This is a genomic window from Actinacidiphila sp. bgisy144 (assembly GCF_057708105.1).
Genome location: NZ_JBYIRM010000003.1, coordinates 282,496 through 340,166, shown reverse-complemented (window position 1 = coordinate 340,166; position 57,671 = coordinate 282,496). Strand labels below are relative to the sequence as shown.

The following is a 57,671-nucleotide window of genomic DNA, read 5'->3' as shown; positions in this document are numbered from 1 at the left end:
CTACTGGCCGGAAGGCATGCTGGCGCTGCCCACCGGCGGCTTGGCCGCGACGGGCGGCGGCAGTGCGAGCCCCGATGTCGAGGCCGCGTTCTGGGCGGCCGTCGAGGGCGGCGACCTGACCCGCCTCGGGGGCACCCTCGCGTTGGACGCCGGGCGCCCGTTCCACGAGGTGCTGCCGGCGCTGGCGTCCTGGCGGCGGCGCGAGCAGGACCGTTCCACCACCGCCGGCTGGCGCTACCGGATCACCTGGTCGGCCGTCGCCGAGCCGGACTCCCGGCTGCTGTCCGGCCGGTGGCTGGTGGTGACCCCGGCCGGAGCCGACGACGACACGGCCGGGCAGTGTGTCGCCGCGCTCTCCGCCCGCGGCGCCGAGGTCACACGGGTCGAGGTCCCCGCCGGAACCGCCGACCGGACGGAGACGGCCGAACTGCTGGCCCAGGCCGCCGAAGTGTCCGCCGTCGCCGGTGTGTTGTCGCTGCTGGCGCTGGACGAGACGCCCCTGCCCGACCACCCCGTGGTCACCGCCGGCCTGGCCGGCACCCTCGCGCTCGTCCAGGCACTCGGGGACACCGGCATCGGGGCCCCGCTGTGGCTCGCCACCCGCGGCGCCGTCGCGGCCGGCCGGGGCGAGGCGCTGACGCACCCCGTGCAGGCGCAGGTGTGGGGCCTCGGCCGCGTGGTCGGGATCGAACACCCGGAGCGCTGGGGCGGGTTGGTGGACCTGCCGGAGACAGTGGACGAGCGGGTCGGCGCGCGGCTGGTCGCGGTCCTGGCCGGCTGCGGCGAGAACGAGGTCGCCGTCCGGCGCGCGGGCATCCTGGGACGCCGGCTGTCGAGCGTCGCACGCGGCCGCGGCTCCGCCGACGGCTGGACCCCGCGCGGCAGCGTGCTGCTCACCGGCGGCACCGGGGCGATCGCCGGGCATGTGGCGCGCCGGCTCGCCGGCCGGGGCGCCGAGCGCCTGGTGCTGACCAGCCGTTCCGGCCCCGCGGCCGAGGGCGCGGCGGCGCTGGCCGCCGAACTCGCCGCGGCCGGCACGCGAGTGGACCTCGTCTCCTGCGACGTGAGCGAGCGCCCGGCCCTGTCCTCGCTGCTGGCGCGGATCGCGGCGACCGGCCCGGCCCTGTCGTCGGTGCTGCACACCGCGGCGGTGCTCGACGACGGCGTGGTGGACCGCCTGACCCCGGATCGCCTGGCCTCCGTGCTGCACGTGAAGGTCCGCGGCGCGGAGCTGCTGGACGAGTTGACCGCGGAGCTGGACCTGGACGCGTTCGTGCTGTTCTCCTCGGCGGCCTCCACGCTCGGTGGCCCGGGGCAGGGCAACTACGCCGCGGCGAACGCGTACTTGGACGCGCTGGCGGAGAACCGCCGTTCGCGCGGCCTGGCCGGTCTCTCGGTCGCCTGGGGCCTGTGGGGCGGTGCCGGGCTGGCGCAGTCCAACGAGGCGATCCGCTCCCGTATGCGCCGGACCGCCATGCCGCCGATGGACCCGCAGCTCGCGGTGGAGGCCCTGGTCGAGACCGTCAACGGCCCGCACGCCGCGGTGACGGTGATGGACTTCGACCCGGAGCAGCTGGGATCGGCACCGGGCACGGCGCACGTCCTCGACATGCCGCTGGTCCGTGACATGCCGGAGATCCGGCGGCTGGCCGCAGCCCGCGCCGGTGCGGGCAGCACCGCCGCCGCGCCGCGCGCCGAGGGCGAACTCGCCGCCCGGCTGGCCGGTGTGAGCCGGTACGAGCAGGACCGGATACTGACCGACCTGGTCCGTGCCGAGGCCGCCGCCGTACTCGGCCACGACTCGGCCGACCTGGTGCAGGCCCGGCAGGCGTTCCGCGACCTCGGCTTCGACTCGCTGACCTCCGTCGAACTGCGCAACCAGCTCAACGCGGCGACCGGGCTCCGGCTGCCGGCCACCCTCGCCTTCGACCACCCGACCCCGGTGGAGCTGGCCGCCTTCCTGCACGGCGAACTCGTCGGCGAGCAGGCGCTCGCCGGTCCCGCCGAAACCGCCACGGCCGCTCCGGTGGCCGCCACGGTGGTTGCGGCGACCGAGGAGCCGTTGGCGATCGTGGGGATGGCGTGTCGTTTCCCGGGGGGTGCGGGTTCTCCGGAGGAGTTCTGGGAGTTGCTGTCCTCTGGTGGGGACGCGGTGGGTGGGTTCCCGACGGATCGCGGTTGGGACTTGGAGGGCTTCTTCGACCCGGACGGCACGACGTCGGGTACGTCGTCTACGGAGTCGGGTGCGTTTCTGCGGGATGTGGCGGACTTCGACGCGGGCTTCTTCGGGATCAGTCCGCGTGAGGCGTTGGCGATGGACCCGCAGCAGCGGTTGCTGCTGGAGACGTCGTGGGAGGCGCTGGAGCGGGCGGGGATCGACCCGTCGTCGCTGCGGGGCAGCCGGACCGGCGTCTTCGCCGGCGGCTTCGGCTCCGGTTACGCCATCGGCATGGCCCTGACCGGCCAGGACGGTGCCGGTGTCGAGGGCCACCTGATGACGGGCAACTCGACCAGCGTCCTGTCGGGCCGGGTGTCGTATGTGCTGGGTCTGGAGGGGCCGGCGGTGACGGTGGACACGGCGTGTTCGTCGTCGCTGGTGGCGCTGCATCTGGCGGTGCAGGCGGTGCGGTCGGGTGAGTGCTCGATGGCGTTGGCCGGTGGTGTGACGGTGATGGCCATGCCGTTCTCGTTCGTGGAGTTCTCGCGGCAGCAGGGGTTGTCGGTGGATGGGCGGTGCCGGGCGTTCTCGGAGGATGCGAACGGCACGGGCTGGGCTGAGGGCGCGGGTGTGCTGGTGGTGGAGCGGTTGTCGGATGCGCGGCGCAAGGGGCACAAGGTTCTTGCGGTGGTGCGGGGTTCGGCGGTCAACCAGGATGGTGCGTCGAACGGTCTGTCGGCGCCGAACGGTCCGTCGCAGCAGCGGGTGATCCGCGCCGCCCTGGCCAACGCCCGCCTGACCGCCGCCGACGTTGACGTGGTGGAGGCCCACGGCACCGGTACGACGCTGGGTGACCCGATCGAGGCGCAGGCGCTGCTGGCGACGTACGGGCAGGAGCGTGCCGGGGGTCGGCCCCTGTGGCTGGGCGCGGTGAAGTCCAACATCGGTCACACGCAGGCGGCTGCGGGTGTGGCGGGTGTGATCAAGATGGTGCTGGCGCTCCAGCATGAGCAACTGCCGCAGACGCTGCATGTGAACACGCCGACATCGCACGTGGACTGGTCCGCGGGTGAAGTGCGTCTGCTCGGTGAGCCGGTGGCGTGGCCGGCGGGGGAGCGTCTGCGCCGCGCGGGTGTGTCGGCGTTCGGGATCAGCGGGACGAACGCGCACGTCATCGTGGAGGAGGCGCCGGCCGAGGAACCGGCCGAGGGTGACTCCGCCACGGCTGTGACGGACCCGGACGCGCTGCCCTTGCTGGACGGCGAAGCTGCCGGTGTGTGGGTGGTCTCGGCTCGTTCGGCGGACGGGTTGGTGGCGCAGGCGGGTCGTCTTCGGGAGTGGGTGGCGGCTCGTCCGGCGGTGGAGCCGGTTGATGTGGCGTGGTCGTTGGCGGCGACGCGTACGGCGTTCGAGCACCGTGCGGTCGTGTTGGGCGCGGATCGTGGGGAGTTGCTGGCGGGGGTCCAGGGCATCGCCGCGGGTGTGTCGTCGGCTTCGGTGGTTGCCGGGGTGGCGCGGGCTGATGCCCGGGTGGGGTTGGTCTTTGCGGGTCAGGGTGCGCAGTGGGCGGGGATGGGCCGGGAGTTGTACGCGTCCAGCCCGCTCTTCGCCGAGGTCTTCGACCGGGTGTGCGGGCTGTTGGAGTTGGAGTTGGGCGCGGCGGTTCCCGTGCGGGATGTCGTGCTGGGCGTTGAGGGTGTGGACGCGGGTCTGGCGGATCAGACGTTGTACGCGCAGACGGGTCTGTTCGCCTTTGAGGTGGCGTTGGCTGCGGTGTTGGAGGCCGCGGGGGTGCGGCCGGATGCGGTGGTGGGTCACTCGGTGGGTGAGGTGGCTGCCGCGTACGTCGCCGGGGTGTTGTCGCTGCCGGATGCCTGCAAGCTCGTGGCGGTGCGGGCGCGGTTGATGCAGGAGTTGCCGTCGGGTGGGGCGATGGCGTCGATCAAGGCGCCGGAGGCGGAGGTTGTCGCTTCCTTCGCCGAGGTGACCGGTGAGGCCGCGGTCGCGGCGGTGAACGGTCCGGACTCGGTCGTGGTGTCCGGTGCGGTCGAAGCGGTGGACGCGCTGGTGGAGTTGTGGCGCGAGCGCGGGCATCGGGTGCGTCCGTTGCGGGTGTCGCACGCGTTCCACTCCCTGGCGATGGACCCGGTGCTGACGGAACTGGCTGCTGTTGCAGACGGGATCGCGTTCAGTCGTCCGGAGGTGATGTGGGCGGGTGCTCTGACGGGTGAGTTGGTGTCGGAGCCGGCGGCTGGTTACTGGCCCGGGCAGGTGCGGCAGGCGGTCCGCTTCGCTGACGCGGTCGCGGCCCTTGCCAGGGAAGGGGTGACGGTCTTCCTGGAGGTCGGCCCGGACGGTTCGCTGTCCTCCCTCGGCCCTGACGCTGTGGCCGTCGTGGAGGGTGTGGAGCCGGCGTTCGTGCCGCTCCAGCGTCGTACCGACGAGGGCGTGACCGACCTCGCGACGGGCCTGGCCCGGGCGTTCGTCGAGGGTGCTCCGGTGGACTGGAAGCGGGTGCTGCCCGCCGCCACACCGGTGGAGCTGCCGACGTACGCCTTCCGCCACCAGCGGTTCTGGCCCGAGGGTGTGCTGCCGCTCATGCCATCGGTCGCCGCCGCCGGTGGTGGTGAGAGTGCGACCACCGCCGCGGAGGCGGAGTTCTGGGCGGCCGTGGAGGAGGGCGACCTGGCGCAGGTCGCCGACACTCTGGCGGTGGAGGACGAGGAGCAGCTTCGTACGCTCCTGCCGGCGTTGGCGTCGTGGCGGCGCCGCGAGCTGGACCGGTCGGCCACCGCCGACTGGCGCTACCGGACCGTCTGGTCGCCCGTCACCGAACCCGACCCCCGCGTCCTGGCCGGCACTTGGGCGCTGCTGGCGCCGGCCGGAGCGGCGGAGACGCTGCGGCAGCAGTGCGCGGACGCGCTGACCGCCCGCGGTGCGAAGGTCGCGGTGGTTGAGGTGCCGTCCGGCACGGTGGACCGCGCCGAACTGGCGGCGCTGCTGGGCGAGATGACGGGTGCGGCGGAGATCTCCGGTGTGCTGTCCCTGCTCGCGCTGGACGAGGCGCCGCTGCCGGAGCACCCGGAGGTCAGCGGAGGTGTCGCGGCCACCCTCGGCCTGGTACAGGCGCTCGGCGACGCGGGGATCGGGGCGCCGCTGTGGATCGCGACGTCCGGTGCGGTGGCGGCGGGTCCGGGTGAGGTGCTGGCGCATCCGGTGCAGGCGCAGGTGTGGGGTCTGGGCCGGGTCGTGGCTCTGGAACACCCGGACCGCTGGGGCGGGTTGGTGGACCTGCCGGAGTCGCTGGACGAGCGTGCCGCCGCGCGGCTGGTCGGTGTACTGGCCGGCCGCGGGGAGAACGAGGTGGCCCTGCGGCCCTCCGGGGCCCTCGGCCGCCGGCTGGCCCGCGCCACCCGGCAAGGGTCCGGGACGGGCCTGTCGACACGCGGTACCACGTTGATCACCGGCGGCACGGGTGCGATCGCCGGACACGTGGCGCGCCGGCTGGCCCAGCAGGGTGCCGAACGGCTGGTGCTGACCAGCCGCTCGGGAACTTCGGCCCAGGGCGTCGCCGCTCTCGCCGCCGAACTGGCGCAGGCCGGCTCCGCGGTGGAGGTCATCGCATGTGACGTCAGCGAACGGGTCCCGCTGGCCGCGCTGTTGGACCGGATCGGCGCGACCGGTCCGGAGCTGGCGTCCGTACTGCACACGGCCGCGGTGCTGGACGACGGCGTGGTGGACCGGCTGTCGGTCGCCCGCCTCCGCACGGTCCTGGCGGTCAAGGCCCAGGGTGCCGCTCTGCTGGACGAGCTGACCGCTGACCTGGACCTGGACTCCTTCGTGCTGTTCTCGGCCGCGGCGGCGACGCTCGGCGGCGCGGGGCAGGGCAACTACGCGGCGGCCAACGCCTATTTGGACGCGTTGGCGGAGAACCGGCGGGCCCGGGGGTTGAACGCGTTGGCTGTGGCCTGGGGTGCGTGGTCGGGTGGGGGCATGGCCGAGTCGAGCGGAGCAGTGCGGGCGAGGGTCGAGCGCGGGGCGATGCCGCCGATGGACCCGCAGCTCGCCGTCCGCGCGCTGGACGAGGCCCTGCGCGGGCCGGACACCTGCGTCGCTGTCATGGACGTGGACTGGGCGCGGCTGTCCTCCGGGCCGGGGACCGCGGACGTGCTGCGCAGGCCGCTCGTGCGGGACCTGCCCGAGGTGCGCCGCCTGGCCGCCGCGGCCGACGCCCCGGCCGCCGCCGGGAACGCCGAGGGCGAACTGCCGCGCCGGCTGGCCGGGCTGGACCGGACCGAGCAGGAGCGCCTCCTCACGGAGGTGGTGCGCGGTGAGGCCGCCGTCGTACTCGGACACACCTCGGCCGACGCCGTGGAGGACCGGCGCGCCTTCAAGGACCTCGGCTTCGACTCGCTGACCGCCGTCGAGCTGCGCAACCGGCTCGCCGCGGCGACCGGTCTGCGGCTGCCGTCGACCCTGGTCTTCGACTACCCGACCCCGATGGCACTGGCCGCCTTCCTGCGCGGTGAGCTGACCGGCGGGCAGCCGGACACCGCCGGCGCCCGGGGCGGCGCCCTCGCGGTGGCGGCGCCGTCGGACGAGCCGCTGGCGATCGTCGGCATGGCCTGCCGCTTCCCCGGCGGCGTCGGAAGCCCGGAGGAGTTCTGGCAGTTGCTCGCCTCCGGCGGTGACGCGGTGGGCGGCTTCCCGACCGACCGCGGCTGGGACCTGGAGAACGTCTTCGACCCGGACGGCGAGCGGGAGGGCACCTCCTACGTCGCCCAGGGCGCGTTCCTGCGGGACGCCGCCGAGTTCGACGCGGGCTTCTTCGGGATCAGCCCGCGTGAGGCGCTGGCGATGGACCCGCAGCAGCGGCTCATGCTCGAGACGTCCTGGGAGGCGCTGGAGCGGGCCGGGATCGACCCGGCGTCGCTGCGGGAGAGCGCCACCGGTGTCTTCGCCGGCGGGTTCGCCTCCGGCTACGGGCTCGGCGTGACGCTGGCCGGCCGCGGCGACGAGTCCGGCTCCGAGGGACACGTCCTGACCGGCAACGCCACCAGCGTGCTGTCCGGCCGGGTGTCCTACGTACTGGGTCTCGAGGGCCCGGCGGTCACCGTGGACACCGCCTGCTCCTCGTCCCTGATGGCACTGCACCTGGCGGGCCAGGCGCTGCGCTCCGGCGAGTGCACGCTCGCTCTGGCCGGCGGCGCGACGGTGATGGCCACCCCGGGCACCTTCGTCGACTTCTCCCGGCAGCAGGGCCTCTCGGCGGACGGCCGCTGCCGCGCCTTCTCGGAGGACGCGGACGGCACCGGCTGGGCCGAGGGCGTCGGCATGCTGGTCGTGGAGCGGCTGTCGGACGCGCGGCGCAACGGGCACGAAGTCCTCGCGGTCGTACGCGGCTCGGCGGTCAACCAGGACGGCGCGTCCAATGGCCTCACCGCCCCCAACGGTCCCTCGCAGCAGCGCGTCATCCGCGCCGCCCTGGCCAACGCCCGCCTGACCGCCGCCGACGTGGACGTGGTCGAGGCGCATGGCACCGGCACCCGGCTGGGCGACCCGATCGAGGCCGGCGCACTGCTGGCGACCTACGGCCAGGAGCGTCCCGAGGGGCGGCCGCTGTGGCTCGGGTCGGTGAAGTCCAACATCGGCCACACGCAGGCCGCGGCGGGCGTCGCGGGCATCATCAAGATGGTCCTGGCGTTGCGGCACGAGCAGTTGCCGCAGACCCTGTACGCCGACGAGCCGTCGTCCCACGTGGACTGGACGGCCGGTGAGGTGCGGCTGCTGACCGAGGCCAGGCCCTGGCAGTCCGACGGCCGGGTGCGCCGTGCCGCCGTCTCGGCGTTCGGGATGAGCGGCACCAACGCGCACATCATCCTGGAGGAGGCCCCCGCCGCGCCGGACGCCGCCGACGCCCCCGACGACACCGCGGCACCGGACACCGCACCGGAAGCCCCCGTGCTCTCCGGTGCCGGCGCCTGGCTCCTGTCCGGCCGCACCGCGGACGGACTGGCGGCACAGGCCGGGCGGCTGCGCGAGTGGACCCTCGCCCACCCGGAGCTGCAACCGGCCGACGTGGCCTGGTCGTTGGCGGCCACCCGCTCGGTCTTCGAGTACCGGGCCGTCGTGGTCGGCGGCGACCGCACCGCTCTGCTGAGCGGCCTGGTGAGTCTCGCGTCGGGTACGCCGTCGGGTGCGGTGGTCTCGGGGGTGGCGCGTGCGGACACCCGTCCGGTGTTCGCGTTTGCGGGTCAGGGGTCGCAGTGGGTGGGGATGGGGCGTGAACTGGCGGGTGTGTCGCCGGTGTTCGCGGCTCGTCTTGCGGAGTGTGCGGCGGCGTTGGCGCCGTATGTGGAGTGGTCGCTGCATGAGGTGTTGGCGGGTGCTGAGGGTGCTCCGGCGCTTGAGGCGGCTGATGTGGTGCAGCCGGCGTTGTGGGCGGTGATGGTGTCGCTGGCCGCGGTCTGGGAAGCGGCCGGGGTAGCGCCCGAGGCGGTGGTGGGTCACTCGCAGGGTGAGATCGCGGCGGCGACGGTCGCCGGGATGCTGTCGCTGGAGGACGGTGCGCGGGTGGTGGCGTTGCGGTCGCAGTCGTTGAAGGTGTTGGCGGGTGCGGGCGGGATGCTGTCGGTCAGTAAGTCCGCGGCTGAGGTTGAGGAGCGGTTGGCCCGGTTCGGGGACACCGTGGCGCTGGCGGCCGTCAACGGTCCGTCGGCGGTGGTGGTGTCGGGTGAGCCCGCAGCTCTGGAGGAGTTGAAGGCGGAGTTCGAGGCCGAGGGCACCCGTGCCCGGATGGTGGCGGTGGACTACGCGTCCCATTCGGCGCAGGTGGATCGCCTGGAGGACGAGATCACGTCCGTTCTGGCGGGGATCAGTCCGCGTCGGGGCCGGGTTCCGATGGTGTCGGCGATGACCGGGGAGACCCTGACCGGTGAGGAGTTGGATGCCGGGTACTGGTTCCGCAGTCTCCGTGCGACGGTCCACTTCGACCGTGCGGTGCGGACGTTGGCCAGCCGCGGCCACCAGCTCTTCGTCGAGGTCACTCCGCACCCGGTCCTGATGGGTGCCATGAACGACACCCTGGAGGACGTGGCCCAGGAGGCGGGCCATGGCGCTGAACCCGCCGCCGTCTGCCCGACGTTGCGACGTGACGACGGCGGTACGGACCGCCTGGTGACCTCGTTCGCCGAGGCGTTCGTCCGCGGCGCCGACGTCGACTGGCGTGCCGTCCTGCCCGCCGGGCAGCAGGTGGAACTTCCCACCTACGCCTTCCGCCACAGCCGGTTCTGGCCGGAAGGCATCCTGGCGCTGCCCGTGCCCGGCGCCGTGACCGACACGGACGGGACCTCCGCCGAGGTCGACGCTGCCTTCTGGGCGGCCGTCGAGGGCGGTGACCTGGCCCGGCTCGGCGAGACATTGTCGTTGGACGCCGGGCGCCCGTTCCACGAGGTGCTGCCGGCGCTGGCGTCCTGGCGGCGGCGCGAGCAGGACCGTTCCACCACCGCCGGCTGGCGCTACCGGATCACCTGGTCCGCCATCGCCGAACCGGACGCCGGACTGCTGTCCGGCCGGTGGCTGGTGGTGGCTCCGACCGGTGCGGATGGCGGTGCGGACGGCGGCGCGGCCGAGCAGACCGCGGCCGCGCTCTCCGCGCGCGGCGCCGACGCCGTACTGGTCGAGGTGCCGGCCGGCACCACGGACCGCGACGCGCTGGCCGCCGAGCTCACCGGCCACTCCGAGGCGTCCGCCGTCGCCGGTGTGCTGTCGCTGCTGGCGCTGGACGAGACGCCGCTGCCCGACCACCCGGTGGTGACCGCCGGGGTGGCCGCCAACCTCGCCCTCGTGCAGGCGCTCGGGGACATCGGCATCGAGGCCCCGCTGTGGCTCGCCACCCGCGGCGCCGTGGCGGCCGGCCCGGGGGAGGCGCTGGCCCGCCCGGTGCAGGCGCAGGCATGGGGCTTCGGCCGGGTCGTCGCACTGGAGCAGCCCCAGCGCTGGGGCGGCCTGGTCGACCTGCCGGAGACGGTGGACGAACGGGCCGGTACGCGGCTGGTCGCGGTCCTGGCCGGCTGCGGCGAGAACGAGGTGGCCATCCGGTCCGCCGGGGTACTGGGCCGCAGGATGTCGCGGGTGCCGCGGCGCGAGGTCCGTACGTCCTGGACGCCGAAGGGGACCGTGCTGGTCACCGGCGGCACCGGTGCGATCGCCGGGCACCTGTCGCAGTGGCTGGTCGGCCGGGGCGCCGAACGGATCGTGCTCACGGGCCGCTCCGGCCCCGCGGCCGGCGACGCCGCCGCACGCGCCGCCGAACTGGCCGAGGCCGGTACCCATGTCGACGTCATCTCCTGCGACGTCTCCCGGCGTGCCCCGCTGACCGGCCTGCTCGACTGGATCGGCGGCAGCGGCCCGGCCCTGTCCTCGGTGCTGCACACCGCGGCGGTGCTCGACGACGGCGTGGTGGACCGCCTGACGCCGGCCCGGATGGAAACCGTGCTGGGCGTGAAGGCGCATGGCGCGGAGCTGCTGGACGAGTTGACGTCGGAGCTGGACTTGGACGCGTTCGTGCTGTTCTCCTCGGCGGCCTCCACGCTCGGTGGCCCGGGGCAGGGCAACTACGCCGCGGCGAACGCGTACTTGGACGCGCTGGCGGAGAACCGCCGCTCGCGCGGCCTGGCCGGTCTCTCGGTCGCCTGGGGGCTGTGGGGCGGTGCCGGGCTGGCGCAGTCCAACGAGGCGATCCGGTCCCGCATGCGCCGGATACCGATGCCGCCGATGGACCCGCAGCTCGCCGTCCGGGCGCTCGGCGAGTCCCTGGACGGACCCGAGCCGAACGTCGCCGTCATGGACTTCGACTGGCAGCAGCTGGGCTCCGCACCCGGCTCGGCCGGCGAACTGGAGATGCCGCTGGTCCGCGACATCCCCGAGATCCGCCGGCTGGCCGCCGAGCGCGCCGCCGCGGGGAGCACCGCCCCCCGCGGCGGCGGCGAGGGCGAACTCGCCGCCCGCGTGGCCGGACTGAGCCGGGCCGAACAGGTCAGGGTGCTGACCGACGCCGTACGCGCCGAGGCCGCCGCCGTGCTCGGGCACGCCTCGGCGGACAGCGTGCAGGCCCGGCAGGCCTTCAAGGACCTGGGCTTCGACTCGCTGACCGCGGTCGAATTGCGCAACCGCCTCGGCGCGGTGACCGGGTTGCGGCTGCCGGCCACCCTGGTCTTCGACCACCCCACCCCGACCGCCCTCGCCGAACGGCTCCGCACCGAGCTCGCTCCCGAGGAGTCGGTGGAAGCACCGCTCCTCACCGAACTCGACCGACTGGAGGCCGCCTTGCGCTCCGGTCCGGTGGACGCGCCGGTGCGGGAGGAAGCCACCGCCCGGCTGCGGAGGCTGCTGGAACTCGTCGGGGAGCAACCCGGCGACCGCGGCAGGAAGCGGAGCGCGGCCGCCATCGACGACGCCTCGGACGACGAACTCTTCGCCTTCGTCGAGGAATTCGAGTGACACCCGCCCGGCCTTGACCGGCCCCGGCCCGACCGGTCCCGGCCCGCACCCCTCGGGGCGGGCTCACCCCAGAACTCAGCTGAAACGTCATTGTGCAAGGAGCGCACCGTGTCCAACGAAGACAAGCTTCGCAGTTACCTCAAGCGAGCCATCGCGGACGCCCAGGACGCCCGCGGCCGGCTGCGCGAGGTGCAGGAGCAGGCGGCGGAGCCGGTCGCCATCGTGGGCATGGGGTGCCGTTTCCCGGGCGGTGTGAGCAGCCCGGAGGAGTTTTGGCAGCTGCTGTCCTCCGGCGGTGACGCGGTGGGCGGCTTCCCCACCGACCGCGGCTGGGACCTGGAGGGCATCTACGACCCCGACGGCGAGCGCGAGGGCACCTCGTACGTCGCCCAGGGCGCGTTCCTCAAGGGCGTGGCCGACTTCGACCCGGCCTTCTTCGGGATCAGTCCGCGTGAGGCGCTGGCGATGGACCCGCAGCAGCGCCTCCTGCTGGAGACGGCCTGGGAGACGCTGGAGCGCGCGGGCATCGACCCGTCGACCCTGAAGGAGAGCTCGACCGGTGTCTTCGCCGGCGGCTTCGCCTCCGGGTACGGCATCGGCCTCTCCTGGGCGGCCGGGCCGGAGGGCTCGGGTGTCGAGGGCCACCTGATGACGGGCAACGCCACCAGTGTGCTGTCCGGCCGGGTGTCCTACGTCCTGGGTCTGGAGGGGCCCGCGGTGACGGTGGACACGGCGTGCTCGTCGTCGCTGGTGGCGCTCCATCTGGCGGTGCAGGCGCTGCGGTTGGGCGAGTGCTCGCTCGCGCTGGCCGGCGGCGTCACCGTGCTGGTGTCGCCCGGCACGTTCGTGGAGTTCTCCCGGCAGCAGGGGCTGTCGGCGGACGGCCGCTGCCGTGCGTTCTCCGAGGACGCGGACGGCACCGGCTGGGCCGAGGGCGTCGGCATGCTCGCCGTCGAGCGGCTGTCCGACGCCCGCCGCAACGGCCACAAGGTCCTTGCGGTGCTGCGGGGTTCGGCGGTCAACCAGGACGGCGCGTCCAACGGCCTGTCGGCACCGAACGGGCCCTCGCAGCAGCGGGTGATCCGCGCCGCGCTGGCCAACGCACGGCTGTCGGCCGCGGATGTCGACGTGGTCGAGGCGCATGGCACGGGCACCACGCTGGGCGACCCGATCGAGGCGCAGGCGCTACTGGCCACCTACGGCCAGGACCGCCCCGAGGACCGCCCGGTGTGGCTGGGCGCGGTGAAGTCCAACATCGGCCACACCCAGGCCGCCGCCGGTGTCGCCGGCGTCATCAAGATGGTGCTGGCCCTCCAGCACGAGCAGCTTCCGCAGACCCTGCACGCGAGCGAGCCGACATCGCACGTCGACTGGTCCGCGGGTGAAGTGCGGCTGCTGGACGAGTCCGTGGCGTGGCCGACCGGGGAGCGCCCGCGTCGGGCGGGCGTGTCGGCGTTCGGGATCAGCGGGACGAACGCGCACGTCATCCTGGAGGAGGCCCCCGCCGAGGAACCCGCCGTGGACGGCGAGGAGCCGGACACCGGTGCGGCGCCCGCCGCGACTCCCGTGCTCTCCGGTGCCGGGGCGTGGCTGCTGTCCGGCCGTACCGCGGACGGGTTGGTGGCGCAGGCGGGTCGTCTTCGGGAGTGGGTGGCGGCTCGTCCGGTGGTGGAGCCGGCGGATGTGGCGTGGTCGTTGGCGGCGACGCGTACGGCGTTCGAGCACCGTGCGGTCGTGTTCGGCGGCGATCGTGGGGAGTTGCTGGCGGGGGTGCAGGGGCTGGCTGCGGGTGTGTCGTCGGCTTCGGTGGTTGCCGGGGTGGCGCGGGCTGATGCCCGGGTGGGGTTGGTCTTTGCGGGTCAGGGTGCGCAGTGGGCGGGGATGGGCCGGGAGTTGTATGGGTCCAGTCCGGTGTTCGCCGAGGTCTTCGACCGGGTGTGCGGGCTGTTGGAACTGGAGTTGGGCGCGGCGGTTCCCGTGCGGGATGTCGTGCTGGGCGTTGAGGGTGTGGACGCGGGTCTGGCGGACCAGACGTTGTATGCGCAGACGGGGTTGTTCGCGTTCGAGGTGGCGTTGGCTGCGGTGTTGGAGGCTGCGGGGGTGCGGCCGGATGCGGTGGTGGGGCATTCGGTGGGTGAGGTGGCTGCTGCCTACGTCGCCGGGGTGCTGTCGCTGCCGGACGCGGCCAAGTTGGTGGCGGTACGTGCCCGGTTGATGCAGGAGTTGCCGTCGGGTGGGGCGATGGCGTCGATCAAGGCGCCGGAGGCGGAGGTTGTGGCCTCCTTCGCCGAGGTGACCGGTGAGGTCGCGGTCGCGGCGGTGAACGGTCCGGATTCGGTCGTGGTGTCGGGTGTGGTGGAAGCGGTGGACGCGCTGGTGGAGTTGTGGCGCGAGCGCGGGCATCGGGTGCGGCCGTTGCGCGTGTCGCATGCGTTCCACTCGCCGGCGATGGACCCGGTGTTGGCGGAGCTTGAAGCGGTCGCCGATGGGATGAGGTTCAGTCGTCCGGAGGTGATGTGGGCGGGTGCTCTGACGGGTGAGTTGGTGTCGGAGCCGGAGGCTGGTTACTGGCCTGGGCAGGTGCGGCAGGCGGTGCGTTTCGCCGACGCCGTCGCGGCCCTTGCCAGGGAAGGCGTCTCCGTCTTCCTGGAGGTCGGCCCGGACGGTTCGTTGTCTTCCCTCGGCCCTGACGCTGTGGCCGTCGTGGAGGGTGTGGAGCCTGCGTTCGTGCCGCTCCAGCGTCGTACCGATGAGGGCGTGACCGGCCTGGAGGTCGGGTTGGCCCGTGCGTTCGTCGAGGGTGCTCCGGTGGACTGGAAGCGGGTGCTTCCGCAGGGCGAGGCGGTGGAGCTGCCGACGTATGCCTTCCGCCACCAGCGGTTCTGGCCCGAGGGCGTCGTCTCCCTCGCGCCGCCCGCAGCCGGGGGCGGCGCCGACAGGATCGTGGCCAGCACCGAGGCGGAGGCCGAGTTCTGGGCCGCCGTCGAAGGGGAGGACCTCGCCCGTCTCACCGAGACCCTCGACGTCGACGGCGCCCTCTCCTTCCGGGAGGTGCTGCCGGCCCTGGCGTCCTGGCGGCGCCGCGAGCTGGACCGGTCGCTGACCGCGAACTGGCGTTACCGCACCTCGTGGACGGCTGTCCCGGAACCCGACGCGGCGGTGTTGTCGGGCACGTGGCTGCTCGTGGTGCCGGCCGGCGCCGAGGGCGAGGCGCGGCAGCGGTGCGCCGACGCGCTGGCGGCCCGCGGTGCCGAGGCCGTGGTGGTCGAGGTGCCGTCCGGCACCGTGAACCGCGCTGAACTGACCCTGCTGCTCCGTGAGATGGCTGGTTCGGCGGAGGTCGCCGGGGTGCTGTCGCTGCTCGCGCTGGACGAGGCGCCGCTGCCGGACCGCCCGGCCGTGACCGCCGGACTGGCGGCGACGCTGGCCCTGGTGCAAGGCCTCGGGGACGCGGGCATCGAGGCGCCGCTGTGGCTTGCCACTTCTGGTGCGGTGGCGGCGGGTCCGGGTGAGGTGCTGGCGCATCCGGTGCAGGCGCAGGTGTGGGGTCTGGGCCGGGTCGTGGCTCTGGAACACCCGGACCGCTGGGGCGGGTTGGTGGACCTGCCGGAGTCGCTGGACGAGCGTGCCGCCGCACGGCTGGCCGGTGTATTGGCCGGCTGCGACGAGAACGAGATGGCCTTCCGGCCCGCGGGACTCCTCGCCCGCCGGCTCGCGCGCGTGACACGGCGTACCGCGGGCGAGGACCGTACGGCCCTCGGCACCACGCTGATCACCGGCGGTACGGGTGCGATCGCCGGACACGTGGCGCGCCGCCTCGCCGGCCGGGGTGCCGAACGGCTGGTGCTGACAAGCCGTTCCGGCGCTTCGGCGCAGGGCGCCGCCGCTCTCGCCGCCGAACTGGCGCAGGCCGGTTCCGCGGTGGAGGTCGTCGCGTGTGACGTGGCCGAACGGGCTCCGCTGGCCGCCCTGTTGGACCGGATCGACGCGACCGGCCCGCGGCTCGCGTCCGTACTGCACACCGCCGCCGTCCTGGACGACGGGATGCTGGACGGCCTCGACGCGTCCCGCCTGGAGACGGTGCTGCGGGTGAAGGCCCAAGGGGCCGCCCTGCTCGACGAGTTGACCGCCGACCGCGACCTGGAGAGCTTCGTGCTGTTCTCCGCGGCCGCCGCCACGCTCGGCGGACCCGGCCAGGGCAGCTACGCGGCAGCCAACGCCTACCTCGACGCGCTGGCGGAGCACCGCCGCTCCCGCGGCCTGGCCGGCCTGGCCGTGGCCTGGGGGCCCTGGAGCGGCGGCGGCCTCGCGGAGACCGGAGAGGCGGCCCGCGCGCGGATGCGCCAGATGCCGCTGCCCCCGATGGACCCGCAGCTCGCGGCCCGCGCCCTGGACGAGGCGATGGCGGGCTCCGACGCCACGCTGACCGTCATGGACGTCGACTGGGACCGGCTGGGGTCCGACGCGGGCGCCGCCGGCGTGCTGGGACGGCCGCTGCTCCGCGACCTGCCCGACGCCCGCCGCCTGCTCGCGGCCGCGGAGAACACGCTCACCGTGGTCCACGCCGAGGGCGAACTCGCCCGGCGGCTCGCCGGGATGGGCCGCTCCGAGCAGGAACGCGTCCTGACGGACCTCGTACGCGGCGAGGCGGCCGTCGTGCTCGGGCACACCTCGGCCGACGCGGTCGAGGACCGGCGCGCCTTCAAGGACCTCGGCTTCGACTCGCTCACTTCGGTCGAGCTGCGCAACCGCCTCAACGCCGCGACCGGTCTGCGGCTGCCCGCCACCCTCGTCTTCGACTACCCGACCCCCCAGGCGCTCGCCGCCTTCCTACGAGGCGAACTGACCGGCCGCCAGGGCGCTTCCGCCCCCGTGGTCACCGTGGCCGCGGTCGCCGTGGACGAGCCGGTGGCGATCGTCGGCATGGCCTGCCGCTTCCCCGGCGGCGCCGGAACCCCCGAGCAGTTCTGGGACTTCCTCACCTCCGGCGGCGACGCGGTGGGCGCCTTCCCGACCGACCGCGGCTGGGACCTGGAAGGCGTCTTCGACCCGGACGGCGAACGCGAGGGCACCTCCTACGTCGCCCAGGGCGCGTTCCTGCGCGAAGTGGCCGACTTCGACGCCGACTTCTTCGGGATCAGCCCGCGCGAGGCGCTGGCGATGGACCCGCAGCAGCGGCTCATGCTCGAGACGTCCTGGGAGGCGCTGGAGCGGGCCGGGATCGACCCGGCGACCCTGCGGGAGAGCGCCACCGGTGTCTTCGCCGGCGGCTTCACCTCCGGTTACAGCTTCGGGCTGGCGCTGGCCAACCAGGGCGACTCCGGCTCCGAGGGGCACTCGCTCACCGGCAACGCCACCAGTGTGCTCTCCGGCCGGGTCTCCTACGCCCTCGGCCTCGAGGGCCCCGCCATGACCATCGACACCGCCTGCTCCTCCTCCCTGGTCGCGCTCCACCTGGCCATCCAGGCGCTGCGCTCCGGCGAGTGCACGCTCGCCCTGGCCGGCGGCGCCACCGTGATGGCCACCCCGGGCACCTTCATCGACTTCTCCCGCCAGCAGGGGCTTTCGGCCGACGGCCGCTGCCGCGCCTTCTCCGAGGACGCGGACGGCACCGGCTGGGCCGAGGGCGCCGGCATCCTCGTGGTCGAGCGGCTGTCGGACGCCCGGCGCAACGGGCACGAGGTCCTCGCGGTGGTGCGGGGTTCGGCGGTCAACCAGGACGGCGCGTCCAACGGCCTCACGGCGCCCAACGGCCCCTCGCAGCAGCGCGTCATCCGGGCGGCCCTCGCGAGCGCCGGGCTGACCGCCGCCGACGTGGACGTCGTCGAGGCACACGGCACCGGCACCAAGCTCGGCGACCCGATCGAGGCCGGCGCGCTGCTGGCGACCTACGGCCAGGAGCGGACCGCGGACCGGCCGCTGTGGCTGGGCTCGGTGAAGTCCAACATCGGCCACACACAGGCCGCGGCGGGCGTCGCGGGCATCATCAAGATGGTGCTGGCCCTCCGGCACGAGCAGCTGCCGCAGACCCTCCACGCCGACGAGCCGTCCTCGCACGTCGACTGGACGGCCGGCGCGGTCCGGCTGCTGAGCGAGCCGGTGGCATGGCCGACCGGTGAGCAGCCGCGCCGGGCCGCTGTGTCCTCGTTCGGGATGAGCGGGACGAACGCGCACGTCATCCTGGAGGAGGCCCCGGCGCCGGAGCCCGAGGAGGCCGAGGCGGCCGCTTCGGAGCCTGACGGCACGGCGGGCGAGCTGCCGGTGCTGTCGGGCGACGGTGCCGGTGCCGGTGCGTGGCTGGTGTCGGGCCGTTCGGCAGCGGGCCTGGCGGGGCAGGCGGAGCGGTTGCGGGAGTGGGTCGACGGTCGTCCGGGCCTCGAACCGGCGGATGTGGCGTGGTCGTTGGCCGCCACCCGTTCCGCCTTCGAGCACCGGGCCGTGGTCGTGGGTGGTGACCGGACCGCGCTGCTGAGCGGCTTGGAGAGCCTTGCCGCGGGTGTCCCGGCAGGCGCGGTCGCCTCTGGCCGGGCCCGTTCGGCGGCGCGTCCGGTGTTCGCGTTCGCGGGTCAGGGGTCGCAGTGGGTGGGGATGGGGCGTGAACTGGCGTCGGTGTCGCCGGTGTTCGCGGCGCGCCTTGCGGAGTGTGCGGCGGCGTTGGCGCCGTATGTGGAGTGGTCGCTCGATGAGGTGTTGGCGGGTGCGGAAGGTGCCCCGGCGTTGGAGGCGGCTGATGTGGTGCAGCCGGCGTTGTGGGCGGTGATGGTGTCGCTGGCCGCGGTCTGGGAGGCGGCTGGTGTCGTGCCCGAGGCGGTGGTGGGTCACTCGCAGGGTGAGATCGCGGCGGCGACGGTGGCGGGGATGCTGTCGTTGGAGGATGGCGCGCGGGTGGTGGCGTTGCGGTCGCAGTCGCTGAAGGTGTTGGCGGGTGCGGGCGGGATGCTGTCGGTCAGCAAGTCCGCGCCTGAGGTTGAGGAGCGGTTGGCCCGATTCGGGGACACTGTCGCGCTGGCGGCGGTCAATGGGCCCTCGGCGGTGGTGGTGTCGGGTGAGCCCGCAGCCCTGGAGGAGTTGAAGGCGGAGTTCGAGGCCGAGGGTGTCCGGGCGCGGATGGTGGCGGTGGACTACGCCTCCCACTCGGCGCAGGTGGACCGCCTGGAGGACGAGATCACGTCCGTCCTGGCGGGCGTCAACCCCCGTCGCGGCCGGGTCCCCATGGTGTCCGCGATGACCGGCGAGACCCTGACCGGTGAGGAGCTGGATGCCGGGTACTGGTTCCGCAGTCTCCGGGCGACGGTCCACTTCGACCGTGCGGTGCGGACATTGGCGGACCACGGCCATCAGCTCTTCGTCGAGGTGACCCCGCACCCGGTCCTGATGGGTGCCATGAACGACACCCTGGAAGAGGTCGCGCGGGAAGCGGGCCCGGGCGTGGTGCCGGGTGCGGTGTGCGGGACGCTGCGGCGGGACGAGGGCGGCGCCGTACGGCTGCTGACCTCGCTGGCCGAGGCGTACGTCCACGGCGCCGGTGTGGACTGGGAGTCCGTGCTCGCCGCGGGGAAGCGGGTCGAGCTGCCGACGTACGCCTTCCAGCACGAGCGCTTCTGGCCGCAGGGGACGCTGTCCCTGGCGATGTTCACCTCCGGCGGGGACGCGGCGTCCCTGGGCCTGGGCGCGGTGGGCCACCCGCTGCTGGGCGCGGCGGTCGAACTGGCCGGTGGCGCCGGGCTGTTGTGCACGGGCCGGATCTCGCTGCGGACGCACCCGTGGCTGGCCGACCACGCCGTGGGCGGCATGGTGCTGCTGCCCGGCACCGGCTTCGTGGAGCTGGCCGTACGCGCCGGCGACCAGGTGGGCTGCGGGGTGCTGGAGGAGCTGACGCTCCAGGCGCCGCTGGTGCTGCCGGCCGATGGCGGGGTGCGGGTGCAGGTGGTGCTCGCCGAGGCGGACGCCGAGGGCCGCCGTACGGTCGAGGTCTTCTCCCGGCCCGACACCGCCGACTCCGCGGACCCCGCGCAGATCTGGACGCAGCACGCGAGCGGTTCGCTCGCACCCGTCGGCGCGGGCCCGGTGGACGCCGGGACGGCGGACGACTTCGCCATGTGGCCGCCTTCGGGCGCCGTCGCGCTCGACGTCGACGGCCTCTACACCGAGCTGCTGGCCGACGTGTACGGTCCCGCGTTCCACGGCCTGCGGGCCGCCTGGCGGCGCGGCGAGGACGTCTTCGCCGAGGTGGCGCTGCCCGAGGACGCGGCGCGGGACGCGGCCGCGTTCGGCATCCACCCGGCGCTGCTCGACGCGGCCCTGCACGCCTCGCTCCTGCCGGGCTCGCCCATGCCCGGCGGGGCGGAGGACGCCGCCGGGCAGCCGGGCGGGGTCCGGATGCCGTTCGCCTGGACGGGCGTCGAACTCCACGCGACCGGCGCCTCGGTGCTGCGGGCCCGGCTGCGCCAGGGCCCCACGGGCGGACTGGAACTGACCGCCGCGGACCCCCAGGGGGCCCCGGTCGTCACCGTGCAGTCGCTCGTCAGCCGCCCGGTCGCCGCCGACCAGCTCCAGGACGCCGGCCACCCCGCCGGCGACACCCTGTTCGTCGAGGAGTGGGTGCCGCTGACCGAGGGCCCCGCCGTGGACGGCGAGTGGGTGCTCGTCGGCGACGACCGCTTCGACGTGGTCGGGGAACTGCGCACGGCGGGCGTCCCCGTACGGGGCTTCGCCGCCGTCGCCGAGGTGGCCGCCGCGGTGGAGGCGGGCGATGTCGCGCCGCAGCTGGTGCTGGTGTGCGTCGACGGCACCCCGACCGGCGCCGGCACGGTGCCGGACACGACCCGGCGACTGACCGGCGAGGTCCTGGAACTGGCCCAGGAGTGGCTGGCCGCGCCGCGCCTGGAGTCCGTGCCGCTGGCCGTGGTGACCCGCGGCGCCGTGGCCGCCGCGGACGGCGCACCCGTGGTGGACCTCGCGGCGGCCGCGGCACGCGGCCTGCTGTCCTCGGCGCAGTCGGAGAACCCCGGCCGGCTGCTCCTGGTGGACCTGCCCGCCGACGAGGACGCCCCCACCGGTCAACTCGCCGCCCTGCCGCGGTTCCTCGCCACCGGCGAGCCCGAGCTGACCCTCCGCGGCCGGACCGCGTACGGGCGCCGGCTGAACCGTCCGTCTGGTGCCGGGACAGCGGTTGAACAAGCCGCTGACCTCGCCGATCACGCCGATCACGCCGACCTTGCCGACAGCGGCCCGCGCACCCTGCTGGTGACCGGCGGCACCGGCACCCTCGGCGGCCTGGTGGCCCGTCACATGGTGGTCACCGGGCGGGCCCGCGCGGTGGTGCTGACCAGCCGGTCGGGACCGGCGGCCGCGGGCGTCGCGGTGCTGGCCGCGGAACTGGCCGCCCTCGGCGCGCGGGTCAGCGTCGTGGCGTGCGACGTGGCGGACCGCGACGCGCTGGCCGCGCTGCTGGCGGGCATCCCCGCCGACTGCCCGCTGGGCTCGGTCGTCCACGCCGCCGGCATCATCGACGACGGCGTGATCGGCACCCTCACCCCGCAGCGGCTGGCCGCGGTGCTGCGGCCGAAGGCGGACGCCGCCTGGCACCTGCACGAACTCACCCGGGACAGCGACCTGGAGCACTTCGTCCTGTTCTCCTCGGCCGCCGCCCCGCTCGGCGCCCCCGGACAGGGCAACTACGTCGCCGCCAACGCCTTCCTGGACGCTCTGGCCCGGCACCGCCGGGCCGCCGGCCTGGCCGGACTCTCCCTGGCGTGGGGCCCGTGGGTGCACGAAGCGGGTATCGGCCGCGACCTGGGCGAGCAACTCCTCTCCCGCATCACCCGCTCCGGACTCACCGCCCTCGGTGCCGACGAGGGCCTGGCCGTCCTGGACACCGCGCTGGAGCGCAGCGCGACCCGCGGCGAGGGCGCCCTCGTGCCGGCCCGGCTCGACGTCGCCGGCCTGCGCGCGCAGGCCGCGCGCAGCGGTGAGGTCCCGCCGCTGTGGCGGCGGCTGGCCGGCACCCCCGGGCGCCGCACCGCCGCCGCGGCGGCCGGCGGCACCGACGCCGCGCAGGCGCTGCGCCGCCGGCTCGCCGGCCGCACCGGCCAGGAACGCGACCGGATGCTGCTGGAACTGGTGCGCACGCTGGTCGCCGCGGTGCTCGGCCACGCCTCCGTCGACGCGGTCGAGCCCGCGCGGGCCTTCACCGACCTCGGCTTCGACTCGCTCACCGGGGTCGAACTGCGCAACCGGCTGCGGACCGAGACCGGTCTGCGGCTGCCCGCCACCCTCGTCTTCGACTACCCGACGCCCGTGGCCCTGGCCGCGCTGCTCGGCGACGAACTCGCGGGCGAGGTGCCCGCCGCGGCCGGACCCGCGCTGCCCTCCGGCACGGCGGTCGACGAGCCGATCGCCGTCGTCGGCATGGCCTGCCGCTTCCCGGGCGGCGCCACCGGCCCCGAGGAGCTGTGGGAGCTGCTGGCCGGCGGCACCGACGCGATCGGGACCTTCCCGGCCGACCGCGGCTGGGACCTCGACGCGGTCTACCACCCGGACATGGGCCACCCCGGCACCTCCTACACCTGCGAGGGCGGCTTCGTCCTGGACGCCGGCGCCTTCGACCCGGCCTTCTTCGGAATCAGCCCGCGTGAGGCACTGGCCATGGACCCGCAGCAGCGGCTGCTGCTCGCGACGTCCTGGGAGGCATTCGAACGGGCCGGCATCGACCCGGCGACCCTGCGCGGCAGCCAGACCGGCGCCTTCGTCGGCGGCTACGGCTCCGGCTACGCAGAGGCCAGCCTCGAGAGCGCCACGGACTTCGACGGCGTCGACGGGCACCTGGCGACGGGCAACGCGACCAGCGTGCTGTCCGGCCGCCTCTCCTACACCCTCGGCCTCGAAGGCCCCGCGGTGACCATGGACACGGCGTGCTCCTCGTCCCTGGTGGCGCTGCACCTGGCCGCGCAGGCCCTGCGCTCCGGCGAGTGCACGCTCTCCCTGGCCGGCGGCGCCACCGTGATGGCCACCCCCGACGCCTTCGTGGGCTTCTCCCAGGCCCGCGGCCTGGCGGCCGACGGGCGCTCCAAGGCGTTCGGCGCCGGCGCCGACGGCATGGGCATGGCCGAAGGCGTCGGCATGCTCGTCCTGGAGCGACTGTCGGACGCCCGGCGCAACGGCCACAAGGTCCTTGCCGTGGTGCGGGGTTCGGCGATCAACCAGGACGGCGCGTCCAACGGCCTGACGGCGCCCAACGGCCCCTCGCAGCAGCGCGTGATCCGCGCCGCGCTGGCCAGCGCGCGGCTGTCGGCCGCCGACGTGGACGTGGTGGAGGCCCACGGCACCGGCACCCGGCTCGGCGACCCCATCGAGGCGCAGGCGCTGCTGGCCACCTACGGCCAGGACCGTCCCGCGGACCGCCCGGTGCTGCTGGGTTCGGTGAAGTCCAACATCGGCCACACGCAGGCCGCGGCCGGTGTCGCCGGCGTGATCAAGATGGTGCTGGCGCTCCAGCACGAGCAGCTCCCGCAGACCCTCTACGCCGACGAGCCCTCCCCGCACATCGACTGGTCCGCGGGACAGGTGCGCCTGCTGACCGAGTCCGTGCCGTGGCCCGCCGGCGAGCGGCCGCGCCGGGCCGGTGTGTCCTCCTTCGGCATGAGCGGCACCAACGCCCACGTCATCCTCGAGGAGGCACCCGCCGCCGACGCCGCCCCCGAACCCCCACGGACGCGGACCGCGCCCCCGCTGGTGTCCGGTGCCGACGCGTGGCTGGTGTCGGGCCGGTCCGCGGAGGCGCTGGTGGCGCAGGCCGGGCGGCTGCGGGAGTGGGTGGCCGGGCGTCCGGGTCTTGAGCCGGCGGATGTGGCGTGGTCGTTGGCGGTGACGCGTTCGGCTTTCGAGCACCGGGCGGTGGTGGTCGGTGGTGACCGGGCCGCGTTGGTGGGCGGGTTGGAGAGTTTGGCGGCGGGTGTGCCGTCGGGTGCGGTGGTGTCAGGTACGGCGCGTGCCGTGGGGCGTCCGGTGTTCGTCTTCCCGGGTCAGGGGTCGCAGTGGGTGGGGATGGGCCGTGAACTGGCGGGTGTGTCCCCGGTGTTCGCGGCTCGGCTGGCGGAGTGTGCGGCGGCGTTGGCGCCGTATGTGGAGTGGTCGCTGCACGATGTGCTGGCGGGTGCGGAAGGCGCCCCGGCACTTGAGGCCGCCGATGTGGTGCAGCCGGCGTTGTGGGCGGTGATGGTGTCGCTGGCCGCGGTCTGGGAAGCGGCCGGTGTCGCGCCCGAGGCGGTGGTGGGTCACTCGCAGGGTGAGATCGCGGCGGCGACGGTGGCGGGGATGCTGTCGTTGGAGGACGGCGCGCGTGTGGTGGCGTTGCGGTCGCAGTCGCTGAAGGTGTTGGCGGGTGCGGGCGGGATGCTGTCGGTCAGCAAGTCCGCGCCTGAGGTTGAGGAGCGGTTGGCCCGGTTCGGGGACACCGTGGCTCTGGCGGCGGTCAATGGTCCGTCGGCGGTGGTGGTGTCGGGTGAGCCGGGTGCGTTGGAGGAGTTGAAGGCGGAGTTCGAGGCCGAGGGCACCCGGGCGCGGATGGTGGCGGTGGACTACGCCTCCCATTCGGCTCAGGTGGATCGCCTGGAGGCGGAGATCACGTCGGTCCTGGCGGGGATCAGTCCGCGTCGGGGCCGGGTCCCGATGGTGTCGGCGATGACCGGCGAGACCCTGACGGGTGAGGAGTTGGACGCCGGCTACTGGTTCCGGAGTCTTCGGGCGACGGTGCACTTCGACCGTGCGGTGCGGATTCTGGCGGGTGAGGGTCAGCGGGTCTTCGTGGAGGTGTCGCCGCATCCGGTGTTGTTGAGTGCGATGACGGAGTCGTTGGAGGAGGTTGCCCAGGAGGCGGGTCCGGGTGCGGTGCCAGGTGCGCTGTGTGGGACGTTGCGCCGGGACGACGGTGGTGCGGGGCGGGTGCTGACGTCGCTGGCCGAGGCGTACGTCCACGGCGCCCCAGTGGACTGGACGGCCGTCCTGCCCGTGGCCGGGACGGTCGAGCTGCCGACGTACGCCTTCCGGAACCGGCGGTTCTGGCCCGACAGCCTTCCCGTCGCGGAAGCGGGCCCGAAGTCGACGGGGAGCGACGCGAGTTCCGCGGTGGAGGCCGAGTTCTGGGCCGCCGTCGAGGGCGGGGACCTCAACCTGCTCGACGAGACGCTGGTACTCGACGGCGGCCGTCCGATCAGCGAGGTGCTGCCGGCCCTGGCGTCCTGGCGGCGCCGTGAACTGGACCGTACGGTGGCCGCCGGCTGGCGCTACCGCACCGGATGGACCCCCGTCGCTGAGCCCGATGCGGCGGTGTTGTCGGGCACGTGGCTGCTCGTGGTGCCGGCCGGCGTCGAGGGCGAGGTGCGGCAGCGGTGCGCCGACGCGCTGGCGGCCCGCGGCGCGCAGGTCGAGGTGGTCGAGGTGCCGTCCGGGGTCGTGGAGCGTGCCGAACTGGCGGCGCTGCTGGGCGAGATGGCTGGTTCGGCGGAGGTCGCCGGGGTGCTGTCGCTGTTGGCGTTGGACGAGGCGCCGTTGGCGGAGTTCCCGGCGGTGAGCGCCGGGCTGGCGGCGACGTTGGGGTTGGTGCAGGGGCTCGGTGATGCCGGGGTCGGGGCGCCGTTGTGGGTGGCGACGTGCGGTGCGGTGGCGGCCGGTCCGGGTGAGGTGCTGGCCCACCCGGTGCAGGCGCAGGTGTGGGGTCTGGGTCGGGTGGTCGGTATGGAGCATCCGGAGCGGTGGGGTGGGTTGGTGGACCTGCCGGTGGAGTTGGGTGATCGGGCGGGTGTGCGGCTGGCGGGGGTGCTGGCCGGTTGTGACGAGAACGAGGTGGCCATCCGTACGGCCGGCGTCCTGGGCCGGCGGATGTCGCGGGTGCCGCGGCGCGAGACCCGTACCCCCTGGACACCGCGCGGGACCGCGCTGATCACCGGCGGCACCGGCGCGATCGCCGGACACGTCGCGCGCTGGCTCGCCGACCGGGGCGCCGAACGCCTCGTCCTGGCGGGCCGTTCCGGCCCGGCCGCCGAGGGGATCGCGGCACGCGCCGCCGAACTGGCCGCCGCCGGCACCCGGGTCGACGTCGTGTCCTGCGACGTGAGCGACCGGCTGCCGCTGTCCGGGCTGCTGGAGTGGACCGGGCGCAGCGGCCCCGCGCTCTCCGCCGTCCTGCACACCGCCGCCGTCCTGGACGACGGGATGCTGGACGGCATGCGGCCGGCGCGGCTCCAGACCGCACTGGAGGTGAAGGCACACGGCGCGGCGCTGCTGGACGAGCTCACCGCCGACCTGGACCTGGACGCCTTCGTCCTGTTCTCCTCCGCCGCCTCCACCCTGGGCTCCGCGGGCCAGGGCAACTACGCTGCGGCGAACGCGTACTTGGACGCGCTGGCGGAGCACCGCCGCTCCCGCGGGCGCGCCGGTCTCTCGGTCGCGTGGGGCCTGTGGGGCGGTGCCGGGCTGGCGCAGTCCAACGAGGCGATCCGCTCCCGTATGCGCCGGCTCCCCATGCCGCCGATGGACCCGCAGCTCGCCGTCCGCGCACTGGCCGAGTCGCTGGCGGGCCCCGAGCCCGTCGTGACCGTCATGGACGTCGACTGGCAGCAACTGGCCGCCGGCTCCGGCGCCGTCGACCTGGCCGACCAGCCGCTCGTGCGCGACCTCCCGGAGGTCCGCGCGCTGGCCGCCGTCGGCCTGACCGCCGGCACCGCCCCGGCGGGCGGCGCCGAGGGCGAACTCGCCCGCCGCGTCACCGGACTGGCACCGGCCGAGCAGGAGCGCGTGCTGACGGACGTGGTCCGCGCCGAGGCCGCCGCCGTACTGGGGCACTCCGCGGCGGACGGCGTGCAGGCCCGGCAGGTCTTCCGCGACCTGGGCTTCGACTCGCTGACCGCGGTCGAGCTGCGCAACCGCCTCAACAAGGCCAGCGGACTGCGCCTGCCCGCCACCCTTGTCTTCGACTACCCGACCCCGGTGGAGCTGGCCGCCTTCCTGCGCGACGAACTGGTCGGCCGGCAACTGGACACGGCCGCTCCGGTGGCCGCCACGGTGGTTGCGGCGACCGAGGAGCCGTTGGCGATCGTGGGGATGGCGTGTCGTTTCCCGGGGGGTGCGGCATCCCCGGAGGAGTTCTGGGAGTTGTTGTCCTCTGGTGGGGACGCGGTGGGTGGGTTCCCGACGGATCGCGGTTGGGACTTGGAGGGCTTCTTCGACCCGGACGGCACGACCGCGGGCACGTCCGCCACGGAGTCGGGTGCGTTTTTGCGGGACGTGGCGGACTTCGACGCGGGCTTCTTCGGGATCAGTCCGCGTGAGGCGTTGGCGATGGACCCGCAGCAGCGGTTGCTGCTGGAGACGTCGTGGGAGGCGCTGGAGCGGGCGGGGATCGACCCGTCGTCGCTGCGGGGCAGCCAGACCGGCGTCTTCGCCGGCGGCTTCACCTCCAGCTACGGGCTCGGTGTCTCCGCGGTCGCCGGTGAAGAGGGCTCGGGCGTCGAGGGGCACCTCATGACGGGCAACGCCACCAGTGTGCTGTCGGGCCGGGTGTCGTATGTGCTGGGTTTGGAGGGGCCGGCGGTGACGGTGGACACGGCGTGTTCGTCGTCGCTGGTGGCGCTGCATCTGGCGGTGCAGGCGGTGCGGTCGGGTGAGTGTTCGATGGCGTTGGCCGGTGGTGTGACGGTGATGGCCATGCCGTTCTCGTTCGTGGAGTTCTCGCGGCAGCAGGGGTTGTCGGTGGATGGGCGGTGCCGGGCGTTCTCGGAGGATGCGAACGGCACGGGCTGGGCCGAGGGTGCGGGCATGCTGGTGGTGGAGCGGTTGTCGGATGCGCGGCGCAAGGGGCACAAGGTCCTTGCGGTGGTGCGGGGTTCGGCGGTCAACCAGGATGGTGCGTCGAACGGTCTGTCGGCGCCGAACGGTCCGTCGCAGCAGCGGGTGATTCGTGCGGCGTTGGCCAGTGCGCGGTTGTCGGCGGCTGATGTGGATGTGGTGGAGGCGCACGGCACCGGTACGACGTTGGGTGACCCGATCGAGGCGCAGGCGCTGCTGGCGACGTACGGGCAGGAGCGTGCCGGGGGTCGGCCCCTGTGGTTGGGCGCGGTGAAGTCGAACATCGGTCATACGCAGGCGGCTGCGGGTGTGGCAGGTGTGATCAAGATGGTGCTGGCGCTCCAGCACGAGGAGTTGCCGCGCACGCTGCACGTGGATGAACCGTCCTCGCATGTGGACTGGTCGGCGGGTGAAGTGCGTCTGCTCGGTGAGCCGGTGGCGTGGCCGGCGGGGGAGCGTCTGCGTCGGGCGGGTGTGTCGGCGTTCGGGATCAGCGGGACGAACGCGCACGTCATCCTGGAGGAAGCCCCCGCCGAGCAGGACACCGCCGGCAACACAGGGGCACCGGTCATCGCACCGGCAACCCCGGTGCTCTCCGCGGCTGGTGTGTGGCTGCTGTCGGGCCGTACCGCGGACGGGTTGGTGGCGCAGGCGGGTCGTCTTCGGGAGTGGGTGGCGGCTCGTCCGGCGGTGGAGCCGGCGGATGTGGCGTGGTCGTTGGCGGCGACGCGTACGGCGTTCGAGCACCGTGCGGTCGTGTTGGGCGCGGATCGTGGGGAGTTGCTGGCGGGGGTCCAGGGGCTGGCTGCGGGTGTGTCGTCGGCTTCGGTGGTTGCCGGGGTGGCGCGGGCGGATGCCCGGGTGGGGCTGGTCTTTGCGGGTCAGGGTGCGCAGTGGGCGGGGATGGGCCGGGAGTTGTACGCGTCCAGCCCGCTCTTCGCCGAGGTCTTCGACCGGGTGTGCGGGCTGTTGGAGTTGGAGCTCGGGGCTGATGTGCCGGTCCGGGATGTGGTCTTGGGCTCCGAGGGTGTGGACGCGGGTCTGGCGGATCAGACGTTGTACGCGCAGACGGGGTTGTTCGCGTTCGAGGTGGCGTTGGCTGCGGTGTTGGAGGCTGCGGGGGTGCGGCCGGATGCGGTGGTGGGGCACTCGGTGGGTGAGGTGGCTGCGGCGTATGTGGCCGGGGTGTTGTCGCTGCCGGACGCCTGCAAGCTCGTCGCGGTGCGGGCGCGGTTGATGCAGGAGTTGCCTTCGGGTGGGGCGATGGCGTCGATCAAGGCGCCGGAGGCGGAGGTTGTCGCTTCCTTCGCCGAGGTGACCGGTGAGGTCGCGGTCGCGGCGGTGAACGGTCCGGATTCGGTCGTGGTGTCGGGTGTGGTGGAAGCGGTGGACGCGCTGGTGGAGTTGTGGCGGGAGCGGGGTCGCCGGGTGCGGCCGTTGCGGGTGTCGCATGCGTTCCACTCGCCGGCGATGGACCCGGTGTTGGCGGAGCTTGAAGCGGTCGCGGATGGGATGAGGTTCAGTCGTCCGGAGGTGATGTGGGCGGGTGCTCTGACGGGTGAGTTGGTGTCGGAGCCGGAGGCTGGTTACTGGCCTGGGCAGGTGCGGCAGGCGGTGCGTTTCGCCGACGCGGTCGCGGCCCTTGCCAGGGAAGGGGTGTCGGTCTTCCTGGAGGTCGGTCCGGACGGTTCGTTGTCTTCTCTCGGTCCGGATGCTGTGGCCGTCGTGGAGGGTGTGGAGCCGGCGTTCGTGCCGCTCCAGCGTCGTACCGATGACGGCGTGACCGACCTCGCGACGGGCCTGGCCCGGGCGTTCGTCGAGGGTGCTCCGGTGGACTGGAAGCGGGTGCTGCCCGCCGCCACACCGGTGGAGCTGCCGACGTATGCCTTCCGCCACCAGCGGTTCTGGCCTGAGGGCGTGCTGCGCCTCGGGCCCCCGGCGGCCGCCGGCGGGGACGGCGCGAGCACCCCGGCCGAGGTGCAGTTCTGGGCGGCCGTGGAGGAGGGCGACCTTGCGCAGGTCGCCGACACCCTGGCGGTGGAGGACGAGGAGCAGCTTCGTACGCTCCTGCCGGCGTTGGCGTCGTGGCGGCGTCGCGAGTTGGACCGGTCGCTGACGGCGAACTGGCGTTATCGCACCTCGTGGACGGCTGTCTCGGAGCCCGATGCGGCGGTGTTGTCGGGTACGTGGCTGGTGGTAGTGCCGGCCGGCGTTGAGGGCGAGGTGCGGCAGCGGTGCGCGGACGCGCTGGCGGCCCGCGGTGCCGAGGCCGTGGTGGTCGAGGTGCCGTCCGGGGTCGTGGAGCGTGCCGAACTGGCGGCGCTGCTGGGCGAGATGGCGGGGACGTCGGAGGTCTCCGGGGTGCTGTCGCTGTTGGCGTTGGACGAGGCGCCGTTGGCGGAGTTCCCGGCGGTGAGCGCCGGTCTGGCGGCGACGTTGGGGTTGGTGCAGGGGCTCGGTGATGCCGGGGTCGGGGCGCCGTTGTGGGTGGCGACGTGCGGTGCGGTGGCGGCTGGTCCGGGTGAGGTGCTGGCCCGTCCGGTGCAGGCGCAGGTGTGGGGTCTGGGTCGGGTGGTCGGTATGGAGCATCCGGAGCGGTGGGGTGGGTTGGTGGACCTGCCGGTGGAGTTGGGTGATCGGGCGGGTGTGCGGCTGGCGGGGGTGCTGGCCGGTTGTGACGAGAACGAGGTGGCCATCCGTACGGCCGGCGTCCTGGGCCGTCGCCTGGGACGCGCCGCGCAGGTCCAGGGTGCCCCGGACCCGGCGCCCCTCGGCACCACGCTGATCACCGGCGGTACGGGTGCGATCGCCGGGCACGTCGCGCGCTGGCTGGCCGGCCGGGGTGCCGAACGGCTGGTGCTGACCAGCCGTTCGGGCGCTTCGGCGCAGGGCGCCGCCGCTCTCGCCGCCGAACTGGCGCAGGCCGGTTCCGCGGTGGAGGTCGTCGCGTGTGACGTGGCCGAACGGGCCCCGCTGGCCGCGCTGTTGGACCGGATCGACGCGACCGGCCCGGCGCTGGCGTCCGTTCTGCACACCGCCGCCGTCCTGGACGACGGCGTGCTGGACCGCCTCGACGCGTCCCGCCTGGAGACGGTGCTGCGGGTGAAGGCCCAAGGTGCCGCCCTGCTCGACGAGTTGACCGCCGACCGCGATCTCGACGCCTTCGTGCTGTTCTCCTCGATCGCCTCCACGCTGGGTGCCCCGGGCCAGGGCAACTACGCGGCCGCCAACGCGTACTTGGACGCGCTGGCGGAGCACCGCCGGTCCCGCGGGCTCGCCGCTCTCACCGTGGCGTGGGGTGCGTGGGCCGGTGGCGGCATGGCCGAGTCCAGCAGCACTGTGGAGGCACGGGTCAAGCGCGGCCCGATGCCCGCGATGGACCCGCGGCTGGCCGCCCGCGCGCTCGGCGAGGCGCTCCAGGGCCGGGATGCCGCGGTGACCGTGATGGACGTGGACTGGGCGCAGTTGGCGTCCGGTTCCGCCGCCGCGGAGACCCTGACCCGCCCGGTGATGCGCGACCTGCCCGAGGTGCGGCGCCTGGCCGCCGCCGGGGAGCTCACGGCCACCGCGGCCCGCCCGCAAGGGGCGCTGGCGCAGCGGCTGGCCGGGCTGGGCCGTCCCGAGCAGGAGCGCCTCCTCACGGAGGTGGTGCGCGGCGAGGTGGCGACCGTCCTCCAGTACGCCTCGGCCGCCGCGGTGGAGGAGCGGCGCGCCTTCAAGGACCTCGGCTTCGACTCGCTGACCGCCGTCGAGCTGCGCAACCGCCTCAACGCCGCCACCGGCCTGCGGCTGCCGTCCACCCTGGTCTTCGACTACCCCACCCCGATGGCACTGGCCGCCTTCCTGCGCGGTGAGCTGACCGGCGGGCAGGCGGACGCCGCGGCCCCGGTGACCACCGGCGTGGTGCTGCCAGCCGACGAGCCCATCGCCGTCGTCGGCATGGCCTGCCGCTTCCCCGGCGGCGCCGGGAGCCCGGAGGAGTTCTGGCGGCTGCTCGGCTCCGGCCAGGACGCCGTGGGGGCCTTCCCGACCGACCGCGGCTGGGACCTGGAGAGCCTCTACGACCCCGACGGCGAACGCGAGGGCACCTCGTACGTCGCCCAGGGCGCGTTCCTGCGCGACGCGGCCGACTTCGATGCCGACTTCTTCGGGATCAGTCCGCGTGAGGCGTTGGCGATGGACCCGCAGCAGCGGCTGCTGCTGGAGACGTCCTGGGAGGCGCTGGAGCGGGCCGGGATCGACCCGGCGACCCTGCGGGAGAGCGCCACCGGTGTGTTCACCGGCGGGTTCGCCTCCGGGTACGGGATCGGTCTGTCCATGGCGGGCGACGAGTCCGGCTCCGAAGGGCACGTCCTGACCGGCAACGCGACCAGCGTGCTGTCCGGCCGGGTGTCCTACGTACTGGGTCTGGAGGGCCCGGCCGTCACCGTGGACACGGCGTGCTCCTCGTCGCTCGTGGCGCTGCACATGGCCGCGCAGGCGCTGCGCTCCGGCGAGTGCACGCTGGCGCTCGCCGGTGGCGCCACGGTGATGACGCACCCGGGTACCTTCATCGACTTCTCCCGGCAGCAGGGGCTGTCCATGGACGGGCGGTGCCGCGCGTTCTCGGAGGACGCGGACGGCACCGGCTGGGCCGAGGGCGCCGGCATGCTGGTCGTGGAGCGGCTGTCGGACGCGCAACGCAACGGCCACGAGGTCCTCGCCGTGCTGCGCGGCTCCGCGATCAACCAGGACGGCGCGTCCAACGGCCTGACCGCCCCCAACGGTCCGTCGCAGCAGCGGGTGATCCGCGCCGCCCTCGCCAACGCCCGCCTGACCGCCGCCGACGTGGACGTGGTCGAGGCGCACGGCACCGGTACGACGCTGGGTGACCCGATCGAGGCGCAGGCGCTGCTGGCCACTTACGGGCAGGAGCGTCCCGAGGGGCGGCCGCTGTGGCTGGGCTCCGTCAAGTCCCACATCGGCCACACGCAGGCCGCGGCCGGTGTCGCCGGCGTGATCAAGATGGTGCTGGCGCTCCAGCACGAGCAGTTGCCGCAGACGCTGCACGCCGACGAGCCGTCCTCGCACGTCGACTGGACGGCGGGCGACATCCGGCTGCTGACCGAGGCCAGGCCCTGGCAGTCCGACGGCCGGGTGCGCCGGGCCGGTGTCTCGGCGTTCGGGATGAGCGGCACCAACGCGCACATCATCCTGGAGGAGGCCCCCGCCGCGCCGGACGCCGCCGAGCAGTCCGACGGCATGGCGGCTGACCCGGCCGCGCCGACGGCAGCGGTGGTGACCGGCGCCGGCGCCGGTGCGTGGCTGGTGTCGGGCCGGTCCGCGGAGGCGCTGGCCGCGCAGGCGGAGCGGCTGGGGGAGTGGGTCTCGGCCCGCCCCGAGCTGCAACCCGCGGATGTGGCGTGGTCGTTGGCGGTGACGCGTTCTGCTTTCGAGCACCGGGCGGTGGTGGTCGGTGGTGATCGGGCCGCGTTGGTGGGCGGGTTGGAGAGTTTGGCGGCGGGTGTGCCGTCGGGTGCGGTGGTGTCGGGTACGGCGCGTGCCGTGGGGCGTCCGGTGTTCGTCTTCCCGGGTCAGGGGTCGCAGTGGGTGGGGATGGGGCGTGAGCTGGCGTCGGTGTCGCCGGTGTTCGCGGCTCGGTTGGCGGAGTGTGCGGCGGCTTTGGCGCCGTATGTGGAGTGGTCGCTGCATGACGTGTTGGCGGGTGCGGAAGGTGCCCCGGCGTTGGAGGCGGCTGATGTGGTGCAGCCGGCGTTGTGGGCGGTGATGGTGTCGCTGGCCGCGGTGTGGGAGGCGGCTGGTGTCGCTCCTGAGGCGGTGGTGGGTCACTCGCAGGGTGAGATCGCGGCGGCGACGGTGGCGGGGATGCTGTCGTTGGAGGATGGCGCGCGGGTGGTGGCGTTGCGGTCGCAGTCGTTGAAGGTGTTGGCGGGTGCGGGCGGGATGCTGTCGGTGAGCAAGTCCGCGCCTGAGGTTGAGGAGCGGTTGGCCCGGTTCGGGGACACCGTGGCGTTGGCGGCCGTCAACGGTCCGTCCGCGGTGGTGGTGTCCGGTGAACCCGCAGCGCTGGAAGAACTGAAGGCGGAGTTCGAGGCCGAGGGTGTCCGGGCGCGGATGGTGGCGGTGGACTACGCCTCCCACTCGGCGCAGGTGGACCGGCTGGAGGAGGAGATCACGTCGGTCCTGGCGGGGATCAACCCCCGTCGGGGCCGGGTCCCGATGGTCTCGGCGATGACCGGCGAGACCCTCACGGGTGAGGAGTTGGACGCCGGCTACTGGTTCCGGAGCCTGCGGGCGACGGTGCACTTCGACCGTGCGGTGCGGATTCTGGCGGGTGAGGGTCAGCGGGTCTTCGTGGAGGTGTCGCCGCATCCGGTGTTGCTGGGTGCGATGACGGAGTCGTTGGAGGAGGTTGCTCAGGAGGCAGGTCCGGGTGCGGTGCCAGGTGCGCTGTGTGGGACGTTGCGCCGGGACGACGGTGGTGCGGGGCGGGTGCTGACGTCGCTGGCCGAGGCGTACGTCCACGGCGCCCCGGTGGACTGGACGGCCGTCCTGCCCGACGGGCAGCAGGTGGAACTGCCCACCTACGCCTTCCGGCACGAGCGGTTCTGGCCGAAGGGCGTCCTCGGCGGGCTCGGCGCCAAGGCAGGCGGCGACGCGCTGTCGCTGGGTCTGGGGGCCGTGGGCCACCCGCTGCTCGGCGCGGCCGTCGAACTCGCCGGTGGCGCAGGGGTGGTGTGCATGGGCCGGCTGTCCCTGCACACGCACGCCTGGCTGGCCGACCACGCCGTGGGCGGCATGGTGCTGCTGCCCGGCACCGGCTTCGTGGAGCTGGCCGTACGCGCCGGCGACCAGGTCGGCTGCGGTGTCCTGGACGAACTGACGCTCCAGGCGCCGCTGGTGCTGCCCGCCGACGGCAGCGGCATCCAGGTCCAGGTCGTGGTGGCAGCGCCCGGTGGTGAGGGCCACCGCGCGGTCGAGGTATTCTCCCGTCCGGAGGGCGCGGCCGCACAGCAGCCGTGGACCCTGCACGCGAGCGGTGCCCTCGTCCCCGGCGAGGCGCTTGGGACGCCCGATCCCGACCTCGCGGCCTGGCCGCCGCGCAACGCCGCACCGGTGGACGTCTCGGACGTCTACCCCGTACGCCTCGCTGAGGTCTACGGCCCCGCCTTCCAGGGCCTGCGGGCGGCCTGGCGGCGCGGGCAGGACCTCTTCGCCGAGGTGGCACTCCCCGAGGAAATAGCCCAGGATGCGGCCGCGTTCGGCCTGCACCCCGCGCTGCTCGACGCGGCGCTGCACGTGTCCGTCCTCGCGGACGGCTCTGCCGCGGACGGGCCGGGCGAGGCCACCATGCCGTTCGCGTGGTCCGGCGTGGAACTGCACGCGGGCGGTGCCTCGGCGCTGCGGGTGAAGCTGCGGCAGGACGCCCAGGGCACCATCGCGATGACGGCCGCGGACACCACCGGCGCCCCCGTGGTGTCGGTCGAGTCGCTGGTGCGGCGCCCCATCCCGGTGGCCCAACTGCACGCCGGACGAAACGAGTTGGGCGACTCGCTGTTCGTACCGAAGTGGACCGCGGTCAGCGCGGGCGAGGCCCCGGCCGGCGCGTGGGCGCTGCTCGGCGCCGACACCTGCCGGCTGGCCGACGGCCTGGCCGCCGCCGGAGTGGCGCTGACCGCCTTCGACGGCCTCGCCGAGCTGGCCGCGGCCGCCGAGGCCGGCCCGGCCGACCTCCGTACCGTCCTGGTCTGCGCCGACGCCCTGTTCGGCACGGGCACCGGCGACGCGGGGGCGGAGTTCCCCGCCGCGGTACGCGACTCCGGCGGCGCCGCACTCCGCTTCCTCCAGGACTGGCTGGCCGAACCCCGGCTGGAGGACACGCAGTTGGTGCTCGTCACCCGCGGCGCCGTCGACACGGCCGCCGGCGAGCAGCTGGCGGACCTGGCCGGAGCGGCCGTACGCGGCCTGCTGCGCTCGGCGCAGGCCGAGAACCCCGGCCGGATACTGCTGGCGGACCTCCCCGCGGACGCCGGCGCCCCGGCCGACAGCGGCGCCCCCGCGGACGCCGACGCCCCCACCGGCACCGCCGCCCCTGCCGACAGCGGCACTCCCACCGGCACCGGCGGCGAGGTGGCGCTGCTCCCCGCCGCGCTCGGCACCGGCGAACCCGAGATCGCGCTCCGCGACGGGACCTGCTTCGGCAGGCGCCTGACCCGGCCCGAAGGCGCGGTCACGGCGGTCGAGTGGCCGTCCGCGCCGCAGGCCGACCCCGCCGCCCGCGCGCTGCTGGTGACCGGTGGCACCGGAACCCTGGGCGGGCTGGTCGCCCGGCACCTCGTCGCGACCGGACGGGCCGGCGGCGTGGTGCTCACCAGCCGTACCGGCCCGGCCGCCCCCGGAGCGGCCGCGCTCGCCGCCGGACTCGCCGAACTCGGCGTGTGGGCGCAGGTCACCGCCTGCGACGCCGCCGACCGGGACGCGCTGGCCGCCGTCCTGGACGGCATCCCCGACGGCAACCCGCTGGGCTCCGTGGTGCACGCCGCCGGCGTCGTGGACGACGGCCTGGTCACCACCCTGACGCCGGAGCGGCTGTCCGCGGTGCTGCGGCCGAAGACCGACGCGGCCTGGCACCTCCACGAACTGACGGCCCACCTGGACCTCGAGCGGTTCGTGATGTTCTCCTCCGCCGCGGTCACCTTCGGCGCGCCCGGCCAGGGCAACTACGTGGCCGCGAACTCCTTCCTCGACGCCGTCGCCGCCCACCGCAGGGCCGCCGGACTCGCCGGCATGTCCTTGCAACTCGGCCCGTGGGCCCACGAGGCGGGCATCGGCCGCAACCTGGACGCCACCTCGCTCTCCCGCATCGACCGCGCCTTCGTGCCGCTGTCCGCCGACGAGGGACTGGTCGTCTTCGACGTGGCGCTGGACCGCGACGAAGCGGTGCTCACCCCCGCCCGGCTCGACGCGGCCGCGCTGCGCGGGCAGATGGGCGCCGGGGCGGACGTGCCGCCGGTGTGGCGCGCCCTGGCCGGCGGGGCGCCCGCCCGCCGCGCCGCCGTGTCGACCGGTGCCGCCGTCGCGGGCGCCGGAGCCGACGCCGGCGACGCGCTGCGCCAGAAGCTGGCGTCGGTGTCCGGCACCGAACGCGACCGGCTGCTGCTGGAGCTGGTGCTCGCCCACACCGCCGCCGTCCTGGGCCACGCCTCGCCCGCCGCCATCGACCCCGGCCGCTCCTTCACCGACGTCGGCTTCGACTCGCTGATCGCGGTCGAGCTGCGCAACCGGCTGAAGGCGGAGACCGGGCTGCGGCTGCCGGCCACGCTGGTCTTCGACCACCCCACCCCGGCCGCTCTCGCCGCCATGCTGCGCGCGGAACTCGCCGGCGAACTGCCCGCCGCCGCGTCCCCCGCCGTCCCCGCGGCGCTGCTGCCGGTCGCGGACGAGGCCATCGCCATCGTCGGCATGGCCTGCCGCTTCCCCGGCGGGGCGGCCGGACCGGAGGAGCTGTGGCAGCTCCTGGCGTCCGGCGCGGACGCCATCGGGCCGTTCCCCCGCGACCGCGGCTGGGACCTGGAGATGCTCCAGGACCCGGCGGCCGAGCGCACCGGCAAGACGTACGAGCAGGTCGGCGGGTTCGTGCAGGACGCCGCCTCCTTCGACGCCGGGTTCTTCGGGATCAGCCCGCGTGAGGCGCTGGCGATGGACCCGCAGCAGCGGCTGCTGCTGGAGACCTCCTGGGAGGCGTTCGAACGGGCCGGCATCGACCCCTTGTCCGTACGCGGCAGCCAGACCGGCGCGTTCGTCGGCGGCTACTCCTCCCGCTACGCCAACGACGTGCCGCTGGAGGGCACCGGCATCGCCGAAGGGCACCTGGCCACCGGCAACGCCACCAGCGTGCTGTCCGGCCGCCTGTCCTACACCTTCGGGCTCGAAGGGCCCGCGGTGACGATCGACACCGCGTGCTCCTCGTCCCTCGTCGCCCTGCACATGGCCTGCCAGGCGCTGCGCAGCGGCGAGTGCTCGCTCGCCCTCGCCGGCGGCGTCACGGTCAGCGCCACCCCGGACGTGTTCATCGCCTTCGCCACGGCCGGCGGCGTGTCGCTGGACGGCCGCTGCCGCTCCTTCGCCGCCTCGGCCGACGGCTCCGGCTTCTCCGAGGGCGCGGGCATGCTCGTGGTCGAGCGGCTGTCCGACGCCGAGCGCAACGGGCACAAGGTTCTTGCGGTGGTGCGGGGTTCGGCGATCAACCAGGACGGCGCGTCCAACGGCCTGACGGCGCCCAACGGGCCGTCCCAGCAGCGCGTCATCCGCGCCGCGCTCGCCAACGCCCGCCTGACCACCGCCGACGTCGACGTGGTCGAGGCCCACGGCTCCGCGACCACCCTGGGCGACCCGATCGAGGCGCAGGCGCTGCTGGCCACTTACGGGCAGGAGCGTCCCGGGGACCGGCCGCTGTGGCTGGGTTCGGTGAAGTCCAACATCGGCCACACGCAGGCCGCGGCGGGCGTCGCGGGGATCATCAAGATGGTGCTGGCGCTCCAGCACGAGCAGTTGCCGCGCACGTTGCACGTGGACGAGCCGACCCCGCACGTGGACTGGTCCGCGGGTGCGGTGGAGCTGGTGGCGGAGCCCGTGCCGTGGATCAGCGGCGACCGGGTGCGCCGGGCAGGCGTGTCCGCGTTCGGCATGAGCGGCACCAACGTCCACGTCATCCTGGAGGAGGCCCCGGCCCCGGCCCCGGCCCCCGACTCCGACCCCGGGGCGGCCGACGCCCCCGCCGCGCCCGCGCTGCTGGGCGACGGCGAGGCCGGCGCGTGGCTGGTGTCCGGCCGTACCGCCGACGGGCTCGCCGCCCAGGCCGAACGGCTCCACGCCTGGGCCGCCGCCCGCCCCGAGGCCGAACCCGCCGACGTGGCCTGGTCGTTGGCTGCCACGCGTTCGGTGTTCGAGCACCGTGCGGTGGTGGTCGCCGGTGACCGGGACGGGTTCGTGGACGGGGTGCGGTGCCTGGCCGCGGGGACCAGGGCGCCGTCGGTCGTCACCGGCACCGCCCGCCCGGCGGGTCGTACGGCGTTCGTCTTCGCGGGTCAGGGTACGCAGTGGATCGGGATGGGGCGTGAACTGCTGGGCGCCTCCCCGTTGTTCGCCGCGCGTCTGGCGGAGTGCGAGACGGCTCTCGCCCCGCATGTGGAGTGGTCGCTGCGTGACGTGCTGATGGGTGCGGAGGGTGCGCCCGAGTTGGAGGCCGCGGAGGTCGTGCAGCCCGCGCTGTGGGCGGTGATGGTCTCCCTTGCCGCGGTCTGGGAAGCGGCGGGGGTCACTCCCGACGCTGTCGTCGGCCACTCGCAGGGTGAGATCGCGGCGGCGACGGTGGCGGGCATGCTGTCGCTGGAGGACGCCGCACTCGTGGTCGCCGCGCGCTCCCGCGCGCTGTCCGGGCTGTCGGTGGCCGGATCGATGGTGTCCGTGGTCATGCCGGCCGCCGCCGTGCAGGAACTGGTCGATGGCTTCGACGGCCGACTGTCGGTGGCTGCCGTGAACGGTCCTGCCGCCGTCGTGGTCTCCGGCGAACCGGAGGCGCTGGCGGACTTCGAACGCCAACTGGCCGCGCGCAGGGCGATGCGGTGGCGTATTCCGTCCACCGATTTCGTGGCGCACTCTCCGGCGGTGGAGCCGTTGGCGGAGCAACTGCACGGCGAGTTGAGCGGGATCACTCCCCGCGCCGGTCGGCTGCCGATGGTCTCGACGGTGACCGGTGAGTGGCTCACCGGCGCGGAGGTTGACGCGGGGTACTGGTTCGCGAATCTGCGGCGGACGGTGCAGTTCGAGGGTGCTGTGCGGAGTCTGCTGGCTGCCGGGTACGGGGCGTTCGTCGAGGTGTCGCCGCACCCCGTGCTGACCGCGGCCATAGCCGAAACGGCAGAGGACGCGGAGGTCGAGGATGTTCTGACGGTGGGGACGTTGGAGCGGGAGGATGCCGGGTCGGCGCGGCTGCTGGTGTCGTTCGGGCAGGCGCATGTCGGCGGGCTGCCGGTGGACTGGCGGCGGGTTGTGCCGGTCGGTGTGACGGTGGATCTGCCGACGTATGCGTTCCAGCGGCGCCGGTACTGGCTGGAGTCGGCGGGTGCGGCGCCCGTCGTCGGCGGGGATGGCGCGTCGTCGGAGGCGGAGGCCCGGTTCTGGGCGGCCGTGGAGGGCGGTGACCTGGCGGGGATCGCGGAGACGCTGTCCATCGAGGACGAGCGCCACCTGCACGACGTGCTGCCCGCACTCGCGTCCTGGCGGCGCCGCGAACGCCGCCGCTCGGAGACGGCGGGCTGGCGCTACCGGACGACCTGGTCGCCCGTCACCGCCGCCGGGTCCGCGTGGCTCACCGGCCGGTGGCTGCTCGTCGCCCCCGCCGGCGCCGCCGCCGAACTCGTGGAGTGGACCGCTTCCGCGCTGGCCGCCCGCGGCGCCGAGACCGTGACGGTCCGGGTGCCGGCCGGGACCGTACCGCGCGGCACCGTCGCCGAACTGGTCGGCCGGGCGACGGCGGGCACCGAGCCGCTGTCCGGGGTGCTGTCGCTCCTCGGCCTCGACGAGGCGCCGCTGCCCGGGCAGCCCGCCGTGACCGCCGGCCTCGCCGGCACGCTGGGCCTGCTCCAGGCGCTGGGCGACGCCGGGGTGGAGGCGCCGCTGTGGCTGCTGACCCGCGGCGCCGTCGCCACCGGCCCCGGCGAGCACCTGGCCAGCCCGCTCCAGGCGCAGATCTGGGGCTTCGGCCGGATCGCCGCCCTGGAACACCCGGACCGCTGGGGCGGGCTGGTCGACCTGCCGGAGACGGCCGACGACCGTACCGGCGCGCAGCTGGCGGCCGTACTGGCCGGCACCGACGAGAACCAGGTCGCGATCCGGGCGGTCGGAACGATGGGCCGCAGGCTGGCCCACGCCCCCCAGCCCCCGGCCGGCGAGGGGTGGCGTCCCGCGGACGGCACCGCGCTCATCACCGGCGGCACCGGCGCGCTCGGCGGGCACGTGGCACGCTGGCTCGCCGACCGCGGCGCCGAACGGCTCGTGCTCACCAGCCGTTCCGGCCCCGGCGCCACCGGCGTCGCGGCGCAGGCGGCCGAACTGGCCTCCTGCGGCGCCCGCGTGGACGTCCTCGCCTGCGACACCGCCGACCGCGCCGAGCTGGCCGCCCTCCTCGGCCGCGTCCCGGCGGACGGCCCCGCGCTGTCCACCGTGGTGCACACCGCCGCGGTCCTGGACGACGGCGTGATCGACGCCCTCTCGCCCGAGCGGCTGGAGACGGTGCTCGCCGCCAAGGCCGCCGGCGCCGCACACCTCGACGAGCTCACCGCCGACCTGGACCTCGACGCCTTCGTGCTGTTCTCCTCCGTGGTGGCCACCACCGGCGCGCCGGGCCAGGCCAACTACGGTGCCGCCAACGCCTACCTGGACGCCCTCGCCCAGCACCGGCGCGGCCGCGGCCTGCCCGCGCTCGCCGTGGCCTGGGGCCCGTGGGCCGCGGGCGTGGCGCAGAGCTCCGAGGCCGCGCGGCAGCGGCTCGCCCGCAACGACTGGGAAGAGGTCATGGACCCCGACCTGGCGGTCCGGGCCCTGGGCGAGGCACTGGACGGCCGCGACACCGCACTGACGGTGATGAACATCGACTGGACGGCCGTCCTCGCCGAGCCGCAGGAGTCCGCGGACCTGGTGCACGCGCCCTTCATGCGTGACCTGCCGGAGGTGCGGCGGCTCGCCGCGCTGCTGGCCGTCGCCCCGTCCGCCCCGGCCGAACGGGACCTGGCGGACCGGCTGGCCGGCCTGACCCGGGCCGAGCAGCGGCGGGCCCTGACCGCACTGGTGCAGGACAAGGCCGCCCGGGTGCTCGGCCACACCACACCCGACGCCGTACAGGCCGGCAGCGCCTTCAGCGAACTCGGCTTCGACTCCCTGACGTCGGTGGAACTGCGCAACGACCTCAGTGCCGCCACCGGCCTGCGGCTGCCGGCGACCCTGCTCTTCGACTACCCGACGCCCACCGCCCTGACCGGCTACCTGGCGGAGCAACTCCTGGGCGCCCGGCCCGAGGACACCCCGGCGCAGTCCGCGGTGCCCGCCACCATCGCCGCCGACGAGCTGATCGCGATCGTCGGCATGGCCTGCCACTACCCCGGCGGCGTGGCCGGCCCCGACGACCTGTGGAACCTGCTCGCCACCGGCGGTGACGCCATCTCCGGCTTCCCGGACGACCGCGGCTGGCACCTGGAGTCGCCCGACGGCACCGAGTTCGACACCGTCGGCGGCTTCGTGCAGGACGTCAGCGGCTTCGACGCCGGGTTCTTCGGGATCAGCCCGCGTGAGGCGCTGGCGATGGACCCGCAGCAGCGCCTGCTGCTGGAGACGTCCTGGGAGGCGCTGGAACGGTCGGGCATCGACCCGATGTCGCTGCGGGGCACCGCCACCGGCATGTTCGTCGGCGGCTACGCCTCCGGTTACGGCCGCGACGGCGACTTCGAGGGCGCGGCCCACCTCATCACCGGCAACGCCACGAGCGTGCTGTCCGGCCGGGTGTCCTACGCCCTCGGCCTGGAGGGCCCCGCGGTCACGGTGGACACGGCCTGCTCGTCCTCGCTCGTCGCCCTGCACATGGCCACCCAGGCGCTGCGCACCGGGGAGTGCTCGATGGCACTCGTCGGCGGTGTCACGATCATGGTCACCCCGGACGGCTTCATCGGCTTCAGCGAGCAGAGCGGCCTCGCGATGGACGGCCGCAGCAAGGCGTTCTCCGCCGACGCCGACGGCATGGGCTTCTCCGAGGGCGCGGGCATGCTCGTGGTCGAGCGGCTGTCGGACGCCCGGCGCAACGGCCACAAGGTCCTCGCGGTGGTGCGCGGTTCGGCGGTCAACCAGGACGGCGCGTCCAACGGCCTGACCGCCCCCAACGGCCCCTCGCAGCAGCGCGTCATCCGCGCCGCGCTGGCCACCTCCGGCCTGTCGGCGGCGGACGTCGACGCGGTGGAGGCCCACGGCACCGGCACCAAGCTCGGCGACCCGATCGAGGCGCAGGCGCTGCTGGCGACGTACGGCCAGGAGCGTCCCGGGGACCGGCCGCTGTGGCTGGGTTCGGTGAAGTCCAACATCGGCCACACGCAGGCCGCGGCGGGCGTCGCGGGGATCATCAAGATGGTGCTGGCGCTCCAGCACGAGCAGTTGCCGCGCACGTTGCACGTGGACGAGCCGACCCCGCACGTGGACTGGTCCGCGGGTGCGGTGGAGCTGGTGGCGGAGCCGGTGCCGTGGCCCAGCGGCGACCGGGTGCGCCGGGCCGGCGTCTCCTCGTTCGGCCTGAGCGGCACCAACGCGCACGTCATCCTGGAAGAGGCCCCGGTAGCCGCCGAGGCAGCCGAGGTCCCCGAGGCCCCGGAGGACGCCGGCTGGTCCGGCAGCGCGGTGGTCCTCCCCGGCACCGCCCACGCGTGGCTGGTGTCCGGCCGCTCGGCGGCGGGCCTGTCGGGCCAGGCGGAGCGGCTGCGGGAGTGGGTCGACGAGCGTCCCGAGCTGCAACCGGTGGACCTGGCCTGGTCGTTGGCGGCGACCCGTTCCGCCTTCGAGCACCGGGCCGTGGTCGTGGGGGGTGACCGGACCGACCTGGTGAACGGTCTGGTGAGTCTCGCGTCGGGTACGCCGTCGGGTGCGGTGGTCTCGGCGGTGGCGCGTGCGGACACCCGTCCGGTGTTCGCGTTCGCGGGTCAGGGGTCGCAGTGGGTGGGGATGGGGCGTGAGCTGGCGTCGGTGTCGCCGGTGTTCGCGGCTCGTCTTGCGGAGTGTGCGGTGGCGTTGGCGCCGTATGTGGAGTGGTCGCTGCATGACGTGTTGGCGGGTGCGGAAGGCGCTCCGGCGCTTGAGGCGGCTGATGTGGTGCAGCCCGCGCTGTGGGCGGTGATGGTGTCGCTGGCCGCGGTCTGGGAAGCCGCCGGTGTCGCCCCCGAGGCGGTGGTGGGTCACTCGCAGGGTGAGATCGCGGCGGCGACGGTGGCGGGGATGCTGTCGTTGGAGGACGGTGCTCGGGTGGTGGCGTTGCGGTCGCAGTCGTTGAAGGTGTTGGCGGGTGCGGGCGGGATGCTGTCGGTGAGCCGGTCTGCCGAACAGGTCGAGGAGCGGTTGGCCCGGTTCGGGGAGAGCGTGGCTCTGGCGGCGGTCAATGGCCCTTCGGCGGTGGTGGTGTCGGGCGAACCCGCAGCTCTGGAGGAGTTGAAGGCGGAGTTCGAGGCCGAGGGCACCCGGGCGCGGATGGTGGCGGTGGATTACGCGTCCCACTCGGCGCAGGTGGACCGCCTGGAGGACGAGATCACGTCCGTTCTGGCCGGGATCAACCCCCGTCGCGGCCGGGTTCCGATGGTGTCCGCGATGACCGGGGAGACCCTGACCGGCGAGGAGTTGGACTCCGGTTACTGGTTCCGCAGTCTCCGTGCGACGGTCCATTTCGACCGTGCGGTGCGGACGTTGGCGGGTCGAGGCCATCAGCTCTTCGTCGAGGTGACCCCGCACCCGGTCCTGATGGGTGCCATGAACGACACCCTGGAGGACGTGGCCCAGGAGGCCGGTCACGGCGCTGAACCTGCCGCCGTCTGCCCGACGTTGCGCCGCGACCACGGCGGCACCGAACGCCTGCTGACCTCGCTGGCCGAGGCCTTCGTCCGCGGCGCGGACGTCGACTGGCGTGCCGTCCTGCCCGCCGGGCAGCAGGTCGAGCTGCCGACGTACGCCTTCCAGCACGAGCGCTTCTGGCCGAAGCAGACCGCGGCCGCCTTCGGCGGGGACGCGGTGTCGCTCGGCCTGGGCGCGGTGGGCCACCCGCTGCTCGGCGCGGCCGTCGAACTGGCCGGTGGCGCAGGGGTGGTGTGCACGGGCCGGTTCTCGGTACGGACACACCCGTGGCTGGCCGACCACGCCGTCGGCGGGGCCGTGCTGCTGCCGGGTACGGGCTTCGTGGAGTTGGCCGTACGCGCCGGCGACCAGGTGGGCTGCGGGGTGCTGGAGGAGCTGACGCTCCAGGCGCCGCTGGTGCTGCCGGCCGACGGCGGGGTGCAGGTGCAGGTGGTGCTCGCCGAGGCGGACGCCGAGGGCCGCCGGACGGTCGAGGTGTTCTCCCGCCCCGACGCCTCCGACGGGCCGCAGGTGTGGACGCAGCACGCCGCCGGTGTGCTCGCCCCGGCCACGGGCGGAGCGGCGGCCGAGGCGGACTTCGCGGTGTGGCCGCCGCGGGACGCCGCCGAGATCGACGTCTCCGGCCTCTACCAGGCCGCGGGCGAGAACGCCTACGGCTACGGCCCGGTCTTCCAGGGCCTTCGGGCCGCGTGGCGCCGCGGTGCGGACGTCTTCGCCGAGGTGGCGCTGCCGGAGGACGCCGCGGCCGACGCTGCCGCCTTCGCCCTCCACCCGGCGCTCCTGGACGGGGCGTTGCACGCCGCCGCCCTGGTCGAGGGCACGGACCGGAACGAACCGGGCGAGGTGCGGCTGCCGTTCGCCTGGACGGGCGTCGAACTGCACGCCGCCGGCGCCTCGGTGCTGCGGGCCCGGCTGCGCCGCGACGCGCAGGGCGCACTGGTCGTGACCGCCGCGGACCCGGCGGGCCAGCCCGTGGTGTCCGTCGCGTCGCTCATCACCCGCCCGGTGCCGGCCGCGCAACTGCGCTCCGCGGACGCGGGAACGGCCGACGCGCTGTTCGGGGTCGAGTGGGCCGAGGCCGCCCCGGGCGCGGCCGTCACCGGCGCGTGGGCGCTGGTGGGCACCGACCGCTTCGGCGTGGCCGAGGCACTGGCCGCAGCCGGCACACCGGTCCGCCGCTTCCCCGGCATCGGCGAACTGGCCGCCGCCGCGGAGGCGGGGGACATCGCGCCCGCCGTCGTCCTGTCCTGCGCCGGGGGCGACGCGCAGGACACGGACCCGGCCCGGGCCGCGGCCCGCGCGACCGGGGAGACGCTGGGGCTGGTCCAGGAGTGGCTGGCCGAACGGCGCCTGGACGACGCCCGGCTGGTGCTTCTCACCCGCGGCGGCGTGGCCGTCGCGGCCGGTGAGGGCGTCGCCGACCTGCCGGCGGCCACCCTCTCCGGGCTGGTGCGCTCGGCGCAGTCGGAGAACCCGGACCGGCTGGTCCTGGTCGACCTGCCGACCGGCGGCTCCGCCGCGTACGCCGCCTTGCTGCCGACGGCACTGGGTGGCGAGGAGTCCGAGCTGGCCGTCCGGGACGGCAAGGTGTACGGGCGCCGGCTGACGCGTCCTTCGGGTGCGCTGGTGGTGCCGGAGGGGCCGTGGCGGCTGGAGCCGGACGCGGGCGGTTCGCTCGCGGGCCTGTCGGCCGTTTCCGCCCCGGAGGTCTCGGAGGCACCGGCGGCGGGGCAGGTGCGGGTCGCGGTGGGCGCCGCGGGGCTGAACTTCCGCGACGTGCTGATCGCCCTGGGGATGTACCCCGGCGGCGGCATGATGGGCAGCGAGATCGCCGGCACGGTCCTCGACACCGGCGACGGTGTCGGCCGGCTGGTCCCGGGCGACCGGGTCATGGGCCTCGCCGAGGGCGCCTTCGGGCCCACGGCCGTCACCGACGCCCGCCACCTGGTGCGCATCCCCGACGGCTGGTCCTTCGCCGAAGCGGCCACCGTCCCCAGCGCCTTCCTGACGGCCTGGTACGCGCTGGTGGAGTTGGCCGACGCGAAGTCGGGGCAGCGGGTGTTGGTGCACGCGGCCACCGGTGGTGTGGGCATGGCGGCGGTGCAACTGGCGCGGTACCTGGGCCTTGAGGTGTTCGCCACGGCGAGCCCGGCGAAGTGGCCGGTGCTGGCGGGGATGGGCATCGACGAGGCGCACCGGGCGTCGTCGCGTGACGCCGGGTTCGAGGCGGCGTTCCTGGCGGCCACCGACGGGGCCGGTGTGGACATCGTGGTGAACTCGCTGGCCGGTGAACTCACCGACGCCTCGCTGCGGTTGCTGCCGCGCGGTGGCAGCTTCGTGGAGATGGGACGCACCGACGTCCGCGACGCCGACAAGGTGGCCGCGGAGCAGCCCGGCGTCCGCTACCGGGCCTTCCAACTCGCCGAGGCCGGCCCCGACGCGCTGGCCGCCATGCTCGAAGGAGTCATGGAGCTGCTGGCCGCGGGCGAGTTGCGGCCGCTGCCGCTGCGGGCCTGGGACGTACGCAGGGCACCGGACGCCTTCCGCCACATGCAGCACGCCCGGCACACCGGGAAGATCGTCCTGACCCTGCCCGCGGGAGCCGCCGTGGCCCCGCGGGTCACCCCGGCCCCTGCCCGTACGGCGCTGGTCACCGGCGGCACCGGCACGTTGGGCGGCCTGGTCGCACACCACCTGGCCACCACCGGCCGGGCGGACGCGCTGCTGCTGACCAGCCGTTCGGGCCCCGCCGCCAAGGGAGCGGCGGCGCTGGCCGCGCAACTCGCTGAATCCGGCGCCGCGGTGGACGTCGTGGCCTGCGACGCCGCCGACCGCGGAGAGCTGGCCGCCGTGGTCGCCGGCATCCCGGCCCACGCCCCGCTGCGGACCGTGGTCCACACCGCCGGACTCCTCGACGACGCCACGGTGGCGTCGCTGACCCCGGAGCGCCTCACCACGGTGCTGCGGCCGAAGGCGGACGGCGCCTGGAACCTGCACACGCTGACCCGGGGACTCGACCTGGACCACTTCGTGCTCTTCTCCTCCGCCGCGGCCGCCTTCTCCAGCCCCGGCCAGGGCAACTACGTGGCCGCCAACGCCTTCCTCGACGCCCTCGCCGCCGAGCGCAGGGCGGCCGGACTGCCCGGCACCTCACTGGCCTGGGGCATGTGGGCCGACGCCAGCGCACTGACCGGGCGGCTCAGCGCGTCCGAACGCAAGCGCATCCAGCGCGGCGGCGTCACCGCGCTCACCGCCGGCGAGGGACTGGCGCTGCTGGACCTGGCCCTGGCCAGGGACGAGGCGCTGCTGATGCCGGCCAAGCTCGACCTGGCCGGACTGCGGGCCCAGACCGCCGGCGGCACCCAGGTCCCGCCGCTGTTCCGGGCCCTGGTCACGGCGGGCACCGGCCGGCGCAGCGCCGCCGGAGCCGGCACGGGCGGCGGCAGCGCCGACGCGCTGCGCCAGCAACTGGCCGGACTGACACAGGCAGAGCGCACCCGGCTGCTGGCCGACCTGGTCCGTACCCACGTCGCTGCCGTCCTCGGGCACGCCTCCACGGAGACGGTCGAGGCGGGCCGCGCCTTCACCGACCTCGGCTTCGATTCGCTGACCGCCGTCGAACTGCGCAACCGGCTCACCACGGCCACGGGGCAGCGGCTGCCCGCCACCCTGGTCTTCGACTACCCCAACACCGTGGAACTCGCCGCCTTCCTGCTGGAGAAGTTGGCGCCGGAGCTTGTTGAACAGAGCGCGCCGGACGCCGCGGAGGAGAAACTGCGCACGGCGCTCGCGACCGTTCCGCTGTCCAGGTTCCGCGAGGCCGGGCTGATGGACGCGCTGATGCGGCTCGCCGGTGTCCGCGACGACGCCCTGCTCGGTGACGAGGAGGAGCCGAGCGGCGACATCGACGCGCTGGACGCCGACAGCCTGATCCGCCTCGCCCTGGAGGGGGACGCGGAGTGAGGGCGCGCGGAGTGCGGGCGCGGACGACGCCGGAGAGGACACCGCGGACGGCGCCGCGAAGGACATGGGTGATGTGCGATGCGTGGAGGCAGCGATGACCGGACAGGCTGACAAGCTCCTGGAAGCGCTGCGTGCCTCCGTGAAGGAGACCGAGCGGCTGCGGCAGCAGAACCGCCGGCTCGTCTCGGCGGCGTCGGAACCGCTGGCGATCGTCGGCATGAGCTGCCGGTACCCGGGCGGGGTCAGCACGCCCGAGGACCTCTGGCGGCTGCTGTCCGCCGGCGGGGACGCCATCTCCGGCTTCCCCACCGACCGGGGCTGGAACGCCGACAGCGTCCACGACCCCGACCCGGACCACCCGGACGCCTCGCCCGTGGCCGAGGGCGGCTTCCTCCAGGACGTCGGCGGCTTCGACGCCGACTTCTTCGGGATCAGCCCGCGCGAGGCGCTGGCGATGGACCCGCAGCAGCGGCTGCTGCTGGAGACGTCCTGGGAGGCGCTGGAGCGCGCCGGGGTGTCGCCCACCTCGCTCCGCGGCTCCCAGACCGGCGTGTTCGTCGGCGTCGCCTCCTCCGACTACCACGCCAACCCGGCCCTGCACACCGACGACCTGTACTGGCACCTGATGACCGGTGGCGCGGTCAGCGTGATGTCGGGGCGCATCTCCTACCTGCTCGGGTTGCAGGGGCCCGCGGTGTCGGTGGACACCGCCTGCTCGTCGTCCCTCGTCGCGCTGCACCTGGCCGCCCAGGCCCTGCGGTCGGGGGAGTGCTCGCTGGCGCTCGCCGGCGGCGCCACCGTCATGGCGTCCCCCGTCGGGCTCATCGGCTTCTCCCGCCAGAGCGGCCTGGCCGCGGACGGCCGGTGCAAGGCGTTCTCCGCCGACGCCGACGGCATGGGCATGGGCGAGGGCGCCGGCATGCTCGTCCTGGAGCGGCTGTCGGACGCCCGGCGCAACGGCCACAAGGTCCTCGCGGTGGTGCGCGGTTCGGCGGTCAACCAGGACGGCGCGTCCAACGGGCTCACCGCCCCCAACGGCCCCTCGCAGCAGCGCGTCATCCGCGCGGCGCTGGCCGGCGCCCACCTGACCACCGCGGACGTGGACGCGGTGGAGGCGCACGGCACCGGCACGACGCTGGGCGACCCGATCGAGGCGCAGGCGCTGCTGGCCACCTACGGCCAGGACCGTCCCGAGGGCCGTCCGATGTGGCTGGGGTCGGTGAAGTCCAACATCGGCCACGCCCAGCAGGCCGCCGGTGTCGCCGGTGTCATCAAGATGGTGCTGGCGCTCCAGCACGAGCAGCTGCCGCAGACCTTGCACGCCGACGAGCCCTCCCCGCACGTGGACTGGAGCGCCGGGGACGTCCGGCTGCTGACGGAACCGGTGCCGTGGCCCGGCGGGGAGCGCGTACGGCGGGCCGGCGTCTCCTCCTTCGGCCTCAGCGGCACCAACGCCCACGTGGTGCTGGAGGAGGCCCCGGCGCAGACCGAGGAAGCGGACACCGACACCGCCCCGGCCGCGCCGCAGGTCGTCTCCGGTGCGCGGGCGTGGGTCGTCAGCGCCCGTTCGGCGGCGGGGTTGGCCGCGCAGGCGGAGCGGTTGCGGGAGTGGGTCGACGGGCGTCCGCATCTCGAACCGGCAGATGTGGCGTGGTCGTTGGCGGCGGCCCGGTCGGTGTTCAAGCACCGGGCGGTGGTGGTGGGTGGTGACCGGGCCGACCTGGTGAACGGTCTGGTGAGTCTCGCGGCGGGTGTGCCGTCGGGTGCGGTGGTGTCGGGGGTGGGGCGTGCGGAGGTACGCCCGGTGTTCGCGTTCGCGGGTCAGGGGTCGCAGTGGGTGGGGATGGGCCGTGAACTGGCGGGTGTGTCGCCGGTGTTCGCGGCTCGCCTTGCGGAGTGTGCGGCGGCGTTGGCGCCGTATGTGGAGTGGTCGCTCGATGAGGTGTTGGCGGGGGCTGAGGGTGCTCCGGCGTTGGAGGCGGCTGATGTGGTGCAGCCGGCGTTGTGGGCGGTGATGGTGTCTTTGGCGGCGGTGTGGGAGGCGGCCGGTGTTGCTCCCGAGGCGGTGGTGGGTCACTCGCAGGGTGAGATCGCGGCGGCGACGGTGGCGGGGATGCTGTCGTTGGAGGATGGCGCGCGTGTGGTGGCGTTGCGGTCGCAGTCGTTGAAGGTGTTGGCGGGTGCGGGCGGGATGCTGTCGGTGAGCAGGTCTGCCGCGCAGGTTGAGGAGCGGTTGGTCCGGTTCGGGGACACCGTGGCTCTGGCGGCGGTGAACGGGCCTTCGGCGGTGGTGGTGTCGGGTGAGCCGGGTGCGTTGGAGGAGTTGAAGGCGGAGTTCGAGGCCGAGGGCGTCCGGGCGCGGATGGTGGCGGTGGACTACGCCTCCCATTCGGCGCAGGTGGACCGCCTGGAGGACGAGATCACGTCCGTCCTGGCGGGCATCAACCCTCGTCGGGGCCGGGTGCCCATGGTGTCGGCGATGACCGGGGAGACGCTGACCGGTGAGGAGTTGGATGCCGGTTACTGGTTCCGGAGTCTCCGTGCGACGGTCCATTTCGACCGTGCCGTGCGGACGTTGGCGGCCCGCGGCCACCAGCTCTTCGTCGAGGTCACTCCGCACCCGGTCCTGATGGGTGCCATGAACGACACCCTGGAGGACGTGGCCCAGGAGGCCGGTCACGGCGCTGAACCCGCCGCCGTCTGCCCGACGTTGCGCCGCGACCACGGCGGCACCGAACGCCTGCTGACCTCGCTCGCCGAGGCGTTCACGGCCGGCGCCCCCGTGGACTGGACGTCCGTCCTGCCCGCCGGTGACCTGGTAGAGCTGCCGACGTACGCCTTCCAGCACGAGTGGTTCTGGCCGAAGGCGACCGGGGCCGCCCCCAGCGGTGACCCGGCGGCCCTCGGACTCAGGGCGGTGGACCATCCGCTGCTGGGCGCGGCCGTCGAACTGGCCGGCGGGACGGGCACGGTGTGCACCGGCCGCCTGTCGGTGCGCACCCATCCGTGGCTGGCCGACCACGCCGTCGGCGGCGTGGTGCTGCTGCCCGGCACGGCCTACGTCGAACTGGCGGTCCGCGCCGGCGACCAGGTCGGCTGCGGCCTGCTGGAGGAACTCACCCTCCAGACGCCGCTGACGCTCCCCGCCGACGGTGGCGCCGTCCAGATCCAGGTGGTGCTGGCCGGCGCCGGCACGGACGACCGCCGTACCGTCGAGGTGTTCTCCCGCCCCGACACGCCGGACCTGACGCAGGTGTGGACCCGGCACGCGAGCGGCCTGCTCGCGCCCGCCGCGCAACCCGCGGCGGCCGACGCGGACTTCGCCGTCTGGCCGCCCCGCGGGGCCGCGGCCGTCGACGTCTCCGGTCTCTACCAGGCCGCGAACGAGGGCCCGTACGGCTACGGCCCGGCGTTCCAGGGCCTGCGCGCGGCGTGGCGGCGCGGCGAGGACGTCTTCGCCGAGGTGGCGCTCCCCGAGGAAGTGGCGCAGGACGCGGCCGCCTTCGGCCTGCACCCCGCCCTGCTCGACGCCGTCCTGCACGCCGCGTTCCTGACGGGCGGCAGCGCCGAGGGCGCCGCCGACGAGGTGCGGCTGCCGTTCGCCTGGACCGGCGTCGAACTGCACGCCTCCGGCGCCTCGGTGCTCCGCGCCCGCCTGCGCCGCGACGCCGACGGCACCCTGACCGTGCGCACCGCCGACCCGGAGGGCCGCCCGGTGCTCTCCGTGGCCTCCCTCGTCACCCGCCCGATGGCCGCGGACCACCTCGGCTCCGCGGGTGCCGCCGTGGCCGACGCGCTGTTCAGCGTCGCCTGGACGCCGATCACCAGCGGCGAGGCGGCGGCCGGTGAGATGGCGGCCGGTGAGACGGCGGCCGGCGGGTGGGTCCTGCTCGGCGCCGACCGGCACGGCGCCGCCGAGGTGTTGGCGCGGTCCGGCACGGCGGTGCGGACCTTCCCCGACCTGGACGAACTGGCCGCCGCCGTCGAGGCGGGGGACATCGCGCCCGCCGTCGTCCTGTCCTGCGCCGCGGGCGCCGCGCAGGACACGGACCCGGCCCGGGCCGCGGCCGGTGCGACCGCGGAGACCCTGCGCCTGCTCCAGCAGTGGCTGGCCGAGGAACGGCTCGGCGACGCCCGGCTGGTGCTCCTCACCCGCGGGGCCACCGCGGTCTCCGCCGGAGAGGGCGTCGCCGACCTGCCGGCCGCCGCCGTCTCCGGGCTGGTGCGCTCGGCGCAGTCGGAGAACCCGGACGCCCGGCTCCTGCTGGTCGACCTCCCGGCCACCCGCGCCGCTGAGCAGGCCGCCGTACTCCCGCAGGCCGTCGCCGCCGGGGAGTCCGAAGTGGCGGTCCGGGACGGCAAGGTGTACGGGCGCCGGCTGACGCGTCCTTCGGGGGCGCTGGTGGTGCCGGAGGGGCCGTGGCGGCTGGAGCCGGACGCGGGCGGTTCGCTCGCGGGCCTGTCGGCGGTCGCTGTCCCGGAGGCCTTGGCGGCACCGGCGGCGGGGCAGGTGCGGGTCGCGGTGGGCGCCGCGGGGCTGAACTTCCGCGATGTGCTGATCGCGCTGGGGATGTATCCCGGCGGCGGCGTGATGGGCAGCGAGATCGCCGGCACCGTGGTGGAGGTCGGTGAAGGCGTCGACCGCCTCGCCCCCGGTGACCGGGTGATGGGCGTCGCGCAGGGCGGCTTCGGACCGTCCCTCGTCACCGACGCCCGCCAGCTGGTCCGCGTCCCCGACGCGTGGACCCTCGCCGAGGCGGCGTCGGTGCCGACCGCGTTCCTGACGGCCTGGTACGCGCTGGTGGAGTTGGCCGACGCGAAGTCGGGGCAGCGGGTGCTGGTGCACGCGGCCGCCGGTGGTGTGGGCATGGCGGCGGTGCAACTGGCGCGGTATCTCGGCCTTGAGGTGTTCGCCACGGCGAGCCCGGCGAAGTGGCCGGTGCTGGCGGGGATGGGCATCGACGAGGCGCACCGGGCATCGTCGCGTGATGCCGGGTTCGAGGCGGCGTTCCTGGCGGCCACCGACGGGGCCGGTGTGGACATCGTGGTGAACTCGCTGGCCGGTGAACTCACCGACGCCTCACTGCGGTTGCTGCCGCGCGGTGGCAGCTTCGTGGAGATGGGACGCACCGACGTCCGCGACTCCGACAAGGTGGCCGGGGAACTGCCGGGCGTCCGCTACCGGGCGTTCGACCTCGGGGAGGCGGGACCCGTCGCGCTGGGTGCCATGCTCGAAGGGATCGTGGAGCTGCTGGCCAGGGGCGAGTTGCGGCCGCTGCCGCTGCGGGCCTGGGACGTACGCAGGGCGCCGGACGCCTTCCGCCACATGCAGCACGCCCGGCACACCGGGAAGATCGTCCTGACCCTGCCCGCGCTCCTGTCCGCGCACCTCTCCGCGGCTCGGCCCCCGCAACCGGCCCCGCGCGCCGCCCGTACGGCGCTGGTCACCGGCGGCACCGGCACGTTGGGTGGCCTGGTCGCACACCACCTGGCCACCACCGGCCGGGCGGACGCGCTGCTGCTGACCAGCCGTTCGGGCCCCGCGGCCAAGGGAGCGGCGGCGCTGGCCGCGCAACTCGCCGAATCCGGCGCCGCGGTGGACGTCGTGGCCTGCGACGTCGCCGACCGTGAGGCGACCGCCGCCGTCCTGGCCGGCCGCCCGCTGCGGACCGTGGTCCACACCTCCGGCGTGCTGGACGACGGCACCGTGGCGTCGCTGACTCCGGAGCGCCTCACCACGGTGCTGCGGCCGAAGGCGGACGGTGCCTGGAACCTCCACGAGCTCACCCGGGAACTCGCCCCCAACCTTGAGGACTTCGTGCTGTTCTCGTCCTCGGCGGCGGCGTTCGGGGTGCCCGGGCAGGGCAACTACGTGGCCGCCAACGCCTTCCTCGACGCGCTCGCCGCCGAGCGCCGCGCCGCCGGACTGCCCGGCGTCGCGCTGGGCTGGGGCCTGTGGGCCGACGCCAGCGGCCTCACCGGGCAGTTGACGGACGCCGACCGGTCTCGCATGTCCCGCAACGGCGCCCTCGCGCTGAGCGCGCAGGAAGGCATGGCGCTGCTGGACCTCGGCCTGGCCGCCGACGAGGCGGCGCTGGTGCCGTCCCGGCTCGACCTGGCGGGACTGCGCGCCCAGGCAGCCCGGAGCGCGGAGATCCCGCCGCTGTGGCGGGCGCTGGTCGGCGCCGGACGGCGGACCGCCGCCGGTGCCGGCGGCGGCAGCGCCGACGCGCTGCACCAGCAACTGGCCGGCCTCCCGGAGCAGGACCGGACACGGCTGCTGACCGGCCTGGTCCGCACCCATGTCGCGGCCGTCCTCGGGCACGCCTCGGCGGAGGCGGTCGATCCCGGCCGCGCCTTCACCGACCTCGGCTTCGACTCGCTCACCGCCGTCGAACTGCGCAACCGCCTCACCACGGCGACCGGGCTGCGGCTGCCCGCCACCCTCGTCTTCGACTACCCCAACCCGCTCGCGCTCGCCGGCCACCTGCGGTCCCGCATCATCGGCGACGGCGAAGGCGACGGGCAGGCCGCGGCGGCGCCCCAACTCCCCACCGTCCAGGCCGCTTCCGGCGACCCGCTCGCCATCGTCGGCCTCGCCTGCCGCTTCCCCGGCGACGCCAACGACCCCGACGCGTTCTGGCGGCTGCTCGCCGACGGGAAGGACGCCGTCGCCCGCTTCCCCGAGGACCGCGGCTGGGACATCGACGGCCTCTACGACCCGGACCCCGACAGCGTGGGCACCTCCTACGCGACCGACGGCGGCTTCGTCGCGGACGCCGGCGGCTTCGACGCCGACTTCTTCGGGATCAGCCCGCGCGAGGCGCTGGCCATGGACCCGCAGCAGCGGCAGATCCTGGAGACCTCCTGGGAGGCGCTGGAGCGGGCCGGCATCGACCCGTCGTCGCTGCGCGGCAGCCAGACCGGCGTCTTCGTCGGCGGCTTCGCCTCGGCCTACGGCATCGGCCTGGCCGCCGCGGGCGACGGCAGCGAGGGCAACGCCACCACCGGCTTCGCCACCAGCGTCCTGTCCGGCCGGATCTCCTACGCGCTCGGCCTGGAGGGCCCCGCGGTGACGGTGGACACGGCCTGCTCGTCGTCCCTCGTCGCGCTGCACCTCGCCGCCCAGGCGGTCCGGGCCGGGGAGTGCTCCCTGGCCCTCGCGGGCGGCACCACGATCATCTCCACCCCGGACGGCATCATCGGGTTCAGCCAGCAGCGCGGCCTGGCCGTGGACGGCCGGTGCAAGGCGTTTGGCGCCGGCGCCGACGGCATGGGCTTCGCCGAGGGCACGGGCATGCTCGTGGTCGAACGGCTCTCGGACGCGCGGCGCAAGGGCCACAAGGTCCTTGCGGTGCTGCGGGGTTCTGCGGTCAACCAGGACGGCGCGTCCAACGGCCTCACGGCGCCCAACGGCCCCTCGCAGCAGCGCGTGATCCGGGCGGCGCTCGCCAACTCCGGCCTGAGCACGGCCGATGTGGACGTGGTGGAGGCGCACGGCACCGGTACGACGTTGGGTGACCCGATCGAGGCGCAGGCGCTGCTGGCCACCTACGGCCAGGACCGTCCCGAAGGGCGGCCGCTGCTGCTGGGCTCGGTGAAGTCCAACATCGGCCACACGCAGGCCGCCGCCGGTGTCGCCGGCGTGATCAAGATGGTGCTGGCGTTGCAGCACGGTGCGCTGCCCCGCACCCTGCACGCCGACGAGCCCTCCCCGCACGTGGACTGGAGCGCCGGGGAGGTCCGGCTGCTGACGGAACCGGTGCCGTGGCCCGGCGGGGAGCGCGTACGGCGGGCCGGGGTGTCCTCCTTCGGCCTGAGCGGCACCAACGCGCACGTCATCCTGGAGGAGGCCCCGGCGCCGGAGCCCGAGGAGGCCGAGGCGGCCGCTTCGGAGCCCGACGGCATGGCGGGCGGGCTGCCGGTGCTGTCGGGCGACCGTGCTGGTGCGTGGCTGGTGTCGGGCCGTTCGGCGGCGGGACTGGCCGCGCAGGCGGAGCGGCTGCGGGAGTGGGTCGACGAGCGCCCCGAGCTGCAACCCGCGGACGTGGCGTGGTCGTTGGCGGTGACGCGTTCTGCTTTCGAGCACCGGGCGGTGGTGGTCGGTGGTGACCGGGCCGCGTTGGTGGGCGGGTTGGAGAGTTTGGCGGCGGGTGTGCCGTCGGGTGCGGTGGTGTCGGGTACGGCGCGTGCCGCGGGGCGTCCGGTGTTCGCGTTCGCGGGTCAGGGGTCGCAGTGGGTGGGGATGGGGCGTGAGCTGGCGTCGGTGTCGCCGGTGTTCGCGGCTCGGTTGGCGGAGTGTGCGGCGGCTTTGGCGCCGTATGTGGAGTGGTCGCTGCATGAGGTGTTGGCGGGTGCTGAGGGTGCTCCGGCGTTGGAGGCGGCTGATGTGGTGCAGCCGGCGTTGTGGGCGGTGATGGTGTCGCTGGCCGCGGTCTGGGAAGCCGCCGGTGTCGCGCCCGAGGCTGTCGTGGGTCACTCGCAGGGTGAGATCGCGGCGGCCACGGTCGCCGGGATGCTGTCGCTGGAGGACGGTGCCCGTGTGGTGGCGTTGCGGTCGCAGTCGTTGAAGGTGTTGGCGGGTGCGGGCGGGATGCTGTCGGTGAGCCGGTCCGCGGGCGAGGTCGAGGAGCGCTTGGCCCGGTTCGGGGACACCGTGGCGTTGGCGGCGGTCAATGGGCCTTCGGTGGTGGTGGTGTCGGGTGAGCCCGCAGCTCTGGAGGAGTTGAAGGCGGAGTTCGAGGCCGAGGGTGTCCGGGCGCGGATGGTGGCGGTGGATTACGCGTCCCACTCGGCGCAGGTGGACCGCCTGGAGGACGAGATCAGGTCGGTCCTGGCCGGGATCACCCCCCGTCGCGGCCGGGTTCCGATGGTGTCGGCGATGACTGGCGAGACCCTGAACGGTGAGGAGTTGGACGCCGGTTACTGGTTCCGTAGTCTCCGTGCGACGGTCCATTTCGACCGTGCGGTGCGGACGTTGGCGGACCACGGCCACCAGCTCTTCGTCGAGGTCACCCCGCATCCCGTCCTGATGGGTGCCATGAACGACACCCTCGAAGAGGTCGCGCGGGAAGCGGGCCCGGGCGCCGAACCCGCCGCCGTCTGCCCGACGTTGCGCCGCGACGACGGCGGCGCGGAGCGCCTGCTCGCCTCGTTCGCCGAGGCGTATGTCCACGGCGCGCCGGTCGAGTGGCGCACTGTCCTGCCCGCCGGTGACCTGGTAGAGCTGCCGACGTACGCCTTCCAGCACGAGTGGTTCTGGCCGAAGGCGGCCGGCGTCGCCCCCAGCGGTGACCCGGCTGCCCTCGGTCTCGGGGCGGTGGGCCACCCGCTGCTGGGCGCGGCCGTCGAACTCGCGGGCGGCGCGGGGCTGGTGTGCACCGGCCGCCTGTCGGTGCGGACCCATCCCTGGCTGGCGGATCACGCCGTGGGCGGCGTGGTGCTGCTGCCCGGTACGGGCTTCGTGGAGTTGGCCGTGCGCGCCGGTGACCAGGTGGGCTGCGGGGTGCTGGAGGAGCTGACGCTTCAGACGCCGCTCGTCCTGCCCGCC

Annotated in this window: 1 protein-coding gene and 2 pseudogenes (2 of these 3 only partly in view); all 3 read left to right on the top strand. The window is 74.6% G+C overall.

All coding sequences use genetic code 11. The features are described from left to right. Positions 1–11,659: pseudogene (locus AC3EVP_RS05720) on the top strand (type I polyketide synthase); its annotated part reaches 8,276 nt to the left of the window's first position; the annotation flags it as partial. Between the two features lie 108 nt (positions 11,660–11,767). Further along, a complete protein-coding gene (locus AC3EVP_RS05715) occupies positions 11,768–48,121 on the top strand; it encodes a type I polyketide synthase (RefSeq protein WP_435126789.1) in 36,354 nt (12,117 codons plus the stop codon). A gap of 127 nt (positions 48,122–48,248) precedes the next feature. Next, positions 48,249–57,671, top strand: a pseudogene (locus tag AC3EVP_RS05710) (SDR family NAD(P)-dependent oxidoreductase); its annotated part runs 5,508 nt beyond the window's last position; the annotation flags it as partial.